The following is a 57,671-nucleotide window of genomic DNA, read 5'->3' as shown; positions in this document are numbered from 1 at the left end:
AAATTGCAAAATTCAACCCAAAACAATTGATTTTATTAGGTCATGGTGAAAATAGTATTTATTCTATCGAAATGGAATTGAAAGAGCTATACGGTGACACAGATATTGTCGTTACCACAGAAATTGCTGATGTACAGGATGATCTGAAAATGATGTCAGTAATGAGTCAATATCAGCCTCAAGTTGTTTATCATGCCGCTGCACATAAGCATGTACCATTGATGGAACGTAACCCCGAAGAAGCTATCAAAAACAATTTAATTGGGACAACAAACGTGGCAAAAGCGGCAAGCTGGAATGGGGTCGAGACGTTTGTAATGATTTCTACAGATAAAGCTGTGAATCCGACAAGTGTAATGGGAGCAACAAAAAGGCTTGCTGAAATGGTAATTCAAAACTTGGACAAAACAAGTAATACAAAGTTTGTGGCTGTAAGATTTGGTAATGTATTAGGAAGCCGCGGTAGTGTTATACCGTTGTTTAAAAAACAAATTAAGCAAGGTGGTCCAGTTACGGTTACACATCCAGATATGATTCGTTACTTTATGACAATTCCAGAGGCGTCCAAGCTTGTAATACAGGCTGGTGCATTAGCTAAAGGTGGAGAAATATTTGTATTAGATATGGGAGATCCTGTGAAAATATTAGATCTTGCGAAAAATTTAATTACATTATCAGGAAATTCGCTAGGAGAAATACAAATAGAGTTTACTGGAATAAGACCTGGAGAGAAGCTCTTTGAAGAACTATTGAAAAAAGAAGAAATACATGAACAACAAATTCATCCTAAAATTTATATAGGTAAAACATCGAACCTTTGTATAAACGAAATTGAATCAGTTCTCCAAACTTATAAGAATCTGGAGAAGACGGAATTAAGAAAACGTGTATTGACATTGGCAAATAGTCATATAACTCCACAAAATATGATGTAAATATGGATTTTGATCTGCATATATATGCTTAGACTTATGTTTTACTATGTAGAGAAATGAGAATGAAGTATGAACAGGTGGTTAGTTACAATATAACAATTGTAGGGTGATATATATGGAAAATAAAGTATTATTTTGTGCGACGGTAGACTTTCACTTTAAAGCATTTCATTTGCCTTATATGAAATGGTTTAAAGAACAAGGCTGGGAAGTCCATGTTGCTGCTGCTGGCAACATGGAACTTCCATATGTGGATAAGAAGTATGACATTTCTATTCAAAGGTCACCTTTGCAATTTAAGAATATTAAGGCTTATAAAGAGCTGAAAGATATTATTGATGAAAATCAATATAAAATTATTCATTGCCATACCCCGATGGGGGGAGCCGTTGCACGTTTGGCAGCAAGAAAGTCTAGAAAGCATGGAACAAAAGTTTTATATACTGCGCATGGATTTCATTTTTGTAAAGGTGCCCCGCTTGCAAATTGGCTGTTATATTATCCAATTGAAAAAATGCTAGCAAATTATACAGATTGCCTCATTACAATTAACCAAGAAGATTATAACTTGGCTGTTCAGCGAAAGTTTAAAGTACCTAAAATTGAACAAATTCATGGGGTGGGAGTGGACACAGAATATTTTAAACCAGTTAGTGAGGCTCAAAAGAATTGTCTAAGGATTGAGATGGGTTATAAACCGGATGATTTTTTAATGTTTTATGCGGCTGAGTTTAATAAAAATAAAAATCAGCAGTTTTTGATTCGTTCATTGGCCTTAATAAAAGATCATGTTCCCAATGCGAGGCTTCTATTGGCTGGGAATGGTCCTTTGATAAATGATTGCAAAAATTTAGCTAAACAAATGGGTGTATTTGAAATGATAGATTTCCTTGGTTATAGGAATGATATTGCAAAAATTTTACCTATTTGTGATATTTCTGTTGCATCCAGTCTACGTGAGGGGTTACCAGTTAATATTATGGAAGCGATGGCTTGCGGATTGCCTGTTATAGCCAGTGAGAACAGGGGCCATAAAGAGTTAATTCAAAATGGTGTAAATGGTTGGATAGTAGGTCGTGAAGACATACAGACAATGGCAGAAAAGATAAAATATCTTGCTGAAAATAGTAGCTTACAAGGCATATTCGGAGAGTCTGGTCGTGAGATTATTAAAAATAATTATGCCGTCAATAAAGTATTAGAAGAAAAGAGCTATATTTACACCATGTTTATGAGTAGAACGGAGGCGTTAGATTGGATTGTCCATTAAGAATCTTACATGTTGTAGTCAATATGAACCGTGGTGGTGCAGAAACCCTTATTATGAACTTGTACCGGAATATAGATCGAAATAAAGTGCAGTTTGATTTTCTTACTTGTAAGGAAGGTGTTTTCGATACAGAAATATCAGAATTAGGTGGGAAAATGCACAGGATTCCATATATTACTGATGGTGGTCATAATGAATACATAAAGTCTTTAGATAATTTTTTTGAATCTCATCAAGAATATATGATTGTACACTCACACATGGATAAGATGAGTGGATTTGTGTTACGTGCAGCTAAGAAAGCCGGTATACCAGTTCGTATCGCACATAGTCACAATACTAGCAGTGAAGGTGGAGTTGCTGCGAAAGTATATAAGTGGTATGCAGGGAAGTATATATTACGAAGTGCGACACATCTTTTAGCATGTTCGGATGCAGCATCTCGCTGGTTATTTCCAGGTAAAACAGATACTGCCACGATTTTAAAAAATGGAATTGAGCCTGAAAAGTTTTCATTTTCCCCCGAAATTAGAAAACAGATAAGAGAGGAACTAAATCTTACAGTTGATAACTTTGTAGTAGGGCATGTAGGAAGGTTTGCGCATCAAAAAAATCATGGATTCCTTATAGAAGTGTTTGCTCAGTTAGTTAAACTTAGAAGAGATTCCGTTCTTGTTTTGGTGGGGGATGGTCCGTTACGGTTAAAGATTGAACAAAAAGTGGAAGAATTAAATTTAGGGGCTAATGTAAAGTTTCTTGGCATAAGGAGCGATATCGACCATTTACTTCAAGCTTTTGATGTATTTGCATTCCCATCCATTCATGAAGGATTGCCGGTTACTCTTATAGAAGCGCAAGGAGCGGGGTTATCTTGTGTAATCTCGGATGCGATAACTAAAGAAGTAGACATGGGAGCAGGTCTAGTGAGTTTTGAAAGCATAAATACCTCTCCCGAAATATGGGCGCAGGATATATTGGATGTCAATAAACGTATGCAAGATGTAGAAGGATATATCAAGAAAGAAGGATATGATATAAGTGAATCGGCTACTTGGCTTGAGAATTTTTATCTTCAAGCGCTTTAATTAATAGTAACTTCTATATTTTAAATAATGTCTAAAGGATTAAAAAGGAGCACAATGATGTCAAGAGTTTCATGTTGTCTTAGGCTAGGAGAAGTTCCGCTGCATCTCTATAATATAACTGCAGGTTTTGTTCTACTTGCTCAACAAGGAGTAATAGACTTGAGGATAGAGAAACTTAGTAAGAATCATCAAGATCAATTACCTTATAATATGATGGAAGTTATAATCAACGGGAAAACTCGAGTGTTATATGATGTTAATGATGGTTATGATAATTTGCTTAAGCAAAATCAGGATTATGTTGAGTTTATGAATGTGTTGTTAGAAAAATACGACTTTTACTTTAAGCGAAGTTTTAATAGTTTTTATAATTCAAAGTTAAGGCATAAGGAAAAAATTTATCCCCTTGGATTAAATTATATGGTTACAATACCTGGAAATATTGCGCATTCACCGATGCCTCAAGATCCACTTAGGGAGAAAATTAAGAAAATAATACGGAAGGTTCCGTTGTCTCAATATTACAATGGTTTATATCGTATTAATTCTTTTGAAGATATACCTCATAAAGAAATAGATTCAAAAATTCTTTTTATGGCTAGGCTATGGGATGTAAATGGAGATTATGAAGGGCAAATTTCTTCGAATAAAAAGGAAGAACGTGCATATATTAATGATTTTCGAGCAACATGCATTAGACTTTGTCGAAAAGAGTTCGGAGATAAATTTTATGGAGGAGTAGCACCATCAGAATTTGCATATAAAAATTATGCAGATATTGTTATAGAAGACGGAAAAGCTACTGAACGGAATAATTACCTAAGAAAGGTAAAAGAATCTGCAATTTGTATTGCAACTATGGGATTACATCAATCTATTGGTTGGAAATTTGCAGAGTATGTTGCAGCAAGCAAGGCTATAGTAACAGAAGAATTACATTATGAAGTCCCAGGTGATTTTCGTGATGGTCAAAATTATCTTGTTTTTAAAACACCAGAAGAATGTATAAATCAAATATATACTTTATCAAATGATGAAAATTATAGATATCAAATGATGATTAACAATTATAGATATTACCATGAATATGTAAGACCTGATAGATTAGTATTAAATAGTATATTAACAATATTAGGGGATGAATTTTAATAGATTAGATGATTGATGGAGAGATGTAAATTGAAACCTACTCTTACAATTTTTACACCTACATTTAACCGTGCTTACACGCTGCATTTATGTTATGAAAGTTTAAAGCGACAGACAAGTAAGGATTTTGTTTGGTTAATTATTGATGATGGATCTACAGATGACACAAGAGAGTTAATAGAAAATTGGATTTCCCAAGGCAGTATCTCAATTCAGTATCATTATCAAGAGAATCAGGGAATGCACGGGGCACATAATACTGCTTACGAATTAATTGATACGGAACTTAATGTTTGTATTGATTCTGACGATTATATGGCGGATGATGCCGTTGAAAATATCACTCGTTTTTGGAAGGAGTATGGAAGTAATGATTACGCTGGCATAATAGGATTAGACGCTAATCCAAATGGAAAAGTTATTGGAACGATGATGCCGGAACATGTGAAGGAATCTAAACTGACAGATTTGCATGCGAAATATAAAGTCACAGGTGATAAAAAGTTAGTTTATCGATCAGAGTTAACACGAAAAACCCCACCATATCCAATATTTCCGGGCGAAAAGTACTGTCCTTTAAGTTATAAATATATTCTTATTGATCAAGAGCAACCTTTACTCATCATGAATAAAGTTCTTTGTCATGTTGAGTATTTAGCAGATGGATCTAGCATGAACATTATTAAGCAATATAGAAAAAACCCCCAAGGGTTCTCATTCTTTAGAAAAGTTGCTATGAAATATGCTCCTACATTAAAAGAAAAATTTCGAGAATCTATACATTATGTATCTAGCAACTTGATGATCAAAAACTATAAATTTCTTATTGAGTCCCCATGTAAGCTTATTACTTTGGTGGCTACACCTTTTGGGATTATGCTTCATTTTTATATTCAAAAGACGAGTAAAGCTACTGTTTTGAAAAATAAATAGTAGGTCTTTAATTAACTATGTATTTTATTGTCACATGTATTTAGATTGTAAGAGAAATATAGGACTGATAGGCTATATTATTGAATTATTTGGTTAAAGAATAGCAAAGAGTTCTATATTTACAATCTATAATATGAAAGGAATTTAAAAATGTTTATATTTTGGGTTACGCTGGTCTTAGTTTATATTCTTTCTTTTTTAGCAAGATATTTTTCTACTCCTGTAATAATGGGACCACACATTGTTCAATCAAAGCCAAATAAGCTGTTAGTATTTTTAACAATAGTTATTCTTGTAATGGTGTCTGGTCTCCGTAATAATATCGGGGATACTTTTTTTTATATGTATTCTTATAAAAAAGATACGTTTGATTGGGAACATATAAAAGAAGGAAAAGATATGGGTTTTAATGTGCTTCAGATGATTTTAAAACAGTTCTCTAATGACCCTCAAATATTGATTTTTGTAACGGCACTAATAACAAATGTACTTATTGTGTTGGTTTTATATAAATATACAAGAATGTTCGAATTAAGTTTATATGTATATATAACAGGTGGAATGTATTTAATATCAATGAATGGGATAAGGCAATTTCTTGCAGCAGCAATTATTTTTGCTGCAACAAAATATATATTTGAAGGTAACTGGAAAAAGTATATTCTAATTATTCTATTTGCATCAACAATACATCAAACTGCACTTATCCTTATTCCAATATATTTTATGATTAGGAGAAAAGCATGGTCATGGGAAACGTATGTAACCCTTTTTTGCTCTGTATTCATAGTTATAGGGTTTAATCAATTTTTAGATACGTTATTCTCAGTCATAGGAGATAGTCAGTATGGAGATTACAAGAACTTTTCTGAGGGCGGAGCAAATATACTTAGAGTTGGAGTTAATATTCCTCCAATTATTATTGCTTACATTGGAAGAGAGAAACTTAGGGAAATATTTCCTAAAAGTGACTATGTAGTAAATATGTCTATATTAGGACTTGTATTCATGATAATTTCAACACAAAATTGGATTTTTGCAAGATTTTCTATATATTTTGGATTATACCAATTAATTTTAATTTCATGGATTATAAAATTATTTACTGATAAAGACCAAAAACTAGTTTATTATGCAATATTAGTATTTTATTTTATCTTCTATGCATACGAGAATGTAATAACATTAAACATTATTTATAAAAGTAATTTTTTAAATTTCTAAGTTTTTTAAGGTGAAATATGTTAATGACTAGTTGATCAATGAAATATGGAAATTTAGGTGTATAGATATATTATTCTATATAGTTTAGAAAGGGGATACTGAGTTGGCATTTACAGAAAAGATTCCACGCATCATTCACTATTGTTGGTTTGGTAAAGGAGAAAAACCTATAATAGTAAAAAAATGTATAGATAGCTGGAAAGAGAATTTAGCTGGTTATGAAATAATTGAGTGGAATGAAGATAATTTTGATATAAATTGTAATTTATATGTCAAGGAAGCCTATGAATACAAAAAATTTGCATTTGTAAGTGATTATGTAAGAGTATACGCTCTTTATAAATTTGGAGGAATTTACTTAGATACGGATGTAGAGGTATTCAAATCTTTTGATGATATGCTACATCATGATTCATTTTGGGGATTTGAACAAGAGAACTATATAGCTACAAGTACAATAGGAGCCACTAAAGGAAATGTATTAATAAAAATGTTTCTAGATTCATACGAAGAAAAAAGTTTTATTAAAGAGGATGGAAAGTATGACAGTTTAACTAATGTGGCCATTATAAGCGAGATACTAAAAAATAAAGGATTACAGTTGAATGGAGAATATCAAGAAATAAGTGGGATAGGAGCCTTCTATCCTCAAACATATTTTTCTCCATATGATTATATTAACTGTAGAAAATTTATTACTCCAAATACATATGCAATGCATCATTTTTATAAAAGTTGGTTACCACCTAAAGCAAGATTGAAGAGTGGTTTAAAACTGTTAGCATCTAAGGTTATAGGTGGAGAAAATATAGCGCGGATAAGAAAATTTGTTACAAAAAATTAGGAGGCATATATGAAGGATATACTGGTGGCCTCATTTGATATGGAAGTTGGAGGAGTAGAAAGAAGCCTTATAAGTATGCTTGAGGGTTTTGATTACAAAAAATACGCTGTTGATTTAATGCTGTATAGACATCAAGGGGATTTTATGGAATTAGTTTGTAACAAGGTAAATTTATTAGAAGAAGTTCCACAATACACCACCTTTAGGAAGTCAATCGGAGAAACTTTAAAGGATAAAGAGTATGGCATTGGATTTTCTAGAATTTTATCTAAGATAAATACTCGTTTTGCAGGAAAAGCTAAAGGAATAGTAGAGACAGGATATTATCAAATGCAATTAATGTGGAAATATGCTATTCCATTTTTACCTAAACTAGATAAAGAGTATGATGTTGCAATTAGTTATTTGTGGCCGCATTATTTTGTAGCAGATAAGGTCAAGGCTAAGAAAAAAATAGCATGGATTCATACAGATTATTCTACAATTGAGACAGATATAGAGATGGATTTAAAAGTATGGAATAAATTTGATTGTATTGTAGCTGTATCAGAGGCATGCAAAAATTCATTTTTAAAAAAATATAGTGCATTAAAAAATAAGGTTATAGTAATGGAAAATATAACCTCCCCGCAGTTTATTAGAGACATGGCGAATGAAGAAATAGATACCCCTATGCTTCTTGATAACCGTTTTAAAGTTATAACTGTGGCTAGACTATCTCATGCAAAAGGAATCGATAATGCTGTTAGGGCTTTAAGGATATTGAAAGATAAAGGCTATGAGAATATAGCCTGGTATGTAGTTGGATATGGTGGAGATGAAACAATGATTAAAAATCTAATAAGGGATTTGAAATTAGAAAATAGCTTTGTGTTGCTAGGAAAGCAAATTAATCCATATCCATATATAAAAGAAGCTGATTTATATGTCCAACCATCTAGATATGAGGGAAAAGCTGTTACAGTAGGAGAGGCTCAGATACTTGCAAAACCAGTCCTAATTACAAATTATACAACCGCAAACAGTCAAGTGAAAAATGGGGTTGACGGATATATTACGGAATTATCCGTTGAAGGAATAGCAGATGGAATAGAAAAATTGTATAAGGATGCTACCGTAAGAAAGCAGTTAGCTAACAATTGTAGTAATACTGATTATAGTAATAAGTATGAATTAAATAAGTTGTATGAAATTATAGAGGCTTAAAAGTTTATTAAGTGTATTGGTACAACTACAAAAATTTTTAAAAATGAAAGTATAAGGGATTCAAAGCAAAGGGGTGATTTGCCCATGAATAGAAATGTCAGTGTAATTATACCGGTTTATAATGCTGGTAAATATATTACTCGGTGTATAGAATCACTGTTAAATCAGGTGCTTCATAACTGCGAATTTATCTTTATTAATGATGGTTCAACGGACAATAGCGTAGAGATTATTGAAAAGTATAGGGCACTAGATGACAGGATTATACTTATAAATCAAAAAAATCAAGGTGTGAGTATTGCAAGGAATCAAGGACTTCTTATAGCTAATGGTGAATATATTGGATTTGTTGATGCTGATGATTATGTAGAAGCGGATATGTATGAAACTCTGTATAATTCAGCAAAACAAAGCAATTGTGATGTAATTATATCAAATTTAAGAAGTGAGATTGAGGGGCATAAGGTAACAATTGAATATCCATTTCCAACTAATATCGTTCTAAAAAAAGAATATATAAATAAAGAGATATTACCCTATTTTCTTAAAAGCGATAATTTAAATACTGCTGTAAACAAAATTTATAAAAATAGCATAATAACGAAAAATAATGTGAAGTTTCCAGAGAAGGTCGCATTAGGAGAAGATGGAATGTTTAATATTCAATTTTTTAGTAATGCAACTAATATGGAATATATAAATTATACGGGATATTATTATAGGGATGTAGCGGGTAGCGCAACTCGGGATATCTCAAAAAAAGATTATTTCAAGCGAGCTGTGGAAGTATATAATATGGAACTACCGAAAATTTACATCGAAAAGGTTGATAAGGCAAAGATACGTGAATTGAAATCAAGAAAGTTTATAAATAGTGTAATTTCCTACGTATATATTTATTTTGAACCGTCTAAGGAAATACGGTTTAGTGAGAGATATGAATACATAAAAAATATGATATGCAATAAATATGTTAGAGAGGCATTGCCGCTATATTGTGAAGTAACTTATAGCAAGCTTGGTAGATATGAGAAATTTTTAATAAATATGATTAAAAGAAAATCTACTGTGGGGTTATACTTCGCAGTCTCTTACAGCAGGCTTAGAAATAAATAAAACTGGAGGAATTTAGTGTGAAGTTTATGATGTTTGCCCATGGGGGCAGTTTGAATAGAGGGTGCGAAGCGATAGTTCGAGCTTCTACAAATATTATAAAAGAAAAAATAGATGGAGCAAAAGTATGTTTGGCATCAGATAGACCTGAAACAGATAAGGTAATCAATAAGTTAGATTATATATATGATGGTTCTAGCCGCAGTCTGAAAAAATATTCATATGATTGGTTATTGTCCTCAGTTAAAGTAAAACTCTTTAACGATGAGTCTTATGCATTAGGGAAAATTCATCATAACATAATAAAGCATATAAAAAGTTCCGATGTATGTTTATCTATCGGAGGGGATAATTATTGCTATGGAGAGCAACCTGGGTGGTATGAGATTGATAGAAGAGTAAAAATGCAGGGGAAAAAGCTAGTACTATGGGGATGTTCTATAGGAGAAGAGGATATGTCTGAAAGAAAGTTGGAAGATCTAAAGCTCTTTGATTTAATATTAGCACGCGAAAGTCTTACCTATAATATGTTAAAAAAACAAGGATTAAATAACGTTCAATTGTGTGCTGATGCTGCATTTACAATGGAAAAAGAAGAATTGGAGTTGCCTAATGGATGGCAGGAAGGAAATACAATGGGTCTTAATTTTAGCCCGCTTGTATGGAATAGAAATGAGAATTCTCAAGTTGCGGTAAGAGAGTTAATTAATCATATATTAAATACGACAGATATGACGATTGCTCTTACACCTCACGTTATTGAAGATGGGAACAATGATTACGAAGTTCTCTACAAATATTACAAAGAATTTAAGGACACAGGCAGAGTGATTCTGTTACCAGATAACTTAAATGCAATACAGTATAAGGGGTATATAGCTAGAATGCGTTTCTTTATAGGAGCTCGAACGCATGCAACTATAGCTGCTTACTCTAGTTTTATTCCGACTATGGTATTGGGATATAGTGTAAAGTCCAAAGGGATATCTAAAGATATATTTGGGGAAGAAAAATTAGTTTTAGATATAGAGGAGATATCTGATAGTAATAAATTAAAAGCAAGATTTGATGAGATGGTACGAGAGGAAGAGGAGATAAGGCAAAAGCTACGACAATCTATACCTAATATAAAGAAAATGTCTTACAAAGCAGTAGAATATTTGAAAGAATTGTCTAAGTAATTTGGGGTACATTATGAAAAAAAAACTACTATTTGTTATGCCTAGTTTATCTGCTGGTGGTGGAGAAAAAAGCTTGATAAATTTACTATCTCAGATAGATTACAGTTTATATGATGTAGATTTATTTTTGTTTAATAAAACAGGAATATTCATAAATTCGATACCAAGAGAGGTAAATATATTAGATCTGCCAAGTGATTATAAAATATTTACATCTAGCCTTAAAAATTCAATAATGGGCTTTTTAAAGAATGGACAAATTGATTTAGCATATTCAAGATTGATGTTCACTATTAAAAATAGATTGATAAAGGAAGCTGCAATTTCAGAACAGTATACATGGGAATATCAAAGTAAGTCATTTGAAGTGTTAGAAAAAGAGTATGATGCAGCGATAGGCTATCTTGAAAAGTCTTCAATATACTTCGTAGTTGATAAGGTCAATGCCAAAAAAAAGGCTGGATGGATACATACAAACTACTCGAATTCAGGTATGGATTGCCAGTTCGATAACTCATATTTTGAACAACTAGATAATCTAATAACGGTTTCAGAAGAGTGTGCAAAATCGTTACAAGAAAATTTTCCACAACTAAAAAATAAAGTTACGATTATATATAATATAGTAGCTCCTGGCGTTATATATGATTTATCTAAAGAAGATATAGAAGATGACAGTTTGTTTGATAGACATTATACCAATATTATTACTGTCGCCAGATTAAGTCATGAAAAGGGTTTAGATTTAGCAGTGAAATCTTGCAAGTTACTTCTTGAAAAAGGATACAAGATAAATTGGTACGTATTAGGGGATGGAAATGAAAAAGATACATTAGAACGTTTAATAGAAGATCATCATCTTTCAAACCATTTTACAATTTTGGGGGTTCGAGAAAATCCCTATCCTTATATACGAAAAGCAGATATATATGTGCAACCATCTAGGTATGAAGGTAAGTCTATAGCAATTGATGAAGCAAAAATATTGCATAAACCGATAGTGGTGACCAACTTTGAAACTGCAAAAGATCAAATAAATCATGGAATAAACGGAATTATTGCTGAGATGTCTGAAGAAGGAATAGCAACTGAAATTGAAAGGCTTATCAAAGATATAGAATTAAGGGAAAGAATCGTAAATAATTTATCTACAGAAAAGTTAGGAACCGAAAAAGAAATAAATAAGCTCTACGGAATTCTTTAAAAGGTGATTATTATGAAAAAAGACGTATTATTTGTTATCAATAATTTGAACTGCGGTGGGGCTGAGAAGTCATTAATCTCTCTGTTGAATACGATGGATTACTCTCGCTATAATGTGGATTTATTTTTATTTAAGCATGAAGGTTTATTCCTTAATAAAATCCCTAAACAAGTGAATGTATTGGAAGAACCTTCTGAGTATCAGTTGTTTGATATGCCGATAAAAGCAGCTGTCATGAAATGCTTGCGACAAGGAAGACTAGATATAGCCTTATCGAGGGTTTGTGCAGGTTACATATTTAAAAGTGAAAAAAACAAAGCCCGTTGTGAACAGAGAGTATGGCGATATCTATCAAAATCTTTACAGAATATAAGTAAAAAGTATGATGTAGCGATTGGGTACTTAGAAAAGAACCCAGTTTACTTTTGTATAGACAAAGTAAATGCGAATAAGAAAATTGGTTTTATACACACTGATTATGACAAATTAGGAATGGATCCTAACATTGATATGGGTTATTTTCGTTCATTGGATCATATAGTGACGGTGTCTGAGGAATGTGCCAATGTTTTAAAACAAAGATTTTCTATATATAAAGACAAAATAGGTGTTATTCATAACATCGTATCTCCAAGTACGATAAATAAAATGTCACAGGAAAAGGTAGATCTAGAGCGTAAAGGGGTAAAGCTTGTTTCTGTAGGAAGGCTAAGTCATGAAAAGGGATTTGATTTGGCTATAGAAGCATGTAAGAATCTGGTTGGAGATGGATATGAAATAAAGTGGTATATCATTGGAGAAGGGGAAGGGCGAGGTAAGTTAGAAAAAATGATAGAAGAAAATCACCTTCAAGATCATTTTTTACTGTTAGGACTGAAAGAAAATCCCTATCCGTATATAAGAGAAGCAGATATATATGTACAACCATCCAGGTTCGAAGGAAAATCTATCGCAATAGACGAAGCAAAAATACTGCATAAACCAATAATGGTAACAAATTTCAGTACAGCTAAAGATCAAATTAAAAATGAAGAAAATGGGCTGATTATAGACATGGATGCTCACTCACTTTCGGAGGGAATTAAGAAATTAATACATAATGAAGAATTAAGAAATAAGTTAATAAAGAACTTATCAGATGAAGAGCTAGGAACCGAGTCGGAGATAAAAAAATTATATACATTATTTAAGTAGTATAGAAAGGACATAATTATATGGTTATACAGGCAGCGTGCTTTGTGTTACTTGCTGTAATCGCAATTATTGTAGTGATTGATTTCATTCCTATAGGAAAGAATTGGTTGGGAAGAATAAAAATAGGGAGATATACGGATAAAAGCTTATGGAATCAGTCAATCACTCATATAGGTGTTAAGTGGCTAAATAAAACACCAAAGATTAAGGTAACTGATAACACAAGATTAATAGCAATTGATATGTTGAAAGGAAATTATACGAAAAGTGCTATACAGCATTGGCAAGAAGCATCTTTACTATTAGGGTTATCTGAATACCTGAAATATAACGATGACAAAGCAGTGAAACATGAAATTACGAAGTTTTTGAACTCTAAATTTGATCATAATGGTCAGTGGGTGCACAAACCTCAGTATGTAGATGGAGCAATACTTGCTTATGCGATCATGAAGCTGGATTTTGAGGATATAGATAAATATAAAAAAGCCTTGGATGCTACTTGGGAAATGATACAAGAGCATATAGGTGAGGATGGTACGATAGAATATAGAAAGTTTATGAAGGGGTATCGATACGTAGATACCATTGGTTTCATATGTCCATTCTTAGTGACTTACGGCATTAGGTATAACAAAAGTGAGTGTATAGATTTGGCTGTAAAGCAGATTAAAGAATATGAAACATATGGAATGTTAAACTTAAGTCATATACCATGCCATGCTTATAGATTAGAAGATAAAGTTCCTCTAGGTTTATATGGCTGGGGAAGAGGTCTTGGATGGTTTGCTATAGGTCTTATAGATACGTGGAATGAATTACCGGAAAACAACAGCTATAAACCTGTATTAGAAGAAAGTGTACGTAAATTTGCAAAAGCTACGATGAAATTTCAACAACAAGGCAATTGGAATTGGACTGTAACCAGGAACGAATGCGGACCAGATTCCTCCGCTACATCCACACTGGGGTGGTTTATGTTGAATGCAGCAAAGATAGAGGATATTTCAAAGGAATGTTTGGAAAGTGCAGATAAAGCTATCGGTTATTTGATGGGAGTGACAAGAAGAAACGGAGCGGTTGACTTCTCTCAAGGTGATACGAAGGATATAGGTGTATATTCTACGTTATTCGATATATTGCCATTCACACAAGGGTTTTGTATTAGATTAATTAATTCACGTAATAATTATAAAATTTAGTCATCCTTATAAGGATGACTAAATTTTAATAGTTAGATTAATAAATTTCATTTTAGAACAGAGGGAAGAATTATGACGAGACGTTATAAAGAATTGGATTCCCTTCGGGGTATTGCTGCAATCATTGTTCTATTAGGACACTTCTTAGCATTATTTCCGATATTAGGTAAAAAGGTAATGTATTCAACATTTGGGGCCTATTTTTCTATATTATGGCAAGGTCATTCGGCTGTTATTATATTTTTTGTGTTAAGTGGATTTGTTCTATCCTTGCCTTTTTATAAAGGGACGAAATTTAATTATTTAAAGTATCTTATTAAAAGAGTTTGTAGGATTTATATTCCTTATATTGTGATTCTTTTTATTGCAATAGGAATTAAATTGGGGATTCATTCTAAAATTGGTACCATTCCCGGTTTGGTACAATGGGGTTCATGGAACATAGAAGTTTCTTTTGATAGAGTAATGGATCATATTTTATTCTTGAGAGAATTTAATTCTGATGCGTTTATTATGGTGATTTGGTCATTAGTTCACGAGATGCGAATTTCCATAGTGTTTCCTTTAATTATTTTTCTTTTACTTAGAGTAAACTGGAAAGTAAGTATTGGGATAGCGATGTTTTTATCAGTTATTGGTTATTTATTAATGAAGAACATTCCAAGCGAATTTAATATTCCAGTATCCACCAATTACTTTATCACATTACATTATAGCTCAATGTTTATTATTGGTGCACTACTAGCTAAAAACAGAGAATATTTAGTGAGTAAAATTATTAATTTAAAAGTAAAATATCTATTATTGCCTTTAGGTCTTTTATTTTTTAGCTATCCACGTATCCCATTTATGTTACTTTCCAAACTAATTGGTGAAATTGATTATGAGTTGTATCTTATCATCATCGATTGGTATATATGTTTTGGCGCAGTTTTAATTATTCTATCCGCCCTAAGTTCAAAACTATTTTCTAAATTATTACTGATTAAACCAGTACAATTTATAGGGGAAATATCATATAGTCTTTATTTAGTACATCCAATTGTTCTATTAACAACAGTTCATATTTTCTATGGAAAGATATCAGTGCCTTTAATTTTATTAATTTCTTTCATATTTACTATGGTTGTGTCGGTCTTATGTTATAAATTTATTGAAATTCCATCAATAAAAATAGGCCGGAAACTTGCCGCTGAAAATTCTAGAGGCGATATTTCATTGAGAAAAAAGGCTAGTTGAAAAATAGGGAAATAATAAGAATAAATATTATGTAAGATGTGAATAGAGGGATAAGAGTAATTTTCTTAAGAAAAAGAGGAAAGATAATCTAATGCTCTATCGAGAAAAGTATTAGAAAGGAGCTTGGTATGGTACAAATAAAAATAAAAAGTATGTTAGTTTTTATTTGGAATAAATTGGTTGATGTGAAAATTCAGAGTTTGAATCGATTAACTATCATAAAAGATCGATTCACGAAGTGCTTTTTCAAGCCTCCTAGAATTCAATCTATAGATGAAACTTTAAAAAAAATTATTCATGATAAAGCTTCCGTAGCCAGGTATGGTGATGGTGAATTTAAATTAATTCATAATCTAGATATAACATTTCAACGGGCGGATCATTTGTTATCAAAAAGATTAAAAGAAATATTGCTAAGTGAAGATGAGAAGTTCTTAGTTTGTTTACCGGATGTTTTTCAAGATTTATCAAAATATGCAGATGAACCAAAGGGTTATTGGAGTCTTCATACTGCAAAATATAGATTAAAGTGGTATAAAGACTTGAAGAAGGGAAAAGTATATTATAATTCCTTTATATCGAGATTCTATTATCCCTTTCGAGATAAGTCAAAATGTAAAGAATGGTTTATATTATTAAAATTAATATGGAAAGATAGGGATATAGTTTTAATAGAGGGCAGTAAGAGTAGATTAGGTATTGGAAATGATCTGTTTGACAATGCTAAATCAATTGAAAGGATTTTAGTACCAGAGGAGCACGCATTCTTACATTACAATAAAATCTTAACAGCAGCAAAAAAAAATAATAAATCTAAATTGATTCTATTAGCAATAGGGCCTACTGCTACTATATTAGCATATGATTTGTATAAAGAGGGATATCAAGCAATTGATATAGGGCATGTGGATATTGAATACGAATGGTTTTTAAGACAAGCAAAAACTAAAATCAAAATTGAAAATAAGTACGTATGTGAAGCAGGTGCTGGACAAAATGTGGGCGATATTCAAGATGAAAAATATTTAAGCGAAATTAAAGCTGTAATAAGATAGGCATGAGGGTTTAACTTATGTAAGTAATGTAGAGGTGAAAGGATTGCATGAATTAATAAGTGTTATTGTTCCCATATATAATGTGGAAAAATGGTTAGCTAGATGTATTGAAAGTGTTTTAAAACAGCCTTTCGTCAATATTGAATTAGTTCTAGTCAATGATGGTTCAACAGATAAATGTGGTGAAATATGTGAAGGATATTTAGAAAAGGATAATAGAATTAAAGTAATCTATAAAGAAAATGGAGGGGTGAGTAGCGCAAGGAATGCAGGGATCGAGGCTGCTACAGGGAAGTATATAGTGTTTATAGATCCCGATGATGAGGTAAGCGAAAACTATTTTACTAGGTTATATGGTATTGCGGAAGATAAAAAGTGTGATGCTGTAATATGCGGATACAAAACTGTTCCAAATAATAATAGTATTATTCCTAACTTCAAATTAGATACTGTTATGAACGGGAGAGATTTTGTACTGAGCTCTCCGAATGTTCATTCCAAGAATGATCTATGCTTTGCATGGAGGTATATATACAATTTAAGCATTATAAAAGAAAAAAACATCAGATTTAATGAACAAGTGTTTATTGGAGAAGATGTTATTTTTAATTTAGAGTTTTTATTGCACTCAAAAAGGGTATGTGCAATCTCAGAAGTTCTTTATTTTTATACTATTAATAATCCAAATAGCTTAATGAGGGTTCCGTATAAACCAAATTTAGAGAACAGTTTAGTTTTACAATATCAAATGAGAAGACAACTTTCACAAGAATTTGGTTTACTGCACGATAAGCAATTTAAAAAAGATATGGATAATTATTATATAAATCACATATATAGACTGTTGGTTAATAATTTAAAAAGCGATCCTAATGTGGATGTTAATAATGCTTTTCGTAGAATAGTGAATTATGAAATGTTCTCAGATAGTGTAAAAGGAATTGGTTTTTCATATCGATGCAATAACTTTAAGGAGTATATATATTATTTAGCAATAAAGTTTAAAGTGTACCATTTAATAGTTGCAGCATATAAAAGAGAAATCAGGTAATACTCTTGGGTTGAAAGTGTTTTCATGCTTTCTGAAGTGGGAGGAAAAATGAGAGTTAAAAATTCAATAATTAATATATCAGCCGGTATAGGTAGTCAAGTTATTATTACGTTACTAAGTTTTGCTTCCAGAACCATATTTATTACTTATTTAGGTGTTGAGTATCTGGGGGTAAATGGATTATTTACTAATATATTAGGAATGTTATCTTTAGCTGAAGCAGGAATAGGATCTGCTATCATATATAATCTATATAAACCAGTGGCAGAAAATAATCAGGATAGAATCAATATGCTTATGAATTTTTATAGAAAGGCATATATGGCAATAGCTTTAATAGTATTGTTACTAGGATTACTTTTGTTACCTTTTCTTGGATATATCGCTAAAGATGCAAAGGTAGACAATATTCATTTTATTTATATTATATTTTTAATTAATACAGCTTCATCTTATCTATTTTCTTATAAAACCTCATTTTTAAATGTTTGTCAAAAGGGATATATTGTTACAGGGATTTATTCTATCTCATCTATTATATCTACTTGCATTAAAATAGGAATTTTATACTTTACGCATAGTTATATTTTATATCTAATAATCGATATTATTATAACAATCAGTACCTCTGCGTTCTTGGCTATATTGGTAGATAAGATGTACCCATTTTTAAAAAATAAAGCAGCAAGCAAATTAGATAGTGAAACCAAAAGTAATATTGTTAAAAATGTAAAGGCTTTAGTGCTACATAATATAGGCGGATATATTGTCTTTGGTACTGATAACATGTTAATTGCGTCTTTTGTCAGTGTTACAGCTGTTGGATTGTATTCAAATTATTATATGTTAATTAACATTTGTAGAACCTTTATAAATCAAATCTTTGATAATATAAATCATAGTGTAGGGAATTTGGTTGCAAAAGAAAGCGATGAAAAAATTTATAGCATATTTAAGATTACTATGCTTTGTAATTTTTGGATATACTCATTTTTTTCCATATTTTTATATATTATAATGCAACCCTTTATTACTTTATGGATTGGTTCGAAATTTATTATGGATATAAGTGTATTAATTATATTAATGATAAATTTTTATGTATCAGGAATGAGACGTTCTATATCTATGGTCAAAACAACATCAGGGATTTTTCATGAAGATAGGTATGCGCCCTTTTTAGAGGCTGCCGTGAATCTGGTGGCTTCTATTGTCTTGGTGCAATATATGGGCATAACAGGTGTTTTTATTGGAACACTTATAAGTACACTAGTGGTTCCATTTTGGATTGCTCCTTATTTAGTATATAAGAAAGTATTCCGTAAACCGGTTAGAGATTATTTTTTAAAATATACTTACTATGTGATGATAGGGCTAGGAGCTTGTGTTATCACAAGTTTAATATGTGGTCTTATTCCGTATAATGGATTACTAGAATTAATATTAAGAGGGATGATTTGTTTAATAATTCCAAATGCTATTTATGTATTTGTTTTTTATAAGACAGATGAATTTAAGTATTTATTTGGAGTTGTTAAAAGTATAATTGGAAACCTGAGGGTGAAAATTCAGTCACACAAAAAGGGCACTTTTTAATTTGAAATCTACATTTCTATAATCCCGTTACTGACCCAATCCATCGAGCACCAGCGCCTAATGAATTGACACAAAATTATAATGCTTAAAGTAAGAGCAAGTAAATAAAAGGAAAGTATTAAGAATCTTTTAGAAATGAAACACCACTATGTTCTGTTGAATATGGTGGTGTTCTTATTACTGAGTATTTTAATTAAGTATTTTGCATGACATGTCCTTAAATAAAAAAGTAAATCAATTCGTTATTTTTCAACTATGAATGGGGCTGCTTTTTATGAAGATAGAAGTTTTAGGCAGTTATGGAGTAGAGGTTAATACATAAACCAAATTAGGAGTATGATTATATATGAAAAGACTTTTCGATTTGTTCGTTTCTTTGTCATTATTGGTGTTTCTTTTACCTCTTATTATAATAGTGGCTGTTTTAGTTAGAATTAAGTTGGGTTCCCCTATCATATTTAAGCAGCAACGCCCGGGATTGCATGGTGTCCCTTTTTTTCTTTATAAGTTTAGAACTATGACTGACGAGAAGGATAGTGAGGGGAATGCGTTGCCCGATGATGTAAGGTTTACCCGTTTCGGAGGGTTTCTGAGAAAATATAGTTTAGATGAATTGCCACAGTTGTTTAATGTTATAAAAGGGGACTTAAGTTTGGTAGGTCCAAGACCATTATTGATGGAGTATTTGGAACTATATACAGAAGAGCAGGCCAAGCGGCATAATGTCAGACCAGGGATTACGGGATGGGCCCAAGTAAATGGCAGAAACGCGATTTCTTGGGAGGAAAAATTTGATTTTGATGTATGGTATGCAAAAAAACGGACTTTTTGGCTTGATATGAAAATTTTGTTGTTAACGGTAAAGAAAGTATTTAAGTCAGAAGGAATCAATCAGGTTGGGCATGTAACTGTGGAAAAATTTAATGGTACAAAGAATTCTTGAGGAGGTGAGATGGATGCGAATAATTATGATTGGGGCAGGTGGTCATAGTAAAGTAATCCGAGATATTATCCTATCGTATGGAAATTATGAAATCATTGCGCAATTAGATGATGTGTATAAAGAGTTAAAAATTGAGGATGGTGTCTATTTTGGACCTATTTCTGCAGCTGTAAAGTTAATGGATGAGCATGTAGATACAAAGTTCGTGATAGCTATAGGGAATAACAGAACAAGAAAGATAATTATGGAGCAGTTAGAGATTCCCAGTCATCGCTATGCGACGCTTATACATAAACAATCTATTGTTAGTTTAAGTGCAAAGATTGGAACTGGTACGGTTATTATGCCAGGTGCAATTGTTAATGCAGATGTTGAAATTGGGAATCACGTTATTGTCAATTCAGGCGCCATTATTGAACATGATAATAAGATAAATGATTTTGCACATATTTCCCCAAATGCAGCGCTTACAGGATCCGTTACTGTAGGAATAGGAGTACATATAGGAGCAGGAGTTAATGTGATTCCAAATATTACAATTGGCGATTGGTCCGTTATCGGTGCCGGAGCAACAGTGATCCGTGACATTGTAGCGAATTGTAAGGCAGTTGGTATTCCAGCTAGAGTAATAAAAAAAGAATTATAGGAGAGTGTTTAAAGTGGTATACTCACAGGAAAAAACAAGAATCTATCTCTCCGCTCCACATATGAGCGGTAATGAACAAAAATATATAGGGGAAGCATTTGATATGAATTGGATTGCTCCACTTGGTCCAAATGTAGATGCGTTTGAAAGTGAACTTTCATCCCATGTTGGAGTTCTTGATGCGGCTGCAGTTAGTTCAGGAACCTCTGCTATCCATTTGGCACTTCGCTTACTGGATGTAAAAGATGGAGATACGGTGTTTTGTTCAAGCCTTACTTTTATAGCGAGCGCAAATCCAATTTTATATTTAGGGGCTAAACCAGTATTTATTGATTCTGAGCTTGAAACGTGGAATATGTCGCCACAAGCTTTAGAACGTGCATTACGTGATGCAAATGAGAAAGGAATACTTCCGAAAGCTGTCATTGTTGTGAATCTATATGGACAAAGCGCTAAAATGGATGAGATTCTTTCGTTATGTAATACATATAATGTTCCAGTAGTAGAAGATGCAGCGGAATCACTTGGTTCTTCCTACAAAGGTAAAGCGAGTGGGACATTCGGGAAATTCGGTGTTTATTCATTCAATGGCAATAAAATCATTACAACCTCAGGTGGAGGTATGCTTGTTTCGGATGATGTCGAAGCATTGAGAAAAGCAAGATTTTTAGCTACTCAAGCAAGAGATCCGGCTCCACACTACCAACATAGTGAGGTTGGATATAATTATCGTATGAGTAATATTTTAGCAGGTGTAGGTAGAGCACAGCTGCAGGTCTTACAAGAGAGAGTACATGCAAGAAGACGAATATTCGATAGATATTATCAAGAATTATCTCATATTCCAGGGATACAGTTTATGCCTGAGTTAGAGGATACTTATTCAAACCGGTGGCTTACAGTTCTTACTGTAGATGAAGAAAAAACAGGAGTACCGATTCAGGCATTACTGAAACAACTGGAAAATGAAAACATTGAGGCGCGTCCTGTTTGGAAGCCTCTTCATATGCAACCTTTATTTGAAGATGTAATGTATTATCCGCATAGTGAGAGTGAGGATGTTTCTAGAAAATTATTTGAAACAGGCGTATGCCTTCCGTCTGGATCAGGTATGACAGAAAAAGATCAGACAAGAGTTATTACATGTATTAAGAATATATTGATGGTAAGTGCTGGCATGTAAAGATAAAAAATAGAAACAGCTTTAATTAAGAAAGGTGTTAATGAACTAGGAGGATTTAATATCTCATTCAGTGCTGTTTTTGTGAAATCTCATTTTACTGAAAAAAATTTTCTTTGAATGAAAGTCACGGCAATCCCTATAAAGAGTGAAATAGTAAGCGTACATAATCTTATGGTAAATGCGGATGGTATTTTTTATTAGTGGTAAACGCATATTATATCATCCCCTTTGTGAAAATGGTATAAATATAAAAAGGTTATTCTCCTGTTTCGATTAAAGAAGCAGGAGAATAAAGTAATAGAGAACATAACACGTGAAAAATCAACTTTAATTAGTGGGTTAATAATAAATTATATAAAATATCATAGCACAGAAATTTTTAAAATATAAAAAGATGAAAATTCTCCTGTTTATTTGTAAGATATAACGTTTATCCTGCTATTTATGAGTATTAAGAGCACTACCTTAAGATTTTAGGGAAACTAAGAAAATAGATGGAATGTTCGTAAAAGCTCGATTGGTGAGATTAATAGTCGGTAGGGATGTAAAGCCTCCTACCGATTTTACTGTATTATTTGTTTTTACAGTTACTAAAAAAGATATATAAATATTCATTTTTTTAAGTATATAGATGCTTGACAATGCAATAGTGAAATGGTAATCTGAGTTTATATTCTTTATAAAGAATATAAACGTTTTATTGATATATTAAATTCAAGGATTTTTATTCATATAAAATTCAGATGGTAATATCTTGGTTCGAATTAAGAGAATCACACCTTTGTTCATTTTTTGAGAAAATCAAAATGCAAGGGTTTACAATAGGATAGGTAGCCTGAAGGTTTGAATACTTCAACTGAAAAAAGATTTAAGGCTATAAAATCAGGTTTTAAAATCTGTTATGCGTAAACGAGGTAGTTTGAGGAAAGAGTTTTCTGGTATATTAATAATATTTTTTTGATATATCTGGTAATTTGCTTATCCATCGGGTTTTCCCTTAATTGTCTCGTAGTGGGAGGAAAAAAATGAGTGCAATAACCGGAATTTATCATTTAAATGGAGAACCGATACCGCCTGAACATAGGATTGGAATCATGAAGGATTTATCTCGTTATCCAGGTGACAATACCGATATATGGCACAAGGAAAATATTTTTTTGGGCTCCCATGCAAAATGGATAACATCTGAATCTATTAATGAACAATTACCTTACTATGATTATGAAACACAGTTGGTTATAACTGCTGATGCTATTATTGATAATCGCAATGAATTATTCGATAGATTGCAAGTAGAAAAGGTACATAGAAGAGAGATGCCTGATAGTAAGTTGATTTTACTCGCTTATCAAAAGTGGGGAGAGCATGTACCAAAGTATCTAATTGGTGATTTTGCTTTCATGATTTGGGATGAGAGAAAGCAATTGCTCTTTGGGGCACGTGATTTTTCAGGAAGTCGGACTTTTTACTTTTACCGCAATCAAAATCAATTTGCTTTTTGTACTAGCATACAACCGCTGTTTTCTTTACCGTACGTAGGGAAGGAATTGAATGAGCAATGGTTAGCTGAATATTTAGCGATACCTAATATGCTTGATACAATAGATGCATTTTCAACAGTGCATAAAAATATAGAGCAAGTCCCGCCTTCTCATACTATCTCCGTAGTTAAGGGAAGAGTTAGTATTGCGAAATACGACACGTTATTTGTAGAGGAGCAGTTGCAACTCAAATCAAATGAAGATTATGAAGAGGCGTTCAGGGACGTATTTGAAAGCGCAGTAACATCAAGGTTACGTACTCATCGTAATGTTGGTTCTCATTTAAGTGGGGGATTAGATTCAGGAGCTGTTGCTAGCTTTGCTGCGAGAGCGCTGCAAAAAGAGAACAAAAAATTATATACATTCAGCTCAGTACCTGCGGAAGGGTTTACTGATTGGACTCGTGGTCATACGATTGCTGATGAAAAGCCATTTATTCAAACTACAGTACAACATGTAGGGAATATTAAAGGGAATTATTTGAATTTTCCGGGAGAAAATTCTTTCTCAGAAATTGATGATTGGCTTGAGATTATGGAGATGCCATATAAATTTTTCGAAAATTCCGTCTGGGTGAAAGGAATTTATGAAAAAGCCCAACAACAAGGGATTGGGGTGCTCTTAAATGGAGCGAGAGGAAATTTCACAATCTCTTGGGGGCCAGCTTTAGATTATTATGCGATTTTACTTAAAAAGTTCAGCTGGTTGCAGCTTTATCGTGAAATTGATTTGTATGGTAAGAACGTTGGGGTCAAAAAATCGAGAATACTGAAAGTTGTAGGGGAGAAAGCATTTCCATCGATAAAAAACATGTTTTCCTCAGAACAGCAATACGAACTGCCAACGTTAGTTAGTCCAGAACTTGCAAAACGTACTGATGTATTTAGAAAGCTTGAAGAACATGGTGTGAAAGTAACAGGGGCCTCTATCCCAAATATATATGAAATAAGGCAGAAACATTTTGAACAGCTAAACTTGTGGAATACAACGGGTACAAGTGGAACAAAGCTCTCCTTGCGTTATGGTTTACAAGGGCATGATCCAACGAATGACTTACGGGTAATTCGATTCTGTTTATCGTTACCACTCGAACAATTTGTTCAAAATGGCTTAAATCGTGCACTTGTCCGGAGGTCCACAAAAGGATTTCTTCCTGACAAAGTAAGATTAAATCAGCGTGTGCGGGGAATACAGGCAGCCGATGTGGTTCATCGCATGATTCCTTCATGGAAAATGTTTATCGAGGAACTTCAGCAGCTTAGTAAAGACCCAGTGGCCTCTAACTTTTTTAATATGGAGATTATTAAGAGCGCGATTTTGAAAGTTCAAGGAGAACCACGAGTAGAATACGTGTTTGATCCAGATTTTAGAATTTTAATGCGTAGTCTTATTGTCTATCGATTTATCAAAAAATATATTTGAAAGGGGGTGAAATTATGAAACAAGAATGGCAATCACCAGTATTAGAAGTACTTGATATCAACATGACAATGGCTGGACCTGGAAAAAGACTTGTTGACCAAGTTTTTGAAGATGAGGATGAGCAAGGCGCTCTTCACCACAGCTAATGCACTAATATTTAAATGAGATTTATATGCTTTACAGCCCTTATATAGTTTAATTACGGTATAAGGGTTTTTTTTAATCAATTTTTCAACTATTTGGAGTGAGAAAGATGATACATACTGTAAAGAAAGAGATTTACAAAGCCTTCGGATTAGCCCTATTAAGTGAGATTCCCCTGCCGGAATTGCCTCAAGTAAGTAATTACGAAAATGAAGTAGACGTAAAAATAGAAACTGCAGATTTGTCCCAATTATGGGGAGAGTTATCTTCTCCGAAGTCAGTGTTTGTAGTTGAAGAAGAATTAATTATGTTTCAAATCCCCGAAACTGCTACGTTTTGTATTAAAAATGGAGAAAAAATCATTGTTTCACCTATGAAAGGGTCTGATCAAGATAAGATTCGGCTTTATATTCTTGGGACTTGTATGGGGGCATTGTTGATGCAGAGAAAAATACTCCCTCTGCATGGAAGTGTAATAGCCATCAATGGAAAGGCGTATGCTTTTGTAGGAAGATCAGGAGCTGGAAAATCAACTCTTGCATCAGCCCTTTTAAGCAAAGGCTATAAGCTTTTAAGTGATGATGTAATTGCTGTGTCTCTTTCTGAGGATAATACTCCTTTTGTTACACCATCTTACCCACAACAAAAGTTATGGAAAGAGAGTCTTGATCAGTTTGGAATGGAGACAGCGCATTATCAGCCATTATTTGAAAGGGAAACTAAATATGCTGTCCCCGTTACAGCTAACTTTTTCGAGGAACCATTACCATTGGCAGGTGTATTCGAATTAGTGAAAGTAGAAAATGGGGATGTTGAACTTCAGCAGATTGAAGGACTGGAGAGACTACGCACATTGCTGCGTCATACATATAGGAATTCATTAATCCCACGATTGGGGATGATGGAATGGCATTTTATGCATTCTACAAATATCGTAAACAAAATAGATATGTTTCAATTGAGACGTCCTATTTCAAAGTTTACGGCACATGATTTAGTATCCAAAATTCTAGAGTCTTTAAAAGAGGAGGAAAAATAATGAGTAGTAAACAAACAATTTCATTACACAGTTTTGTTGTACAAGGTCAGGAAAATGTAGTGAGCGATATGGATGGGGAGAAAGTGATGATGAGCATCCATAATGGGAAATACTATAACTTAGGAGGTATAGGTGGTGAAATTTGGAGTTTAATTAATGAATTAATATCTGTCAATCAAGTGATTGATATATTATTGTCTCGATATATGATTGAAGAGGCAGAATGTAAGGAACAAGTACTCTCTTTCTTAAATCATTTGTATGCAGAAGGGTTAATCTCGGTTGATGAAAAACTTTGATTTTTAATTGAACGTTCCAGATTTAATAGATTAGGAGTAGGATCGATGAATATCATAAATAAAGCCAAAGCTTTCTTGTCGTTCGATATGGGAACAAAATTATTACTTATAGAAGCTTTCTTTTATTTAGGCTGGGCTCGTATTCTTAAAAGTATACCGTTTTCTAAAGCTGCTCCTATATTAGGAATTCATATGGCAGAAACGTCTTTAAGCTATGATGAATCGGAAAAGATTACGTTAAGGGAAATTTCTCAAGCAGTGCATATGATGAGCCGTTATACATTTTGGGAAAGCCAGTGTCTCGTTAAAGCTATCGCTGCAATGAAAATGTTGGAGAAGCGTCAAATTGAAAGTACCCTTTACTTAGGGACCGCGAAAGATGAGACAGGAAATATGATTGCCCATGCGTGGTTACGTAGCGGGCCCTTTTATATTACTGGCGTAGAAGAAATGAAGAGATTTACCGTTGTTGGTAAATTTGCAAAAAGGATAGGGTAAAAAAATCTTGAAGGAGAATGAGATGTATACCGGTTGTAATCTTGATTTGAGTCATTTACCTAAAGAACTAAAATTGTTACTTGAAATTATAAAGAAGGAAGATAAAGAGATACAAGAAATCCCGGGAGACTGGTTCATAAATATTGATTGGAACAAATTTTTGAAACTGGCGCTGCATCATCGTATGTACGCGTTCATTTATCCAAAAATGAAATCTATTGATAAACAGTTAGTTCCATCAAATGTTGTGCAAGTATTAAGTACATATTTTAAAAGGAATACATTCCATATGCTTCATTTAAGTGGAGAAATGGGAAAAGTAAGTAAATTATTTGCTGAAAACCAACTTCAACTTTTATTTTTGAAGGGCCCTATTCTTGGCGCAGACCTATATGGAGATGTTTCTCTTCGAACATCAGGGGATCTGGATGCCCTTGTTCCTATAGATGATCTTGGAAAAGTGAACGAATTACTTGTAAAGAATGGTTATGTCAAAGAGGATGATTTTCCGACGGTTATGAATGAATGGAAGTGGAGACGCCACCATACAACTTACATGCATCCGATAAGTAAGGTGAAATTGGAGATTCATTGGCGACTACACCCAGGACCGGGAAAGGAACCACGCTTCGATGAGTTATGGGGGCGAAAGAGGACTAGTCCTGTCACAAATTATCCTGTCTATTTTTTAGGTAGAGAGGATTTGTTTATGTTTCTTGTGACCCATGGGACTAGACATGGTTGGTCCAGGCTTCGATGGTTAACGGACATTGACCGTATGGTAAGGCAAGAAATAGATTGGGAAGAACTCGCTGTTATGTTGGAAAGATATGGATGTGAACAACTGGTAGGTCAGGCGCTTATTTTATCTTCTGAGCTTTTAGATACTCTTATAATAGCGGAAGAGGCAAAAGTATTAATGTCAGGGAGAAGGGTAACGCAATTAGCGCAGCTTGCTATATATTACTTGGAAAATATGATTAACTTGCATACAGATCCTGTCCCAGAAGAAGTTTCAAAATATCATGAGCGATATTTATATTTGTTAAAGACAAGCTCTCAAAAGCTACTGTTTCATCTTAGTTGGTTGTATCCTTATCCTCAGGATGTGGAAACTTTACCACTGCCAAAACAACTGCATGTTTTATATTTCCCTTTGCGACCGGTTTTATGGATTTGGAGGGAAATGAGGTACCGTAAGGAGAAGTGAAAATGAGAAATATTTTATATTTTACAAAGCGGTTATACTCTTTTACTGGAAACATTCTCATTGTTAATCTCATGGGAATGGTATTGGTCAGTCTTGTAGAAGGAATCGGCATTTTATTATTAATTCCTATGATAAGTATTAGCGGTATTGCGAAGATGAATGAACAGACAAGCCCTCTTTCAGGGGTTCTTGGATTCCTAGGTGAGATTCCAACTACTTTAGGATTACCACTTGTATTAGGAATATATATTATATTGGTCGTGGGACAAGCGCTTTTGCAAAGGAATATAACAGTTCGTAATGCGAAAATCCAGATACGTTTTATTAATCATTTGAGATTGGAAACTTATCGTGGATTGTTGCAGGCCAACTGGAGTTTTTTTGTGAAAAAGAGAAAATCAGATCTTATCAATTCTTTGACAACGGAATTAGGGCGTGTTAGCGCAGGCACTAATTTATTTTTACAGTTGCTCACTTCTTTAATGTTTACATTTATACAGATTGGTTTCGCTTTTTGGTTAGCGGCAGATATAACAATTTTTGTACTATGTTGCGCTGTGGTACTTGCCTTTCTTTCACGAAGATTTATTAAAAAATCAAAAAGATTAGGTGGTCGAACCTCAGAGAATTCAAAAGCGTATCTTGCAGGTATAACTGATCATTTTAATGGAATTAAGGATATTAAGAGTAATACACTAGAACGATCTCGTTATATGTGGTTACGTAATTGGGTAGAAGATGTGGAACGTGAACAGTTTGCATATATTAAGGTGAGAAATAATTCTCAACTCTTTTATAAAATTGCATCAGCTGTTTTCATTGCTATTCTTATCTTTCTATCTGTTCAGCTGTTTCAGACGAAAACGGAGCAATTATTATTAATTATTCTTATATTTTCTCGTTTGTGGCCACGATTTGCAGGTATACAATCAAACATGGAACAAATTGCAGCGAATCTTCCCGCTTTTAAAGATTTGCTGCAATTACAGGAAGAGTGTAAGAAAAGTATAGAATTGCAAGATATAGAGCAGGATAATGATTGTATAAATCCTATGCAGATAGAACAATCTATTGAGTGTCAAAATATCTCTTTCCGCTACAATAAAGAAAATGCCGTGTACTCACTTAAAGATATTAATTTGCGTATTCCTGCAAATTGTATGACAGCTATCTCAGGACGTTCCGGTGCTGGAAAGAGTACATTAATTGATATCATAATGGGACTTATGCAGCCGGAGAGCGGTCAGTTATTAATAGATAACAAACCGTTGACAAGTAAGGACCTATTATCATTGAGGAAATCTATTAGCTATGTTCCTCAAGATCCATTTCTATTCAATGCCAGTATAAGAGACAATTTGAGAATGGTTGAACCAAATGCAAGTGAGGAGCAGCTTTGGGAAGCTTTGGAATTTTCTGCTTCCGCTGAGTTTGTTAGTAGGCTCTCGCACGGATTGGATACACTGATTGGCGATAGGGGAGTCAAACTTTCAGGGGGAGAACGACAACGTCTTGTTCTGGCTAGAGCAATACTTCGAAAGCCTTCTATTTTAGTATTAGATGAGGCAACAAGTGCATTAGATGCTGAAAATGAAGCGAAAATACAAGAAGCATTGGAAAGATTGAAAGGAAGCATGACAATTATTGTCATTGCACATAGACTATCTACTATACGTAAAGCTGACCAAGTAATTGTAATGGATCAAGGACAAATTATTCAACACGGTAGTTTCACACAACTGGCAAAAGATGAAAGTGGTTTATTTAGTAGTCTACTTGGACAACAGGCTAAGGTAAACATTTAAATATGACTAGTCACAATTATTTTTTATAAATTTAAGGAATACACTGCCTTTATTTCTTTCGGGCCGGTAACACAATTTGATTATTTATGGTTTGGGGGATAATTGGTATTTGTGTACTGGTCTTTTTATGGAAATATGAGCTTAATTTAATTGTGTGACCAGTAAAAAAATTAGAAATACTTTGTGTGTCTTATTAATATACCATCTATATACATGTGTAAATATTCGTGTTATAATTTAACATGGAACCTGATTTTATTTATACCATATAACAAAAAGCAGCGAGGCCCCTTGTCTTTAGGACTAGAGGTCTCGCTGCTTTTTGTATATAAAGGTTTATTAGTGTAGTTGTGATAATATATTTTGAAGAACCCTGTAGACATTTTTATGGTCAGTGATTAATGAGAGGTAGTGCCTAATGAATTGTTGGTATTTTGAATTGCTACTAATTTTATATAAGTAATTAAGAAGGGAAACGATTTGAGGAGATGAAAGAGAGATAGTGAAGAATATTATATAAGTATTTCTTTTTATTTCATTTGAATTTTTCTCTCAAATACTCCGGAATGCCTTATTTAACAGATAAACAAGGGAAAGCAACAATTTCTTATTAGTTATACTCTATTTTTATGTATCGTTAAATAGATTTAGAAGAGTTTATATGTAATATTGGATATTTATATAAAATATAAATGTATCTTTTGTGATGATATTTTATAGGGTTTTTATTAAAGGCTAATCCACGAAGATTTATTTTTTTATAAAGCATGGTGTTCTGGATTGCGAATCTTAATTTCTAGATATGTTATTTAAGATAATATAAGAAAAATGAAGAAATTTGTAGAAATTTGTAGAAAATTAAGGGGATAATGGTAAAAAGGAGTAAATATTAAATTTTTCTTTCTTATTTTTGTCCTTTATAATGAGCTATGAATACGACATACGAGGGAAATAATGTATATTTCCTCTCCCTAACTTTGATATACACCTTTTTCCAACCTCCGTGTTAATTGCTATTATTTTGTTATGCCGATTAGCGAAGGGAAAAGGGTGTATCTTTTTTGTATGAATAGTCCTAATAGATATTTTGGGTAGAAAGCATTTCTTGTTTTTCGTGACAAAAACAATGGAGAATGGGATAATAAGGACAGTGCGTTGGTGGTATGACCAATTTGGTATATAAGGAGAGAATGATATGCTAGATATTCAACAGATTAAAGAAATTATTCCACATCGTTATCCATTTCTACTAGTCGATCAAATTTTAGAAGTAGAAGAAGGAAAGCGTGCGGTTGGGATTAAAAATGTAACGGCAAATGAGGAATACTTTAATGGACACTTTCCAGATTATCCTGTGATGCCAGGTGTTCTAATTGTAGAAGCATTAGCGCAGGTGGGTGCTGTTGCGGTACTGAAGAAGGAAGAAAATCGCGGTCGCCTTGCATTCTTTGCTGGCATTGATAACTGCCGCTTCAAACGTCAAGTTCGCCCAGGTGATCAACTTCGCCTAGAAGTCGAAATGACACGTGTCCGTGGACCGATTGGAAAAGGAAAAGCAGTAGCAACTGTAAATGGTGAAATCGCTTGTGAAGCTGAAATCACATTTGCAATTGGTGATAAGAAAGAATAAAGATTTGTTAACATAACTTTACGTTGGAAGATGAATGAAGAGAGTATGGTCATTCATCTTTTTTATTGTTATTGAAGCGAATTATGAAGAAATGGACGAAAGGTAAGAGGATTTGTCGATAGGTAAGTTCTCTTACTTTTAAACAAACGTTTGATTAAAAAAATAGGGGACTTTCGAAAAAAAGTTTATCAACTAAAGTCTGAAAAAAGATATCGAAAGATTAAGAAAAAACAAAATAAAAATCAACAATGGTAAGATTTTTATAAATAAGATAGTATAAATACACAGATCAATCAATGGTATATTCACTAGTAATACTAATAATCCCCATATATCGACAGTACATAGCAAATGAAAATCTATACATTAAAAACTGTGTCGAAATTCGTCAGATTCGGTAGTATAGTATTTGTCAATTTCTCCAACAATTTTCTCAACCATTCTTGCTATACTAATGTAAGTTCTGTAATATGTTAAATAGTTATTTATTACTAAACAACTTTAGGGCTAGATACCAGATTTTTGTGGTCATCCTAAAACCTGACAATTTATTTATTTTCAGAAGTTTTTATAACAAATTATTGAAAGTTGGAGGAAGGCATGGAAGAAACAATAAGTTTGAAAGAGTTATTTGCTATTTTAAGGAAACGATTAGTTATGATCCTTGTAATTACGATTGGTGCAGCACTTGTAAGTGCGATCGTAAGTTTCTACTTTATAACGCCGATTTATCAGAATTCGACGCAAATTCTTGTTAATCAAAAGAAGCAAGAAGGTGTTTTTCAACCTGGTGAAGTACAAACAAGTCTTCAATTAACAAATACATATAAAGTTATTGTGAAAAGCCCAGTTATTTTAGATCAAGTGAAAGAAAAGTTAAGGCTTAACATGTCAACTGGGGCTTTAAATAGCAAAATTAACGTTGCAAACGAGAAAGATTCACAAGTGATCGCTGTTACTGTACAAGATAAAGATGCAAAGCTAGCTCGTGATATCGCAAACACAACAGCGGAAGTATTCAAGAGTGAAATTGCAAAAATCATGAGTGTTGATAACGTAACAATCTTATCAAAAGCAGAAGTAACAGAAGGACAGTCACCAATTAAACCAAATAAGATGCTGAACGTAGCAATTGCATTTGTTGTTGGATTAATGGCTTCTGTTGGAATTGCATTCTTACTAGAGTACTTAGATAACACGATGAAAAAAGAAGAAGATATTGAAAAACAACTTGGTGTACCAGTTCTTGGCGTCGTTTCTCATATGGAGGAAGATGGCACAAAGAGCGGTAGTTTATCAGCAACGAAGAGAGTAGGGGGTCATACAATTGGTTCTTAAGAAAAAAATATTACGTGCTCGCCGTCAGCTGATTGCATATGAACAACCAAAATCATCTGTGTCAGAGCAATACCGAAATATACGAACAAATATTGAATTTGCATCTGTTGATAAGAAGATTCGTTCTCTTATCGTAACATCTGCGAATCAAAGTGAAGGAAAGACAACAACGGCTGCTAATATTGCAATTGTTTTCGCACAACAAGGTAAGAAAGTATTACTTATCGATGCAGACTTACGTAAACCAGCATTACATCAAATGATGCAAGTGGAGAATATATTTGGCTTAACAAGTGTATTAACACGTAGTAAAACACTAGAAACATGTGTGACACAAACGAAAATCGGTAATTTAACATTTTTACCATGTGGTCCAATCCCACCAAATCCAGCGGAATTACTGGGTGCAAGCTCGATGAAAGATTTACTTTCAGAAGCTTATGGCACGTATGACCTTGTCATTTTTGATTCATCACCAATCTTACCAGTTACAGATGCACAAATTATGGCAAATCAATGTGATGCTTCTGTACTTGTTATTCGAAGTGGTGCAACAGAAAAAGAGGCGGCACTTAAAGCAAAACAATCATTAGATAGCGCAAAAGGTAAATTACTTGGCGTTGTCTTAAATGATAAAGAACAAAATGGATCCGAATATTACTATTACGGTTCTAACTAAATGTAAAAGAAGGAAAGGTGAACATTCATCTTTTCTTCTTGTATTCAGTATGTGAAGAATATGTGGAGAGGGGATGAAATAGAATGATTGATTTACATTGTCATATCTTGCCTAATGTCGATGACGGAGCACAATCAATCGAAGACAGCATTGCAATGGCAAAGGCAGCATGCGAAGAAGGAATTCATACAATCGTTGCTACTCCTCATCACCAAAATGGGGTTTATATGAATCTAGCAGAAAGCATTCTTCATCAGGTAAAGCAGTTAAATGAAAGATTAAAAGAAGAGGATATCAATTTAACCATTTTACCTGGTCAAGAAATCAGGTTGTACGGAGAGTTATTAGACGACTATGATTTGGGGTGTATTGTAACATTGAATTGTATGGATAAATATATATTAATTGAATTTCCAACAAACCATGTCCCGCGCTATGCAGAAAAAATGTTATATGAATTACGTGTGAAAGGGATCACGCCGGTTATTGTTCATCCAGAACGGAATATGGAAATTATTGAACGCCCCGATGTGTTGTATAAGCTCGTCAATCAAGGGGCACTAACACAAATTACCGCAGGAAGCGTCACAGGGAAGTTCGGAAAGAAAATCAAGAAGTTTTCATTGCAACTTATTGAGCATCATTTAACACATGTCATATCATCAGATGCTCATAACACAACGACGCGCTCCTTTCACTTGCAAGCTGCGTATGAAACAGTAGAGAAAACATTTGGGAGTTCTACATTGTACTACTTCAAGGAAAATACATATGAACTAATAAATGGGAAAACGATTTATCGAGAAGAGCCCGAGAAAATAAGACAAAGAAAAATATTCGGTCTCTTTTAAAGAGAAAACCACTTGGTGATGCCTCCTAACCGTTATCAATGGGGGCACTCGGTCGTGCTGTGGGTAGAGTAAATTTCTACCTTAGACGCGTTTGTTGTCAAAAGCATGGTGTGAGGCTGGGTTAGATGCCCATAATTTATTTATGATAGAAACTCTACCTATGGAGTTATAAATATGACTCTATAGGTAGGTTTTTTTCATTATTGCTATATACATATATATATAAATGTTTGGGGGTACTGATTTGAAAAAAGTAAGGAAGGCAATTATTCCAGCTGCTGGACTGGGAACAAGATTTTTACCAGCGACGAAAGCGATGCCGAAAGAAATGTTACCTATCGTTGATAAACCGACGATTCAGTACATTGTAGAAGAAGCAATTGAATCTGGCATTGAAGATATTATTATTGTAACTGGAAAAGGAAAACGTGCAATTGAAGATCATTTTGATCATTCTTTTGAACTGGAACAAAACCTTTTAGAAAAAGGTAAATATGAAATGCTTGAAAAAGTACAAGCATCTTCAAAGATTAATATTCATTACATAAGACAAAAACAACCAAAAGGATTAGGTCACGCAGTATGGTGTGCTCGTAAATTTATTGGGAATGAGCCATTTGCAGTATTACTTGGTGATGATATCGTACAAGCTGATACGCCATGTTTACGTCAGTTGATGAATGAGTACGAGGCAACACATTCGTCTGTAATTGGTGTGCAAACAGTACCGGAAAATGAAACGCATCGTTATGGAATTATTGATCCAATCACGCAAAATGGTCGTCAATATCAGGTGCGCCGATTTGTTGAAAAACCAGCACAGGGAACAGCACCATCTAATTTAGCAATTATGGGGCGTTACGTATTAACACCGGAAATCTTCATGTTCCTTGAAGACCAACAAACAGGTGCAGGTGGAGAAATTCAATTAACAGATGCGATTCAACGTTTAAATGAAATTCAACATGTGTTTGCATATGATTTTGAAGGTACTCGATATGATGTTGGGGAAAAATTTGGATTTATTAAAACAACGATTGAGATGGCACTTCAAAACGAAGAATTGAAATTAGACTTGATGAAGTATATAAAAGAACTTGTAAAAAAAGAAGAGGTACATTCATAAGAGAATGTCCTTTTTTATTATCAATAAGATGCGAATTATATAAAGAAGGGAACAGGTATATTGAGTTATCGAAAACGGCTCTCATTATTAATTTTATTAGATTCATTTATTGTATTAACCACCGTATATTTAAGTTATTGGTTCATACATCCGAATGTATTAAACAAAATCCCTGCGACAGTAATTATTAGCTCTATTACATTATTGTGTAGTCATCATATTTTTGCGGCTATTTATAAGCTTTATAACAAGGCGTGGGAATATGCAAGTGTTGGAGAATTAATACAAATATTTAAAGCAATTACACTTTCTATTATTGTAACAGCAATTGTTCAACAAATTATAAATCATGATATTTATGTTCGAATTTTAGCAATCGCATGGATGTTACACTTACTATTAATTGGTGGTTCTCGCTTTGTATGGCGTATGTTCCGTGATACGTATATTACTAAATCTACTGATAAAAAACGAACATTGATTATTGGTGCCGGTTCAGCGGGAACAATGGTAGTTCGTCAATTACAACATAATAAAGAAGCAGATTTATATCCAATTGCGTTTGTTGATGATGATAGAAATAAACAAAAATTGGAGATTTATAACGTACCAGTTATCGGGACAACAAGTCATGTTCAAGAAATTGTAGAAGACAAAGATATAGAACATATTATTATCGCAATTCCTTCATTAAATAGAAATCAAATAAACGAGATTTTTGAGAAGTGTAGAAAAACGAAGGCGAAAACGCAAATTGTACCAATGCTTGAAGATCTTTTAGATGGAAAAGTTTCTGTTAACGAATTCCGAGATGTACAAGTGGAAGATTTATTAGGAAGAGAGCCAATCCAATTAGATGATGCAGGAATTGGAGAAAAAATTGCTGGTAACACAATTTTAGTAACTGGTGCTGGTGGATCAATCGGATCAGAAATTTGCCGTCAAGTAATGAAGTATAAACCAGCAAAAATTGTACTTTTAGGACATGGTGAAAACAGCATTTATAATATTGAAATGGAAATGAGAGCTACCTATAAAGATACAGTTGAAATTACGACAGAAATTGCTGATGTACAAGATCGTCATAAAATCTTTGAAATAATGAAAAAGCATCAACCATATATCGTGTATCATGCAGCGGCACATAAGCACGTACCTTTAATGGAACGTAATCCTGAAGAGGCTGTGAAAAATAACATCTTTGGTACGAAAAATGTAGCTGAAGCTGCAGATACGTTTAAAGTAAATACGTTTGTTATGGTCTCTACAGATAAAGCTGTAAATCCTACGAATGTAATGGGGGCTACAAAACGATTTGCAGAAATGCTTGTACAACATTTAGCAGCAGTGAGTACAAATACAAGATTTGTTGCAGTTAGATTCGGTAATGTTCTTGGAAGTAGAGGAAGTGTAATCCCATTATTTAAGAAACAAATTCAAAAAGGTGGACCTGTAACAGTTACTCACCCTGATATGATTCGTTACTTTATGACAATACCGGAAGCTTCAAGATTAGTTATTCAGGCTGGAACACTAGCTAGAGGTGGAGAATTGTTCGTACTAGATATGGGAGACCCAGTAAAGATTGTTGATTTAGCTAAAAATTTAATTACTCTTTCAGGGTATTCAATTGAGGAAATTGGAATTGAATTTACTGGATTAAGACCAGGTGAAAAAATGTATGAAGAGTTATTAAATGAAGGCGAAATTCATCCGGAGCAAATATTCCCTAAGATTCATATAGGAAAAGCTGTTTTAATGGATCAAGAGGTTTTAAGACAGTTTATGAATGATTTTGAAGAAATCAGTAAAGAGGAAATAAGAGAACGATTATTAGAAATTGCCAATAATAAAGTTAATTTTAAACATTAATTTAAGGGAAGGAAGTTTTTTAAATGGGAAACAGAATATTTCTTTCATCACCACATATGAGTGATGAAGGTTATGAAATGCATTATGTTAAGGAAGCTTTCGATACAAATTGGATTGCACCACTTGGGGAAAATGTGAATGGATTCGAAAAAGAATTAGCTATGAAAGTGGGATCTAAGGCAGCGGCAGCACTATCTTCTGGAACAGCTGCAATTCATATGGCATTAAAAGCAGCGGGAGTAGGGGAGGGGGATGTTGTTTTTTGTCAAACACTTACATTCTCAGCTACTGCAAATCCTATTATTTATCAAAATGCTACTCCTGTTTTCATAGATAGTGATTATGAAACTTGGAATATGTGTCCTAAAGCATTGGAAGAGACTTTTAAAAAGTATCCAAATGTAAAGGCGGTTATAGTAGTTCATCTTTATGGTCTTTCAGCAGATATAGATAAGATTGTTGAACTTTGTAAGAAACATAATGTTGCTTTAATTGAAGATGCTGCTGAATCTTTAGGAACTTACTATAAAGGTAAGCATACGGGAAGCTTTGGCGATTATGGTATTTTCTCTTTTAATGGAAATAAGATTATCACTACTTCTGGTGGTGGAATGCTCGTTTCTAATAATGAAGAACAAATTTCAAAAGTAAGATTTTGGGCTACTCAAAGTAGAGATCAAGCAAGACATTATCAACATAGTGAATTAGGCTTTAACTATCGTATGAGTAATGTAGTTGCCGGAATCGGTAGAGGGCAACTTAAAGTATTAGATCAAAGAGTTCAGAAGAAAAGATACATATTCGATTTTTATAAGAGAGAATTAGGAAATCTTGAAGGTATTGAATTTATGCCTAGTAATGAATGGAATGAGCCAAACTATTGGTTAAGTTCTATGACTTTGAACGGTAACATTCGACCGATTGATGTGATGGAAGCCCTTGAAAAGGAAAATATTGAATCTAGACCAGTTTGGAAGCCGATGCACATGCAGCCATTCTTTGAGAAATATGATTTTATTGGTACAGATGTATCAGAGAAACTTTTTGAGAATGGTATATGTTTACCAAGCGATACGAAGATGACAGAAGCAGATTTAGAAAGAGTTGTGAAAATTATTAAAGGGTTGTGGATAGCGTAATGAGGAGTCCAAAAATTGGCATCTATGGACGGTTTATAAAAAGGCCAATGGATTTTATACTGTCTTTAATTGCTATTATAATGCTTAGTCCAGTGTTCTTTATAGTTGCTTTTCTTGTGAAAACAAAATTAGGTAGTCCGGTATTATTTAAACAAGAGCGACCAGGATTACATGGGGACATTTTTAAAATGTATAAATTTAGAACAATGACTGATGAAAAAAACGAAGATGGTGAATTGTTACCTGATAGTGTAAGACTTACTAAGTTCGGTAAATTTTTACGCTCAACATCACTTGATGAGTTGCCAGGCTTGTTTAATATTTTTAAAGGTAATATGTCAATTATAGGACCTAGGCCTTTATTAGTTCAATATTTACCGTTATATAACGAACATCAAAAAAGGCGTCATGAAGTTCGACCAGGATTATCGGGATTAGCGCAAGTTAATGGTAGGAATGCTATTAGTTGGGAAGAGAAATTTAATTATGATGTAGAGTATGTGGATAATGTAAGTTTCACTACAGATTGGAAGATTATCCTTTTAACAATTAAGAAGGTTTTTATTAGAGAAGGGATTAATTCAGAAACTGCTGCTACAATGGAAGCATTTAAAGGGAATGGAAAAGGAAGTATAAAGTTATGAAAGAAAAACTTCTTATAATAGGAGCTAGTGGCCACGGAAAAGTCATAGCTGATATCGCACTGAAAATGAATAAATGGCAGAGTATTTCCTTTTTAGATGATAACGAAACTCTAAAATCTTCAATGGGAATAGAAATTATTGATAAATCAGCAAGTATCTCAAAGTATATAGATGATTACGATTTTTTTGTTGGAATTGGTAATAATGTCATACGAGAGAAGATTCAGAGGCAACTTGAGACCGAAGGGGCGAGCATTCCGGTATTGATCCATCCGAGTGCAATTATCGGAGAACAAGTCTATTTGGAAGCAGGAACTGTAGTTATGGCAGGAGCTGTGATTAATTGCTGTACTAAGATCGGGAAAGGATGCATTATTAATACTACTTCTACGGTAGATCATGACAATATAATTGAGGATTATGTTCATATATCACCGGGGGCACATTTGGCGGGTACGGTCAATATTGGGCGAGGTACTTGGTTGGGAATTGGTAGTATTATAAGTAATAATATTAATGTTACTGGTGGTTGTAGAATTGGTGCAGGAACTGTTGTTGTTAAGGATATAACTGAATTAGGAACTTATGTTGGGGTTCCATCTAGGAGATTATAGAATGAAAAAAGTTTTAATATTAGCAAATAACGATGTCGGTTTATATAAATTTAGAAAAGAGCTTATGCAAGAATTAGTGAAAGAATATAAAGTTTATATTTCACTCCCAGATGGTGAATTTATACATCAATTAAAGGAAATAGGATGTGAGTTCATTAATACACCAATCAGTAGAAGGGGTACTAATCCAATAACCGACGTAAAATTATTTATGAACTATAAAAAGATTATTAAAGAGGTAAAACCTGATGTGGTGTTAACCTACACAATAAAGCCTAACGTATATGGCGGTCTAGCTTGTAGGATGGCAGGTATTCCTTATGTATGTAATATTACTGGTCTTGGAACAGCGGTAGAAAATGATGGGATATTACAGAAAGTCACTTTATTTCTATATAAAAATGCCCTAAAAGACGCGACATGTGTATTCTTTCAAAATGAATCAAATAAAACCTTTTTTAGTACAAAAAAGATTGTTAAGGGGAAATCAAGATTAATACCAGGATCTGGTGTTAATCTTAATTATTATCCCATACTGGAATATCCATTGGATAAAGAGGTTAATTTTTTATTTATTGCTCGTGTAATGAGGGAAAAAGGTATTGATCAATATTTAGATGCTGCTAAATACATAAGAGAGAAATACCCAAATACTATATTTCATATTTTAGGATTTTGTGAAGGTGAATATGAAGAGAAATTAAAGATAATGCAGGAAAAAGGGATAATTCAGTATCATGGAATGCAAAGTGATATAAGAGAGTTCCATAAAATTTCTCATTGTACTATTCATCCTACATATTATCCAGAAGGTATGTCTAATGTATTACTCGAAAGTGCTGCTTGTGGAAGGCCTATTATTACCACTGATAGAAGTGGCTGTCGGGAAATTGTGGAACATGGAGAAAATGGTTTAATTGTCAAACAACAGAATAGTCAGGACTTAATAGAAAAAATAGAGCGCTTTTTAAATATGGATTGGCAGGATAAAAAGAACATGGGCTTAGCGGGTAGAAAGAAAGTTGAAAAGGAATTTGATAGAAATATTGTTCTGAATGCTTATCTAGACGTAATAAACAGTGTACAGAAATAATTATAAGTAAGAGGGTTATATGATATTATGATTAATTCTAAGTCTATGTTACTTAAGGTTATATCGGTTTTTATGGGATCAGCATTTTTTATGGCATCACAATTTTTAATAATAATAATATTGGCGAGACTAGGTAATGCTGAAGTTGTAGGAGAGTTTGGGTTAATGCTAGCGATTACAGGTCCTGTATACATGTTTTTTACGATGCAAATTAGAAATAAAGTTACTAGTGAAGAAAGTAACTCATCTGCGTATATTGAAATTGTAATTTTAAATGTAATATTAGCAACTATAATATCCTTAGGTATTTGTTTTATTACAAAAGCTAGTTCTGACGTAACACAATTAGTATTTATCTACTTGTTAGCAAAAAATGTTCAATTAGTTTCCGAATTAGTTTATGGTATTTTGCAACAACAAGAAAAGCTTCATGAAGTAGGATTTTCAAATTTTATAAAAGGTATTTCATCAACTTTTTTGTTTTTTATTTTTTACTATTTCACAAGAGATATTTTATTGGCCACTCTTAGTATAGGATTATCATGGTTAGTAACGCTTTTAATATATGATATTTCTAAAATTAATATGAATAAGAAGAGAAATATTAAAGATTACTTGAAATTACCTGATGATATGAAAAAGGTTAGTTATTTATATAGGGCTCTGTTACCTTTGGGGATTATCTCACTTCTATATTCATTAAATACAAATATAACTAGATATTTTATTACTTATTATACTGATACAGAACAATTAGGTTATTTTACAGCCCTCTCGTATCTAATGATAGCGGGAAATACCCTCGTTGGGGCGATAGGGCAGTCGTTTTGCAATAAATTATCTCGTTATAGTGATCGGGAGTCAAAAAGTGATTTTAATAAATTATTTAATAAACTAGTTGTCTTTGGCTTGATGTTAGGCCTGGTAAGTACATTATTGACCTTTTATCTTGGAGAGTTCTTATTGTATATTCTTTTTGGATCAGATTATCTCGAATATTCTTCGCTTTTAACTCTTTTAATGGCAGCGACTATTTTTAGATATCCTGCTGAGTTTATGGGATACGCAACTATTGCTACTAAAACTTATAAGAATGAGTTACCTCAACTTATTTTCATGTTAATTGCAACATGTATTTGTGCATTTTTGTTAATCCCGATATGGGGATTATACGGTGCTGCTGTTACATTACTTGTAGGCTCTTGTATTACTGCGATTGGAAGATTTGTAATAATTTTAAGAGTGAATAAAGAAAGTGAAAGGAAAGTAAGTTATGAAACACAGTAAAATGAGAAATAGTGGGAATGTAATTTCATTTCCACTATTAATTAATGTATTACTCGTAGCTCTACTTGTAATACTTAGTTCAGTATCACTTTTGTTTTTTAGCACCAATGAAGTAGTTGCTTTAATCCCGATTGCAATTACAGCTTTATTTATCATTCGAAGAATAATATTAATAATTTTTCATAAGGTACCCACTTTGGATATTTGGGCTATTTTTACGTATGCTTCGATACTAATTTTTATCTATTCTCCATTGTACCATCTAATAACGCATCAGCCGATTGCGAATAATTTACCATCTGATTTTACAAACCTAATAGCTATTATTGCTTGGACTTCATTACCGGTGATACCATTGTTTTATTTTGGGAGCTATATTAGAAAAAATATTAAATGGAGAATAAAAAAAGAAGCTTTTAAGAATGAAGAAATAAAAGTACCTAATATTTCTTTCATCGCTTTTGTTTATATACTGGTTGGTTTTAGTGCAAATATGATTATAGAGTCAGGGATAGGCTTAGGTGTATTAACGGGTACCCTTTATGTTTTAAATGATTTTTTTAGTGTAGGGTTAATATTTTTATATTTTAACTGGGCTAGTAAAGTTGCTAAGAAAGATAAAAACGTAAAGTTTCTGGGGCTAATATATTTACTAGTTATTGTGGTCTTAATTTCTTTATTTAACTTAGATAGAGGTAGCAGGTTCTTTATTCTAGTTTATGCATTTTGGGGATTACATATCTATGTAAATTATTTAAATAAAAAATTTAATATTACAAAGTTAATAGTAATTACAATTATATTAATACCATTACTTACACAATATAAGTTATTCAAGTATGCGGAATATAATACCGATTATTTGGTAGATAGTAATTACCGAAAGTCTATTCAAAACCAATATGAACAATTGACACCTGGTTACACAATTGCTACAGATTTAGGGCGCTATTACATTTGGATGTTATATTATAAGGAATTGCAACCCAATGGTAATATTGATTACCAGCATGGAAAGACTTATGTTGATGCTGCTTTAACTATGTTACCTAGTTGGATTGTATCTAATAAGCCCCCGGGTATGATTGCTTTGTCTCATGATGCAGAATCTGGTAGAGGATTTTATGAACAATATAGGCCTACTACAGCAAAAATAGGAGGATTCTGGGCAGAAAGTTATGTGAACTTTGGATTTTTAGGGATATGGACTTTAGCAATTATATTTGGCTATTTCCTAGAAGTTATAAATGAAGTAATAAATAGAAATAAATTTGGGGGTATTACACCGGTTGTAGCAGGTTTGTTAGTTACATTTGGTGCGGAATTTTTACTGCACGATTCAAGGTTAATATTATGGCATGTTGCAAAGGATTTGTTTTTAATCTTTCCATTAATAATATATATGAAATTTAAGAAAAAGAGGTTTAATACATGAAAATAATTTTTGCTATAAGTTCACAATACTATGAAAGTGAAGATGGGGTTTGGACAACGACATCATATAATAATACGATGTGGGATGAATATCTTAAAAGTTTTGATGAAATTTTTGTCTTAGCTCCATTAAAAAAAGTAAATGAGCTTCCAACTGGATGTAAAAGAGCTGATAATAAGAATGTCAAGTTTATTGACTCATCTGCTATTAAGAAAAAGGATGCAATTGGTATAATAAAGGTGAGAAATAAGATTAATTTATTAGTTAAATCATTAGATGGTGGGATATTGCATAGCCCATCATTTGAAGCGGAGTTAGCGTTCAGTGCTTTAAAAAAATATAAAAAGCCTTATGTTGTTGAAAGTAGAGGCGAGCAATCAATGCACGAAGGCTTTTTAAAAGCTAGAGGTATTCCTTTTGCCAAGTTTGTAAAGCAAATTTTTCTAAAAATGCATATGAGGCATCTTGAAGGGGCATACGGATGTATTTATGTTTCTGATACTTTAAAAGAAAGATATGCGCCAAAAAATATAATTAAAGCAGCAGTAATAAGTGATTTAAGATTACCAGATTCCTTTATTAAAACACCAAGGGTTTGGGAGCAAACTTCAGAACCTTTTAAAATAATTAATGTAGGTAATTTAAGTCCTTATAAGGATCAAAGAACTTTAATAAAGGCGCTTCATTTTATTATAAAAAACTTTAATTATAATATTCAATTAAATGTGGTGGGGAAGGGTCCCCTTGAATCAGAATTAAAACAGTTTGTAAAAGAGTTGGAACTAGAAAAATATGTAAAATTCCATGGTTTTGTACCATGGGGGGAGGAACTTTTTAGTTTATATGATCAAAATGATTTATTTGTTCTATCTTCTCTTACAGAAGGTATGCCAAGGGTAGTACTTGAATCGTTAGCTAGGGGATTACCGGTAGTATCAACAGAGGTTTCTGGATCAATTGAAATTTTGCCTAAAGAGTGTATAGCTCCTGTTGGTGACTATAAGACATTAGCTCAAGCAATTAGAAGATTAATGGAATCTCCTTCTTTACTAAGTGAACTTTCTAATTTAGGAATTAATGAGATTAAGAATTATAGAGAGGACATTTTAAAAGAGAAAAAAATAAACTACTTTAATGAATTTAAAGAAGCTTTTAAGGTGGATGGAGATTGATGAAAGAGCCATTGGTTAGTATTATAATACCAAGTTATAATCCAGGACGATTAATAGAATTTGCGGTGAAAAGTGTAGAAAACCAAACATATACAAACAAAGAAATTATCATTATAGATGATGGGTCAACGGATGGGACGCTAGAGTGGTTAGAAAATAATAAGGAAAGATTTAAATATGTTACTCAAAAAAATAGTGGAGCTTCTAGTGCAAGAAATAAAGGTGTAAATATTGCTACCGGAGATTTTATTGCTTTTCTTGATGCTGATGATATTTGGTTTCCTAATAAACTTGAAAAACAAATGGGAATTTTTAAAGAGGAACAGGATATTTCTTTTGTATTTTCAAACGGCTTAATAATACATGATGATATTGAAGTAGATAGTATAATTTTGGAGAATCATGAAAAATTATTCGATTTATACACTTTACCGCCAAAAATAGTAGATTTTGATTGGAATTTTCGTATTCATTCAGTGCCTACTAGTAGCCTTATTGTAAGGAAAGATGATTTTATTAAGGTGGGTGGATTTCCTACCTTAATTCAGGGAGAAGATTTTGCCTTAATACAATTATTATTGGCTTATAATAAAGGTTATGCTTTTAAGGAACCTTTAATGTGTTATAGGAGACATCAGAATAATACAAGTTCGTCTATACAAAAGGTATCTATGAAAAAAAGGATGGGGAAAATTTTAAATAAGGATTTGGCAAGAATTATATTGTTCAATATTTTAAAAGAAAATAATCATCCAATACCAAAAATTATTAATAAATATAGGGTTTATCCAGTCCCTTGTAGAATGCTTGCTTTGTTTATTTGGAGATTTAGGTATGGTGCAAACAAAAATAAAGTAAAACGGGATATTATTAATTATTTAACGGGAAGGGCTTGAAAAAGTTGAGAGGAAGAGAAAAAGCAAAGAAATTCCAATTTTTTTTTAGAATAGTGATAGGAATTTGGAGTTTGTTTCCAAGGAAAGTATTGTATTCTTTATTAGTGTTAAATCGAAACTTGCCAGGATATTTAGGATTAGGCATAAGATATACTATATTTAAGGTTTTATGTAAATCTTGTGGGGAGAATGTTTTAATTGGACCTGGAGTATATTTCTTTAAGCTAGAAAATTTAGTAGTAGGAGATAATGTTAGTTTTCACCCTTTATGTTATATTGACGCTACTGGTGGAGTAGAAATACAAAAAGATGTTTCGATTGCACATAATTGTACGATTGTTTCCTTTGAACATGATTATACATCTGGAACTATATACAGAGATAATCCAGTAATCTCTAATCCCATTAGTATAGGCTCTAATGTTTGGTTAGGGGCAGGGGTAAGGGTTTTATCAGGAACGATTATTGAAAATAATGTTGTTATTGGTGCTGGTTCGATTGTTAAGGGAAAGATCAATAAAGATTCATTATATGTTGGGGTACCAGCTAAAAAGATAAAAGAGATTTAGTTTTATTTTAGTGGGATACTAAATTATGAGATTTTATTTATGAAGTACCCCTATTTATTTTTTATGAAATGAATATTGGGGCAATAATATAAAATAGTATAATGCTTGTCGCTTCTATATTATTGAGGAATATAGAATTGTTAATTAACATATGAAGAGGAAGGTAAATATGTACAAGATAGCGGTAGCAGGAACAGGTTATGTTGGTCTAGTAGCAGGTGTATGTTTTGCTGAAGTTGGGCATCAAGTAACTTGTGTTGATATTGATGAAAAGAAAGTAGATTTAATGAAATCAGGTGTTTCACCAATCTATGAAGCTGGTTTAGAGGAATTAATGCAAAAAAATTATGCTGCTGGCAGAATTAATTATACAACTGATTATAAATCAGTATATAAAGATGCAGATGCGATTTTTATTGGTGTAGGAACTCCAGAACAAGCTGACGGTTCTGCAAATCTTTCATATATTGCAACTGTTGCAAAACAAATTGCTGAAAGTGTAGAAAAGGATTGCCTTATTGTTGTAAAATCAACCGTCCCAATTGGAACAAATGACAAAGTAGAGCAGTTTATTCAGGACTTTTTAGTTAATGATGTGAAAGTAGAAGTGGCATCAAATCCAGAATTTTTAGCTCAAGGATCTGCGGTTCATGATACGCTATATGCAGAAAGAATTGTTATTGGTACAGAAAGTAAATGGGCTGAAAAAGTGTTAATGGATCTGTATAAACCATTCCATTTACCTATCGTTTCAGTAAATAGAAGATCAGCAGAGATGATTAAATATGCTTCTAATGATTTCCTAGCTCTTAAGATTTCTTATATGAATGATATTGCTAATCTTTGTGAGTTAGTTGGTGCGGATATTCAAGATGTTGCAAAAGGTATGAGCTTTGATGAGCGTATTGGAAGCAAATTTTTAAATGCAGGTATTGGGTTTGGAGGATCATGCTTCCCTAAAGATACTAAAGCATTAGAGTACTTAGCGAGACAAAACGGTTATGAATTAAGAACGATAAAAGCTGCCAGTGATGTAAATAAAGATCAAAAGACTCTATTATACAAAAAAGCGAGTCAAAGATTAATTACTTTTAACGGTCTTAAAGTGGTGGTATTAGGATTGACATTTAAACCTGGTACAGATGATTTAAGAGAAGCTGCATCTCTTGAAAATATTCCTCTACTGTTAGAGCAAGGCGCAGATATTTATGCATTTGATCCAGTAGGTGCGAATAACTTTGCTAAAGTGTATCCAGAGGGAAAAAATAAGAACGGTAATATCACATATGCTACGGATATTGAACAAGCTTTAGAAGGTGCAAACGTCTGCTTTATTTTCACAGAATGGGGAGAAGTGAAGGCATTAACTCCAGAAATTTATAAAACATTAATGCGAACACCTCTAATTTATGATGGTAGAAACATTTATGATGTGCAAGCAATGCAAGAAGCAGGCATAGAATATCATTCTATTGGTAGAAAATCAACAAATAGAGATCGCATGAAGGAGTTGAATAACAGTGATTTACAAGCCTCTAGATAAAAATAAAATATACCTTATTACTGGAGCCGCTGGTTTTGTAGGATACTTCTTATCTAAAAAATTACTAGAGCAAGGTTGCAAAGTAATAGGTGTTGATAATATAAATGATTATTATGATGTGAATCTTAAATATGCTCGTTTGGAGCAACTTAAGCCATATGAGAAATTTACCTTCATTAAAGGGGATATTTCTGATAAGGATATGATTACTAAGATCTTTGAAGAGTACAAGCCAAATATTGTAGTGAATTTAGCTGCACAAGCTGGTGTGAGATATTCAATTGAAAATCCAGATGTATATATTCAAAGTAATATTATTGGTTTTTATAATGTTCTCGAAGCATGTAGACATTACCTAGTTGATCATCTTGTATATGCATCATCTAGTTCTGTGTATGGAGCAAATAAAAAGGTTCCTTTTGAGGAAACAGATTTTGTAGATAACCCAGTATCACTTTACGCATCTACTAAGAAATCAAATGAACTAATGGCTCATACGTATAGTCATTTGTATAAGATTCCTGCTACTGGGCTTCGCTTCTTTACGGTGTATGGTCCAATGGGACGTCCAGATATGGCTTACTTTGGTTTTACTGATAAGTATTTTGCTGGTGATTCAATCAAAATATTTAATAACGGTGATTTTGAAAATGACCTATATCGTGATTTTACTTATATAGATGATATCGTTGAAGGAATCCAACGTCTTTTGAGTAATCCACCTAAAGGTGATGTTGAACATAAAGTATTCAATATTGGAAATAATAATCCTGAAAAACTAATGGTGTTTATCGAAACATTAGAGAAAGCGCTAGGTAAAGCTTTAGGAAGAGAAGTTGCATTTGAAAAGGTATTTGAGCCTATCAAACCAGGAGATGTACCAGCTACTTATGCATCAACTGATTTATTACAGAAGGCTGTAGATTTTAAACCTGAAACTTCTATAGAAAAAGGCTTACAGGAGTTTGCTAATTGGTATGTAGAGTATTATAAAGTGAAATAATATTGATTATGCTTTTGGGAAAGGAAAATCCATCAAAGGTTTAGGTTACTTAAGATAGAATATACTTTGATATACTGGTTATAGAATGTCATTCTTAGTATAAGAGACTAAATTGATACTTTTATTATCCGGATATTTATTCAGAATGATGGAAAGAAGAGGTCTATAATAATGAAAAAGAAAATCCTATTTTGGATATTAGGAATCATAGGAGTATTAATTATAGGTGGAGGAGTCTACGCTTATAATATATATTCTTCTGTTTCAAAAACATTAGATGAAGTTCATAAACCTTTAAAGCGTGATCAAAATAATAAACAAGAAGAAAAAATCAATAAATCTGAACCTGTTTCAATCCTATTACTAGGTGCAGATGAACGCGGTGAAGATAAAGGACGTTCTGACTCTTTAATGGTTATTACTTTAAATCCGAAAAACAATTCTATGAAGACGTTAAGTATCCCTCGTGATACGTATACGGAAATTGTCGGTAAAGGAAAAAGTGATAAAATTAACCACGCTTATGCGTTTGGCGGAGTAGATATGTCTGTCGCAACAGTTGAAAAATTCTTAGGTGTGCCTATTAATTACTACATAGAAGTTAATATGGAAGGATTTAAGGATATTGTTGATGCTGTGGGCGGTGTTGATGTAAATAATGATTTAGAATTCTCTCTTGAAGGAAAGCACTTCCAAAAAGGGAATATTCATTTAACAGGTGATCAAGCTTTAGTGTATACTCGTATGCGTAAAGAAGATCCACGTGGTGACTTCGGTCGTCAAATGCGTCAACGCCAAGTGATGCAAGCAGTTATTAAAAAAGGTGCAAACTTATCTTCTTTAGCAAATTATGGAGATGTACTTACAGCAATCCAAAAGAACGTGAAAACAAACTTAACACAAGATCAAATGTTTGATATGCAAAAGAATTATAAGAATTGCTTGCAAAATAGTGAAGATATTCAAATCCCAGGTGACGGACATAAAGCAGCTGACGGTATTTGGTATTACTATGTTCCGGACGCAGCGAAGCAAGATTTAACAAATAAATTAAAAGCAAATCTTGAGCTAAAATAAGTAATAATACGGATAAACCCAACTCTTTTGGAAAGAGTTGGGTTTATTTTTTGTTTTTATATTAGTATTATATAATGTAAGACTATTAGACGAGATGAAGGGAAGTAACTATAAGATTCTAACATATGAGCAGGAGGAAGAACATGAGTTCAATTTTAGTATGCGGTGGAGCTGGTTACATCGGTTCTCACGCTGTAAAAAAATTAATAGATGAAGGCCTATCTGTAGTAGTAGTTGATAATTTACAAACTGGGCATGAAGATGCGATTACAGAGGGGGCAAAGTTTTATAAAGGAGATCTTCGTGATAAAGGTTTTCTAAGAGATGTTTTTAAACAAGAAAATATTGAGGCGGTTATGCATTTTGCAGCTGATTCTTTAGTTGGCGTTAGTATGGAGAAACCTCTTCAATATTATAATAATAATGTGTATGGTGCACTTTGCTTGCTAGAAGTAATGGATGAGTTCAAAGTAGATAAGTTTATCTTCTCTTCTACTGCAGCAACTTACGGTGAGGTAGATGTTGATCTTATTAATGAAGAGACGGTAACAAATCCAACGAATACGTATGGAGAGACGAAGTTAGCGATTGAAAAGATGCTTCATTGGTATAGCCAAGCTTCTAATTTAAAGTATAAGATTTTCAGATACTTTAATGTAGCTGGTGCAACGCCAAACGGTATTATTGGTGAAGATCACCGTCCCGAGACGCATCTTATTCCTTTAGTTTTACAAGTAGCTTTAGGACAACGTGAGAAGATTATGATGTTTGGCGAAGACTATAATACACCAGATGGTACTTGTATTCGCGATTATATTCATGTCGAAGATTTAGTAGCAGCTCATTTCCTTGGTCTTAAAGATTTACAAAAAGGCGGGGAAAGTGATTTCTATAACTTAGGAAATGGTAATGGTTTCAGTGTTAAAGAAATCGTTGAAGCTGTTCGTGAAGTTACGAATCATGAAATCCCAGCAGAAGTAGCACCAAGAAGAGCGGGAGATCCAGCACGTCTAGTTGCTTCTTCACAAAAGGCGAAAGAGAAATTAGGATGGAATCCACAGTATGTAGAGGTTAAAACAATTATTGAACACGCGTGGAATTGGCATCAGGAGAAACCTCATGGCTATGAGAAGTAAGTAGAAATGAAAAAGAGAGGGTATCGTCGTTCAATATATGTTCGACAATACCCTCTCTTTTTTTGTATGATTTTTGCTATACTAAACTGTACTATAATACAGGATGGAAGGAGGAAGAGGATGAAAATACTTGTAGTTGATGATGAATCGAGTATCCGCAATTTAATTCGGATGCAGTTAGAGATGGAAGGATATGAAGTATTGACGGCAGCTGATGGGAGAGAAGCTTTAGAGAGATGGAACGAGCAGCCGGATGTACTCATTTTAGATGTGATGCTTCCTGATACGGATGGGTATGAGTTATTACGTTTATTCCGAGAGAAGGATCGTGATATCCCAGTGCTTATGCTGACAGCAAAGAGTCAGATGAATGATAAATTGCTTGGCTTGCAGCTTGGTGCGGACGATTATGTGACGAAGCCTTTTAATTATGCGGAGCTTATTCTTCGTGTGAAAAATATGAGTCGGCGTGTGAGGAAGGAGGAAGTGTCTTCTACTCATGAGGTGATCCGAGCAGGGGAATTGGTAATTTGTCCAAAGGAAAGAAAGGTACATGTGAGTGGGCAAGAAATTCAGTTAACGTATCGAGAGTTTAATTTATGTCAGTTGTTTGTTTCGAATCCTCAGCGTGTGTTCATGAGAGATGAGTTGCTTGAGAAAGTATGGGGATTTGAGTATATCGGAAATACGAGAGCGGTTGATATTATGGTGCAAAGACTTCGAAAGAAACTCGGGAATAGTGGGGAGCATATTAAGACGATTTATGGTGTTGGATATAAGCTTGATTGCTAAAAGGTGATGATATGTCTTTAAAACGAAATATGGTGTTTGGAATAGTTGGATTGTTGATTCCAATTCTTGTTCTTTTGTATGCGGTTGTTTATATTGCACTGGAGAAGAATGTGTATCATAATGCGGCAGATTCCTTAGAAAAGTTAAGTGTGGAAGCGCAAATTTATACGATGAATTATTTAGAGAAGGAAGCAGAAGTAGAGACGCTAGGTCCTAATTCACTTTTAATCGCTTCTTATTTAGCGAAGCGAATGGATGTCCGGGTACAGATGATTGGGAAGAATGGAGATGTTGTTGCAGATACACAAAAGGGAGCATTACTTCATCGAAATATCGACATTGAGAGTTCTTTGAAGGGAAAGAAGTCTTATGTTTTTGAGGAGGGAGACCCCGCTCCAATTCTTTTGTTTTCAAGTCCGGTTTATTATGGAAACGATGTCATTGGAAGCATTCGTTTCATAAATGAGCTAACGGATGAGAAGGAAGTTTTAACGAATGTGAGTTGGACGTTTTTAATGACATCTCTTTGCTTAGTGGCCGCCGGTATTTTCTTTGCGATTCGTTTGGCGAAGTCTCTTCATAAACCAATTGATCAGTTAAGGCAAATGGCGCATCGGCTTGCGAATGGAGATTATGAAAGTAAGATTGAGTTAAATGAGTATGTGGAAATTGCGCAGCTTTCAGCGTCCTTTAATGCGATGGCTGATGGAATTGAACTACATATTAAACAGTTGAAGGAAGAGAAAGAGAAACAGAAAGATTTCTTAGATCGAATTACGCATGAGTTGAAAACACCGTTAACAGCGATTATCGGTTATGTAGATTTAATTCCGAAGTTACAATCTAAGGAGGATGTGCAGGAGAGTCTCCGTTATGTGGCTGTAGAAAGTGAGCGTCTATTATCACTTGTAGAGGAATTACTTAAGTCTTCAAAGTACGGGAAGAGTACGTTTGAAGTGTCACCTACAGTCGTGAATATAAAGGAATTGGCGGAAGAAGCAGTTTCGATTGTGAAACTCAGGTTGCGGCAGTTTGAAATTGAAGTTATGAATGAGTTAATGGAAGTACACGTCGTTGCGGATTTTGATAAGACGAAGCAAATTTTCTTGAATGTGCTTGATAATGCGATTAAATATAGTGATGCTACGCGAGTTCGTATGAATGTAATTATAAATGAGCAGGAAGCAAAGGTTTTTGTTCATGATGATGGTATTGGTATGGATGAAGGTGTGCTTGCAGAGTGGAATGAGTCTCCGGAAGGTAAGGTGCTTCCTTCTAGTTACGGGAATGGCTATGGTTTATACATTTGTCAGGAGATTATGAAGAAGCAAGGCGGGAGTATGCGAATTGAGAGTAGTGAAGAAATGGGAACTACAATATGTATGACATTTTTGCTCCCAAGACGGATGGAAGACATAAAAAACTTGAAAGCGGTTAAATGATACATTTATGAAACAATTATGCGGTATTTTCGAAACAACGTTTTTTTATCTTGGAGGTAGGCAGAAATGAAAAGGCTATCATTTCAAATTCTTGTGTTTGTCTTTTGTATGATCGTTTCTCTTATTTTGTTTTATGTTATTGAGAAGCAAATATATAATCGAATCACGATTGTGGATGACAAACAAGCCGTTTTACAAAGAGTGAATGAATCCCTTCCTACTGAAGTGAAAGTAAGGCATGAGAAGTGGGGAGAAATTGTTGTAACGGATGAAGTTCGTTTGCATACGATTGTTTCATTCTTTGACCGAATTCGAGTAGAACCGAGAGAAGCGAGGAATCAAGAACAAGTATTTACTGGAGAAGTAACGTACTTGAATGGACATAAACGTACTTTTGCAGTAGGTGACTTGTTCCAGTATGAGGCTAATGTATACGGAAAGAATGGTACGGATCCGATGATCTCAGCATTGCAAACGTATTTGTTAAGTCTGTATTATACACCAGAGCGCATTAGTAATTTCTTTGCGGAGGCAAAGGAAGTTGTAGTGAGGCAGGGGGATGTAATACGTACTATAGATCTTACGCAAATATTTGATTCTATTCGATACGCAAAGCAAATTACAGATTACGGAGAAATTCAGAAATTATTACAATCACAGAATGAACCGATTGCTTATATTACTGCCTATAAAACAGGCAAGCGTGTAAAGAATGAGCGAGAGGATATTCTTACGATTTCTGTGTATCCATCGTACTTTGTTGTGCAATACCTCGGTGATAATAACGGGAATGTCATGTATATGAAAGGCTCTCTAGCAGAGTTATTCGTAAAGGAGAATGCGTCATGAGAAAGATAGCCTTTTTCTTCTTTTTGCTAGTAATTGGAGGAGCGATGTCTAGTTGCTCTCGAGATACAACCTCTATTAAATATAATAAAAGTGGTCTCCCTATTTTGGATGATCGTCATCTTGTTGCATATGTAGCGGCCCGCGAGGAAGTTGGTGAGGCATTGCTTTCATCATTTTGTAAACCGCGAGGATGTACGTATGAATTTATTCGTCTTTCGACAGAAGAACTTCTTCGAAGAGTGGAAGAGGAATCTGGAAATCCGAAAGCGGATATTATTATTGGCGGTACAGTAGATGCACATCAAATGATGAAGCAAAAAGATCTGTCTATTCCTGTGACGAGCCAGCATGCGAATCGTATTTCAAAAACTGTTAAAGATAAAGATGGTTATTGGTACGGTTACGAAGTAGAGAAATTGGCAATCGCAATTAATAAAGAGCGGTGGAACGAAGAAATAGCACCGCTCGGTCTACCGTATCCATCCAGGTGGCAAGATTTATTAAACTCTGCGTACACTGGAAAGATTGTTATGCCAGATCCAAATGTTTCGGGTACTGCATATACGTTTTTTCAATCACTTATTGATACTTTAGGTGAAGAGGAAGCGAAGGCGTATGTGAAGCATCTTGCAGGACAGGTTGGAGAAGTAACAGTGAATGGTTACATACCAGCAGAACTTGTGGCAAGTGGTGAATATATGATAGGCATCAATTTTATGGGAGATCAGAGAATGCTTCAAAAACGAGGCTTTCCTATTTTAAGTAACGAACCTGAGCAAACAGGTTTGTCTGTCAATGCGATTTCAAAACTAAAACGTGCGCCGAGTGGTATTATTGCGGATTTATTTATTGATTATTGTTTATCAGAAGAAGCGGGGCATATTCTAGAAAAAGTGTCGTTTGGTGTACCAACGATGTTTGCGAAGAACGAGAAAGAAATAGAAGGCCAGCCAGTTAGAAGGACGAACCAAAATATATCAAATAGTGGAATAATCGAGATATGGAATAGACAGCGTCTCTCTCAAAAGTGAGAAAAGGAGACGAAAAAATATGTTTAAATGGCTTAAGCCAGCACCTGCAATTGAGAGATTACCAGCGGATATGATCGCTAAAGTATATACATTACTGCGTATTCGTGTACTAATTGGAATTTCAGTTGGGTATGCTGCTTATTATTTAGTTCGTAGTAACTTTACGTTATCAAGTACGTATTTAGTACAAGAATATGGTTTTAGTACAGCTCAAATTGGACTACTAGGTTCAGTAATGGCAATTGTTTATGGATTTAGTAAGTTTTTTATGGGGAATTTATCAGATAAAGCTTTTGCCCAGCGCTTTATCGCAGTCGGATTATTCTTATCAGGGCTTGTAAATATCTGCTTCGGATTTGCAAATTCATTTGGAATGATTGTTACATTACTTGTCCTGAACGGTATTGTACAAGGTATGGGAGCACCACCTTGTAGTATCGTTATGACAAAATGGTTCTCGAAGAAAGAGCGTGGTACGAAAACAGGTATTTGGAATATTTCACATAACGTTGGCGGAATGCTTGTACCACCACTTGTCGGAATCGGTGTAGGTATTTTCGGTGAAAACCATTGGCAAGGCGGCGTGTTTATTTTCCCAGCTATTATCGCAATGGTAATTTCAGTTCTTGTTTGGATTAATGCGAAGGATACACCAGAATCGGAAGGTCTTCCTCCGATTGATGAGTATCGTAATGACTATGAAAATCTTGAAAAAGCAGATAATGCTAACAAGATGTCACCAAAAGAAATTTTAATGAAATACGTAGTGAAAAATAAATTTGTATGGTTCTTATGTATTGCGAATGCATTTGTTTATTTAATTCGTTTCGGTGTTATTAACTGGGTTCCACTTTATTTAACGACAGTTAAAGGTTTTTCAAAAAATGAAGCACATGCAGCATACGCAATCTTTGAAGGTATGGCAATTCCAAGTTCATTAATTGTTGGTCTTTTAAGTGATAAATTATTTAAAGGGAAACGTATGCCATTGTGTATTATTAGTATGGTTGGAGTTGTTATTGGTACGTTTGTATATTGGCAAGCAACTAGCGTACTTGTTGTAAGTATTGCAGTTTCTATTATCGGATGTTTAATTTACGTACCACAGTTCTTAATCGGTTTAAGTGCGATGGAATTAGTACCGAAATTTGCAGTAGGTACGACAGTTGGTATGTGTGGTCTGTTCGGTTATGTGGGCGGAAGTCTTGTAGCAAACGCAGCAATTGGTGTTATTGTTGATCGTTCTGGCTGGGATGGTTGCTTTATCTTACTATTAACAGGTGCAATTTTATCAACAGTCTTCTTGTTCATCGTTCAACGTGGACATGAGAGAAAAGATCCTAAAGCGGCGTAATATTTTGTTTGAAAAGCTATCCAATTGTTATTTTGGATGGCTTTTTCTATATAATATAATCTTTCCTTAAAACTATCTTAAAAGATAAGATGTCATATTTCTAATCATTGGAGTTTTTGTTACAATATAAATAAATGTGTAAAACTTTGTAAAAAGATTGTAATAATATACAATTATTTTTCAGAAAGTTTTATATAATTGTGCTGTTTATTAAACTATTAATTTATAAAGGGAGAGAGACTATGTTACCAAATACGGTTCGTACTCCAAACAAGAAGAAGAAATGGATTATTATCGGGGTTATTGCACTAATTGTTATTGTGGCAGCAGTTAATATTTTTATTATGCAAGGTAAGAAGAAAGGCACAGCGAAGACAGATGCTGTAAGTTTTGAGAAAGTGACAGAGCGTAAGCTTAATAATACGAAATTAATTTCTGGTCAGGTGAAGCCAGGGAATATTGAAAGTTTCTATGCAGATCCGACTAAAGGAAAAGTGAAAGATATTGAAGTGAAAGAAGGACAAGAGGTAGAAAAGGGAACGAAATTATTCTCTTATGATAATGAAGAAATTAATCTGCAAATGAAGCAAGCTGAGCTTGATCAGAAGATGGCTGATATGCGTTATGATCAAGGGAAAAAGAAGATTGATTCGTTGAAGAAAGAAATTAAGAAGGTGAAAGATAGCGGGGCTGGGAAAGAAGTAACAGACCCAATGGAAGAGCAAGTAAGTGAATTAGAAATGACACAAAAAACAACTGACCTTGAGAAGGAAAAAGGAAAGTTACAAAAAGAAGAGTTAAATAAAAAACAGAAAGAACTTACGATTTATAGTAATTTTGCTGGTGTTGTACAGAAGTTAGATAAAGATGCAGCGCAAAGTTCATCCC

52 protein-coding genes (1 of these 52 running past the window's edge) are annotated in these 57,671 nt (G+C 33.5%); all 52 read left to right on the top strand.

All coding sequences use genetic code 11. The annotated features are described in order from the left end of the window. A protein-coding gene (locus tag BWGOE10_RS26255; RefSeq protein WP_070145565.1) for a polysaccharide biosynthesis protein crosses the window boundary here: on the top strand, positions 1 to 935 show its 3' portion. It extends 880 nt beyond the left edge of the window; the window shows 935 of its 1,815 coding nt (coding positions 881–1,815); its start codon lies beyond the left edge, outside the window; it ends in the stop codon at positions 933 to 935. A 115-nt stretch (positions 936 to 1,050) separates the two neighbouring features. Next, a complete protein-coding gene (locus BWGOE10_RS26250; protein WP_070145564.1) occupies positions 1,051 to 2,205 on the top strand; it encodes a glycosyltransferase family 4 protein in 1,155 nt (384 codons plus the stop codon). Continuing rightward, a complete protein-coding gene (locus tag BWGOE10_RS26245) occupies positions 2,190 to 3,290 on the top strand; it encodes a glycosyltransferase family 1 protein (RefSeq protein WP_081338224.1) in 1,101 nt (366 codons plus the stop codon). The genes BWGOE10_RS26250 and BWGOE10_RS26245 overlap by 16 nt, the downstream gene beginning before the upstream one ends. Before the next feature lie 57 nt (positions 3,291 to 3,347). After that, a complete protein-coding gene (locus tag BWGOE10_RS26240) occupies positions 3,348 to 4,439 on the top strand; it encodes a hypothetical protein (protein ID WP_070145563.1) in 1,092 nt (363 codons plus the stop codon). A 30-nt stretch (positions 4,440 to 4,469) separates the two neighbouring features. Further along, the gene (locus BWGOE10_RS26235) at positions 4,470 to 5,372 is read left to right on the top strand and encodes a glycosyltransferase family A protein (RefSeq protein ID WP_070145562.1); all 903 of its coding nucleotides are present in this window, start codon (positions 4,470 to 4,472) and stop codon (positions 5,370 to 5,372) included. A gap of 150 nt (positions 5,373 to 5,522) precedes the next feature. Then, positions 5,523 to 6,596 (top strand): EpsG family protein, encoded by a 1,074-nt coding sequence (locus BWGOE10_RS26230; protein WP_000469601.1) that lies wholly within the window; start codon positions 5,523 to 5,525, stop codon positions 6,594 to 6,596. A 103-nt stretch (positions 6,597 to 6,699) separates the two neighbouring features. Continuing rightward, entirely contained in the window at positions 6,700 to 7,440 is a 741-nt protein-coding gene (locus BWGOE10_RS26225; RefSeq protein WP_070168314.1) for a glycosyltransferase family 32 protein, read from the top strand. A 9-nt stretch (positions 7,441 to 7,449) separates the two neighbouring features. Then, positions 7,450 to 8,646 carry a glycosyltransferase gene (locus tag BWGOE10_RS26220; RefSeq protein WP_044439486.1) on the top strand — a complete coding sequence of 399 codons (1,197 nt, stop codon included), beginning with the start codon at positions 7,450 to 7,452 and terminating at the stop codon, positions 8,644 to 8,646. An 84-nt stretch (positions 8,647 to 8,730) separates the two neighbouring features. Further along, a complete protein-coding gene (locus BWGOE10_RS26215) occupies positions 8,731 to 9,762 on the top strand; it encodes a glycosyltransferase (RefSeq protein WP_070146097.1) in 1,032 nt (343 codons plus the stop codon). Between the two features lie 17 nt (positions 9,763 to 9,779). Continuing rightward, complete coding sequence (locus BWGOE10_RS26210) at positions 9,780 to 10,940, top strand: polysaccharide pyruvyl transferase family protein (RefSeq protein ID WP_000671003.1); 1,161 nt, start codon at positions 9,780 to 9,782, stop codon at positions 10,938 to 10,940. Positions 10,941 to 10,953: 13 nt separating this feature from the next. Then, positions 10,954 to 12,144 (top strand): glycosyltransferase, encoded by a 1,191-nt coding sequence (locus BWGOE10_RS26205; protein WP_070146098.1) that lies wholly within the window; start codon positions 10,954 to 10,956, stop codon positions 12,142 to 12,144. Positions 12,145 to 12,156: 12 nt separating this feature from the next. Then, positions 12,157 to 13,338, top strand: coding sequence for a glycosyltransferase (locus BWGOE10_RS26200; RefSeq protein WP_070146099.1), 1,182 nt, complete (start codon positions 12,157 to 12,159; stop codon positions 13,336 to 13,338). Between the two features lie 20 nt (positions 13,339 to 13,358). Continuing rightward, on the top strand, positions 13,359 to 14,540 hold the full coding sequence (locus BWGOE10_RS26195) for a glycoside hydrolase family 88 protein (RefSeq protein WP_070146100.1): 1,182 nt from the start codon (positions 13,359 to 13,361) through the stop codon (positions 14,538 to 14,540). Between the two features lie 72 nt (positions 14,541 to 14,612). After that, positions 14,613 to 15,779, top strand: a complete 1,167-nt coding sequence (locus BWGOE10_RS26190) for an acyltransferase family protein (RefSeq protein ID WP_070146101.1) — start codon at positions 14,613 to 14,615, stop codon at positions 15,777 to 15,779. A 128-nt stretch (positions 15,780 to 15,907) separates the two neighbouring features. Next, positions 15,908 to 16,834: an SP_1767 family glycosyltransferase gene (locus BWGOE10_RS26185; RefSeq protein WP_070146102.1), complete on the top strand. Its 927-nt coding sequence runs from the start codon at positions 15,908 to 15,910 to the stop codon at positions 16,832 to 16,834. A 43-nt stretch (positions 16,835 to 16,877) separates the two neighbouring features. Beyond that, positions 16,878 to 17,885: a glycosyltransferase gene (locus tag BWGOE10_RS26180; RefSeq protein ID WP_070146103.1), complete on the top strand. Its 1,008-nt coding sequence runs from the start codon at positions 16,878 to 16,880 to the stop codon at positions 17,883 to 17,885. A gap of 48 nt (positions 17,886 to 17,933) precedes the next feature. Further along, positions 17,934 to 19,481, top strand: coding sequence for a lipopolysaccharide biosynthesis protein (locus BWGOE10_RS26175; RefSeq protein WP_001264123.1), 1,548 nt, complete (start codon positions 17,934 to 17,936; stop codon positions 19,479 to 19,481). 346 nt (positions 19,482 to 19,827) lie between these two features. Then, positions 19,828 to 20,424, top strand: coding sequence for a sugar transferase (locus BWGOE10_RS26170; protein ID WP_070146104.1), 597 nt, complete (start codon positions 19,828 to 19,830; stop codon positions 20,422 to 20,424). A 13-nt stretch (positions 20,425 to 20,437) separates the two neighbouring features. Continuing rightward, a complete protein-coding gene (locus BWGOE10_RS26165) occupies positions 20,438 to 21,070 on the top strand; it encodes an acetyltransferase (protein WP_070146105.1) in 633 nt (210 codons plus the stop codon). A gap of 13 nt (positions 21,071 to 21,083) precedes the next feature. Continuing rightward, positions 21,084 to 22,253 (top strand): DegT/DnrJ/EryC1/StrS family aminotransferase, encoded by a 1,170-nt coding sequence (locus BWGOE10_RS26160; RefSeq protein WP_016127649.1) that lies wholly within the window; start codon positions 21,084 to 21,086, stop codon positions 22,251 to 22,253. A gap of 1,025 nt (positions 22,254 to 23,278) precedes the next feature. After that, positions 23,279 to 25,216 carry a lasso peptide isopeptide bond-forming cyclase gene (locus tag BWGOE10_RS26155; RefSeq protein ID WP_070168313.1) on the top strand — a complete coding sequence of 646 codons (1,938 nt, stop codon included), beginning with the start codon at positions 23,279 to 23,281 and terminating at the stop codon, positions 25,214 to 25,216. Between the two features lie 14 nt (positions 25,217 to 25,230). Next, positions 25,231 to 25,362, top strand: a complete 132-nt coding sequence (locus BWGOE10_RS32455) for a paeninodin family lasso peptide (protein ID WP_000808480.1) — start codon at positions 25,231 to 25,233, stop codon at positions 25,360 to 25,362. 107 nt (positions 25,363 to 25,469) lie between these two features. Next, the gene (locus BWGOE10_RS26150; RefSeq protein WP_070145560.1) at positions 25,470 to 26,399 is read left to right on the top strand and encodes an aldolase; all 930 of its coding nucleotides are present in this window, start codon (positions 25,470 to 25,472) and stop codon (positions 26,397 to 26,399) included. Continuing rightward, a complete protein-coding gene (locus BWGOE10_RS26145) occupies positions 26,399 to 26,698 on the top strand; it encodes a lasso peptide biosynthesis PqqD family chaperone (protein ID WP_000095761.1) in 300 nt (99 codons plus the stop codon). The genes BWGOE10_RS26150 and BWGOE10_RS26145 overlap by 1 nt, the downstream gene beginning before the upstream one ends. Positions 26,699 to 26,743: 45 nt before the next feature. Next, complete coding sequence (locus BWGOE10_RS26140; protein ID WP_016130929.1) at positions 26,744 to 27,196, top strand: lasso peptide biosynthesis B2 protein; 453 nt, start codon at positions 26,744 to 26,746, stop codon at positions 27,194 to 27,196. A 22-nt stretch (positions 27,197 to 27,218) separates the two neighbouring features. Beyond that, complete coding sequence (locus BWGOE10_RS26135; RefSeq protein WP_070145559.1) at positions 27,219 to 28,406, top strand: nucleotidyltransferase family protein; 1,188 nt, start codon at positions 27,219 to 27,221, stop codon at positions 28,404 to 28,406. Positions 28,407 to 28,408: 2 nt separating this feature from the next. Continuing rightward, the gene (locus BWGOE10_RS26130) at positions 28,409 to 30,211 is read left to right on the top strand and encodes an ABC transporter ATP-binding protein (RefSeq protein ID WP_070145558.1); all 1,803 of its coding nucleotides are present in this window, start codon (positions 28,409 to 28,411) and stop codon (positions 30,209 to 30,211) included. A 1,195-nt stretch (positions 30,212 to 31,406) separates the two neighbouring features. Continuing rightward, entirely contained in the window at positions 31,407 to 31,841 is a 435-nt protein-coding gene (gene fabZ / locus BWGOE10_RS26125) for a 3-hydroxyacyl-ACP dehydratase FabZ (protein ID WP_002184592.1), read from the top strand. Positions 31,842 to 32,441: 600 nt separating this feature from the next. Then, positions 32,442 to 33,179 (top strand): YveK family protein, encoded by a 738-nt coding sequence (locus BWGOE10_RS26120; protein WP_070145557.1) that lies wholly within the window; start codon positions 32,442 to 32,444, stop codon positions 33,177 to 33,179. Beyond that, positions 33,169 to 33,858 (top strand): CpsD/CapB family tyrosine-protein kinase, encoded by a 690-nt coding sequence (locus BWGOE10_RS26115; protein ID WP_002191242.1) that lies wholly within the window; start codon positions 33,169 to 33,171, stop codon positions 33,856 to 33,858. The genes BWGOE10_RS26120 and BWGOE10_RS26115 overlap by 11 nt, the downstream gene beginning before the upstream one ends. Positions 33,859 to 33,941: 83 nt before the next feature. Next, a complete protein-coding gene (locus tag BWGOE10_RS26110) occupies positions 33,942 to 34,709 on the top strand; it encodes a tyrosine-protein phosphatase (protein ID WP_070145556.1) in 768 nt (255 codons plus the stop codon). A gap of 244 nt (positions 34,710 to 34,953) precedes the next feature. Beyond that, positions 34,954 to 35,835 (top strand): UTP--glucose-1-phosphate uridylyltransferase GalU, encoded by an 882-nt coding sequence (galU, locus tag BWGOE10_RS26105; protein ID WP_070145555.1) that lies wholly within the window; start codon positions 34,954 to 34,956, stop codon positions 35,833 to 35,835. Between the two features lie 60 nt (positions 35,836 to 35,895). Beyond that, entirely contained in the window at positions 35,896 to 37,707 is a 1,812-nt protein-coding gene (locus tag BWGOE10_RS26100; RefSeq protein WP_070145554.1) for a polysaccharide biosynthesis protein, read from the top strand. A gap of 23 nt (positions 37,708 to 37,730) precedes the next feature. After that, positions 37,731 to 38,846, top strand: a complete 1,116-nt coding sequence (locus BWGOE10_RS26095) for a DegT/DnrJ/EryC1/StrS family aminotransferase (RefSeq protein ID WP_070145553.1) — start codon at positions 37,731 to 37,733, stop codon at positions 38,844 to 38,846. After that, positions 38,846 to 39,490, top strand: coding sequence for a sugar transferase (locus BWGOE10_RS26090; RefSeq protein WP_070145552.1), 645 nt, complete (start codon positions 38,846 to 38,848; stop codon positions 39,488 to 39,490). Before BWGOE10_RS26095 ends, BWGOE10_RS26090 begins: the two co-directional genes overlap by 1 nt. Beyond that, positions 39,487 to 40,104, top strand: coding sequence for an acetyltransferase (locus tag BWGOE10_RS26085; RefSeq protein WP_070145551.1), 618 nt, complete (start codon positions 39,487 to 39,489; stop codon positions 40,102 to 40,104). Before BWGOE10_RS26090 ends, BWGOE10_RS26085 begins: the two co-directional genes overlap by 4 nt. Position 40,105: 1 nt before the next feature. Then, positions 40,106 to 41,197, top strand: a complete 1,092-nt coding sequence (locus BWGOE10_RS26080; protein WP_070145550.1) for a glycosyltransferase family 4 protein — start codon at positions 40,106 to 40,108, stop codon at positions 41,195 to 41,197. A gap of 27 nt (positions 41,198 to 41,224) precedes the next feature. Then, positions 41,225 to 42,484: an oligosaccharide flippase family protein gene (locus BWGOE10_RS26075; RefSeq protein WP_070145549.1), complete on the top strand. Its 1,260-nt coding sequence runs from the start codon at positions 41,225 to 41,227 to the stop codon at positions 42,482 to 42,484. Beyond that, the gene (locus tag BWGOE10_RS26070; RefSeq protein ID WP_070145548.1) at positions 42,471 to 43,919 is read left to right on the top strand and encodes a hypothetical protein; all 1,449 of its coding nucleotides are present in this window, start codon (positions 42,471 to 42,473) and stop codon (positions 43,917 to 43,919) included. The genes BWGOE10_RS26075 and BWGOE10_RS26070 overlap by 14 nt, the downstream gene beginning before the upstream one ends. Continuing rightward, a complete protein-coding gene (locus BWGOE10_RS26065) occupies positions 43,916 to 45,091 on the top strand; it encodes a glycosyltransferase family 4 protein (protein WP_070145547.1) in 1,176 nt (391 codons plus the stop codon). The genes BWGOE10_RS26070 and BWGOE10_RS26065 overlap by 4 nt, the downstream gene beginning before the upstream one ends. Further along, on the top strand, positions 45,091 to 45,987 hold the full coding sequence (locus tag BWGOE10_RS26060; protein ID WP_070145546.1) for a glycosyltransferase family 2 protein: 897 nt from the start codon (positions 45,091 to 45,093) through the stop codon (positions 45,985 to 45,987). Before BWGOE10_RS26065 ends, BWGOE10_RS26060 begins: the two co-directional genes overlap by 1 nt. Next, on the top strand, positions 45,984 to 46,556 hold the full coding sequence (locus tag BWGOE10_RS26055; RefSeq protein ID WP_070145545.1) for an acyltransferase: 573 nt from the start codon (positions 45,984 to 45,986) through the stop codon (positions 46,554 to 46,556). Before BWGOE10_RS26060 ends, BWGOE10_RS26055 begins: the two co-directional genes overlap by 4 nt. Positions 46,557 to 46,725: 169 nt before the next feature. Then, entirely contained in the window at positions 46,726 to 48,099 is a 1,374-nt protein-coding gene (locus tag BWGOE10_RS26050) for a UDP-glucose dehydrogenase family protein (RefSeq protein WP_070145544.1), read from the top strand. Continuing rightward, positions 48,077 to 49,102 carry an SDR family NAD(P)-dependent oxidoreductase gene (locus BWGOE10_RS26045; protein WP_070145543.1) on the top strand — a complete coding sequence of 342 codons (1,026 nt, stop codon included), beginning with the start codon at positions 48,077 to 48,079 and terminating at the stop codon, positions 49,100 to 49,102. The genes BWGOE10_RS26050 and BWGOE10_RS26045 overlap by 23 nt, the downstream gene beginning before the upstream one ends. 171 nt (positions 49,103 to 49,273) lie before the next feature. Next, complete coding sequence (locus BWGOE10_RS26040; RefSeq protein WP_070145542.1) at positions 49,274 to 50,179, top strand: LytR family transcriptional regulator; 906 nt, start codon at positions 49,274 to 49,276, stop codon at positions 50,177 to 50,179. 143 nt (positions 50,180 to 50,322) lie between these two features. After that, entirely contained in the window at positions 50,323 to 51,315 is a 993-nt protein-coding gene (gene galE, locus BWGOE10_RS26035; RefSeq protein WP_070145541.1) for a UDP-glucose 4-epimerase GalE, read from the top strand. Between the two features lie 120 nt (positions 51,316 to 51,435). Continuing rightward, entirely contained in the window at positions 51,436 to 52,107 is a 672-nt protein-coding gene (locus BWGOE10_RS26030; RefSeq protein ID WP_002184613.1) for a response regulator transcription factor, read from the top strand. An 11-nt stretch (positions 52,108 to 52,118) separates the two neighbouring features. Then, positions 52,119 to 53,549: a sensor histidine kinase gene (locus BWGOE10_RS26025; protein ID WP_070145540.1), complete on the top strand. Its 1,431-nt coding sequence runs from the start codon at positions 52,119 to 52,121 to the stop codon at positions 53,547 to 53,549. 66 nt (positions 53,550 to 53,615) lie between these two features. After that, positions 53,616 to 54,398: a DUF3919 family protein gene (locus BWGOE10_RS26020; RefSeq protein ID WP_000826651.1), complete on the top strand. Its 783-nt coding sequence runs from the start codon at positions 53,616 to 53,618 to the stop codon at positions 54,396 to 54,398. Continuing rightward, positions 54,395 to 55,429, top strand: a complete 1,035-nt coding sequence (locus tag BWGOE10_RS26015; RefSeq protein ID WP_001225622.1) for an ABC transporter substrate-binding protein — start codon at positions 54,395 to 54,397, stop codon at positions 55,427 to 55,429. Before BWGOE10_RS26020 ends, BWGOE10_RS26015 begins: the two co-directional genes overlap by 4 nt. A gap of 19 nt (positions 55,430 to 55,448) precedes the next feature. Beyond that, positions 55,449 to 56,783, top strand: coding sequence for an MFS transporter (locus BWGOE10_RS26010; RefSeq protein ID WP_070145539.1), 1,335 nt, complete (start codon positions 55,449 to 55,451; stop codon positions 56,781 to 56,783). A gap of 242 nt (positions 56,784 to 57,025) precedes the next feature. Continuing rightward, positions 57,026 to 57,671: efflux RND transporter periplasmic adaptor subunit (locus BWGOE10_RS26005; protein WP_131798984.1), on the top strand; the 646-nt coding region annotated here is incomplete at its 3' end.

The sequence above is a fragment of the Bacillus mycoides genome (assembly GCF_001757995.1).
Lineage (GTDB): Bacteria > Bacillota > Bacilli > Bacillales > Bacillaceae_G > Bacillus_A > Bacillus_A mycoides_B.
The sequence above is the reverse complement of the archived record's forward strand: the minus strand, read 5'-3'. Positions and strand labels throughout refer to the sequence as shown.

Coding starts and splice junctions, on each gene's coding strand:
- BWGOE10_RS26250 (WP_070145564.1), top strand. CDS start 1,051: ATGGAAAATAAAGTATTATTTTGTGCGACGGTAGACTTTCACTTTAAA.
- BWGOE10_RS26240 (WP_070145563.1), top strand. CDS start 3,348: ATGTCAAGAGTTTCATGTTGTCTTAGGCTAGGAGAAGTTCCGCTGCAT.
- BWGOE10_RS26230 (WP_000469601.1), top strand. CDS start 5,523: ATGTTTATATTTTGGGTTACGCTGGTCTTAGTTTATATTCTTTCTTTT.
- BWGOE10_RS26220 (WP_044439486.1), top strand. CDS start 7,450: ATGAAGGATATACTGGTGGCCTCATTTGATATGGAAGTTGGAGGAGTA.
- BWGOE10_RS26215 (WP_070146097.1), top strand. CDS start 8,731: ATGAATAGAAATGTCAGTGTAATTATACCGGTTTATAATGCTGGTAAA.
- BWGOE10_RS26205 (WP_070146098.1), top strand. CDS start 10,954: ATGAAAAAAAAACTACTATTTGTTATGCCTAGTTTATCTGCTGGTGGT.
- BWGOE10_RS26200 (WP_070146099.1), top strand. CDS start 12,157: ATGAAAAAAGACGTATTATTTGTTATCAATAATTTGAACTGCGGTGGG.
- BWGOE10_RS26195 (WP_070146100.1), top strand. CDS start 13,359: ATGGTTATACAGGCAGCGTGCTTTGTGTTACTTGCTGTAATCGCAATT.
- BWGOE10_RS26190 (WP_070146101.1), top strand. CDS start 14,613: ATGACGAGACGTTATAAAGAATTGGATTCCCTTCGGGGTATTGCTGCA.
- BWGOE10_RS26185 (WP_070146102.1), top strand. CDS start 15,908: ATGGTACAAATAAAAATAAAAAGTATGTTAGTTTTTATTTGGAATAAA.
- BWGOE10_RS26175 (WP_001264123.1), top strand. CDS start 17,934: ATGAGAGTTAAAAATTCAATAATTAATATATCAGCCGGTATAGGTAGT.
- BWGOE10_RS26170 (WP_070146104.1), top strand. CDS start 19,828: ATGAAAAGACTTTTCGATTTGTTCGTTTCTTTGTCATTATTGGTGTTT.
- BWGOE10_RS26165 (WP_070146105.1), top strand. CDS start 20,438: ATGCGAATAATTATGATTGGGGCAGGTGGTCATAGTAAAGTAATCCGA.
- BWGOE10_RS26155 (WP_070168313.1), top strand. CDS start 23,279: ATGAGTGCAATAACCGGAATTTATCATTTAAATGGAGAACCGATACCG.
- BWGOE10_RS32455 (WP_000808480.1), top strand. CDS start 25,231: ATGAAACAAGAATGGCAATCACCAGTATTAGAAGTACTTGATATCAAC.
- BWGOE10_RS26150 (WP_070145560.1), top strand. CDS start 25,470: ATGATACATACTGTAAAGAAAGAGATTTACAAAGCCTTCGGATTAGCC.
- BWGOE10_RS26145 (WP_000095761.1), top strand. CDS start 26,399: ATGAGTAGTAAACAAACAATTTCATTACACAGTTTTGTTGTACAAGGT.
- BWGOE10_RS26140 (WP_016130929.1), top strand. CDS start 26,744: ATGAATATCATAAATAAAGCCAAAGCTTTCTTGTCGTTCGATATGGGA.
- BWGOE10_RS26135 (WP_070145559.1), top strand. CDS start 27,219: ATGTATACCGGTTGTAATCTTGATTTGAGTCATTTACCTAAAGAACTA.
- BWGOE10_RS26130 (WP_070145558.1), top strand. CDS start 28,409: ATGAGAAATATTTTATATTTTACAAAGCGGTTATACTCTTTTACTGGA.
- fabZ (WP_002184592.1), top strand. CDS start 31,407: ATGCTAGATATTCAACAGATTAAAGAAATTATTCCACATCGTTATCCA.
- BWGOE10_RS26120 (WP_070145557.1), top strand. CDS start 32,442: ATGGAAGAAACAATAAGTTTGAAAGAGTTATTTGCTATTTTAAGGAAA.
- BWGOE10_RS26110 (WP_070145556.1), top strand. CDS start 33,942: ATGATTGATTTACATTGTCATATCTTGCCTAATGTCGATGACGGAGCA.
- BWGOE10_RS26095 (WP_070145553.1), top strand. CDS start 37,731: ATGGGAAACAGAATATTTCTTTCATCACCACATATGAGTGATGAAGGT.
- BWGOE10_RS26090 (WP_070145552.1), top strand. CDS start 38,846: ATGAGGAGTCCAAAAATTGGCATCTATGGACGGTTTATAAAAAGGCCA.
- BWGOE10_RS26085 (WP_070145551.1), top strand. CDS start 39,487: ATGAAAGAAAAACTTCTTATAATAGGAGCTAGTGGCCACGGAAAAGTC.
- BWGOE10_RS26080 (WP_070145550.1), top strand. CDS start 40,106: ATGAAAAAAGTTTTAATATTAGCAAATAACGATGTCGGTTTATATAAA.
- BWGOE10_RS26075 (WP_070145549.1), top strand. CDS start 41,225: ATGATTAATTCTAAGTCTATGTTACTTAAGGTTATATCGGTTTTTATG.
- BWGOE10_RS26070 (WP_070145548.1), top strand. CDS start 42,471: ATGAAACACAGTAAAATGAGAAATAGTGGGAATGTAATTTCATTTCCA.
- BWGOE10_RS26065 (WP_070145547.1), top strand. CDS start 43,916: ATGAAAATAATTTTTGCTATAAGTTCACAATACTATGAAAGTGAAGAT.
- BWGOE10_RS26060 (WP_070145546.1), top strand. CDS start 45,091: ATGAAAGAGCCATTGGTTAGTATTATAATACCAAGTTATAATCCAGGA.
- BWGOE10_RS26050 (WP_070145544.1), top strand. CDS start 46,726: ATGTACAAGATAGCGGTAGCAGGAACAGGTTATGTTGGTCTAGTAGCA.
- BWGOE10_RS26040 (WP_070145542.1), top strand. CDS start 49,274: ATGAAAAAGAAAATCCTATTTTGGATATTAGGAATCATAGGAGTATTA.
- galE (WP_070145541.1), top strand. CDS start 50,323: ATGAGTTCAATTTTAGTATGCGGTGGAGCTGGTTACATCGGTTCTCAC.
- BWGOE10_RS26030 (WP_002184613.1), top strand. CDS start 51,436: ATGAAAATACTTGTAGTTGATGATGAATCGAGTATCCGCAATTTAATT.
- BWGOE10_RS26025 (WP_070145540.1), top strand. CDS start 52,119: ATGTCTTTAAAACGAAATATGGTGTTTGGAATAGTTGGATTGTTGATT.
- BWGOE10_RS26020 (WP_000826651.1), top strand. CDS start 53,616: ATGAAAAGGCTATCATTTCAAATTCTTGTGTTTGTCTTTTGTATGATC.
- BWGOE10_RS26015 (WP_001225622.1), top strand. CDS start 54,395: ATGAGAAAGATAGCCTTTTTCTTCTTTTTGCTAGTAATTGGAGGAGCG.
- BWGOE10_RS26010 (WP_070145539.1), top strand. CDS start 55,449: ATGTTTAAATGGCTTAAGCCAGCACCTGCAATTGAGAGATTACCAGCG.